At 60.8% G+C, this 54,928-nt stretch carries 57 protein-coding genes, 1 tRNA gene and 1 pseudogene (1 of these 59 cut by a window edge); 44 read left to right on the top strand and 15 right to left on the bottom strand.

The window, feature by feature from the left end:
- The 5 genes from hpsA to carA form a co-directional block, all read left to right on the top strand.
- On the top strand, nt 1-2,675 hold the end of the coding sequence (gene hpsA, locus NW833_RS04315) for a hormogonium polysaccharide biosynthesis protein HpsA (protein WP_414411663.1). It extends 4,849 nt beyond the left edge of the window; 2,675 of the gene's 7,524 nt are visible here — the last part of the coding sequence; its start codon lies beyond the left edge, outside the window; its stop codon occupies nt 2,673-2,675.
- Between the two features lie 57 nt (nt 2,676-2,732).
- A complete protein-coding gene (locus NW833_RS04310) occupies nt 2,733-3,458 on the top strand; it encodes a prepilin-type N-terminal cleavage/methylation domain-containing protein (RefSeq protein WP_414411662.1) in 726 nt (241 codons plus the stop codon).
- A gap of 70 nt (nt 3,459-3,528) precedes the next feature.
- Nucleotides 3,529-4,659 carry a PilW family protein gene (locus NW833_RS04305; protein ID WP_414411661.1) on the top strand — a complete coding sequence of 377 codons (1,131 nt, stop codon included), beginning with the start codon at nt 3,529-3,531 and terminating at the stop codon, nt 4,657-4,659.
- A gap of 5 nt (nt 4,660-4,664) precedes the next feature.
- The gene (locus NW833_RS04300; protein WP_414411660.1) at nt 4,665-5,249 is read left to right on the top strand and encodes a GspH/FimT family pseudopilin; all 585 of its coding nucleotides are present in this window, start codon (nt 4,665-4,667) and stop codon (nt 5,247-5,249) included.
- Between the two features lie 73 nt (nt 5,250-5,322).
- Nucleotides 5,323-6,522, top strand: coding sequence for a glutamine-hydrolyzing carbamoyl-phosphate synthase small subunit (carA, locus tag NW833_RS04295; RefSeq protein WP_414411659.1), 1,200 nt, complete (start codon nt 5,323-5,325; stop codon nt 6,520-6,522).
- On the opposite strand, the gene NW833_RS04290 is transcribed toward carA, so the two are convergent.
- Genes NW833_RS04290 through NW833_RS04280 form a run of 3 tightly spaced genes read right to left on the bottom strand, consistent with a single transcriptional unit; the run spans nt 6,511 to nt 11,091 of the window.
- Complete coding sequence (locus tag NW833_RS04290; RefSeq protein WP_414411658.1) at nt 6,511-8,034, bottom strand: UDP-N-acetylmuramoyl-L-alanyl-D-glutamate--2,6-diaminopimelate ligase; 1,524 nt, start codon at nt 8,032-8,034, stop codon at nt 6,511-6,513. The genes carA and NW833_RS04290 overlap by 12 nt on opposite strands.
- A 52-nt stretch (nt 8,035-8,086) precedes the next feature.
- Entirely contained in the window at nt 8,087-9,853 is a 1,767-nt protein-coding gene (locus NW833_RS04285) for an ABC transporter ATP-binding protein (RefSeq protein ID WP_414411657.1), read from the bottom strand.
- A 59-nt stretch (nt 9,854-9,912) separates the two neighbouring features.
- Nucleotides 9,913-11,091, bottom strand: a complete 1,179-nt coding sequence (locus NW833_RS04280; protein ID WP_414411656.1) for a 1-deoxy-D-xylulose-5-phosphate reductoisomerase — start codon at nt 11,089-11,091, stop codon at nt 9,913-9,915.
- 311 nt (nt 11,092-11,402) lie between these two features.
- On the opposite strand from NW833_RS04280, the gene NW833_RS04275 reads away from it, so the two are divergent.
- From NW833_RS04275 to lipA, 7 genes are all read left to right on the top strand, one after another.
- The gene (locus NW833_RS04275) at nt 11,403-12,614 is read left to right on the top strand and encodes a trypsin-like serine protease (RefSeq protein WP_414411655.1); all 1,212 of its coding nucleotides are present in this window, start codon (nt 11,403-11,405) and stop codon (nt 12,612-12,614) included.
- A gap of 79 nt (nt 12,615-12,693) precedes the next feature.
- A complete protein-coding gene (rpsU, locus tag NW833_RS04270) occupies nt 12,694-12,879 on the top strand; it encodes a 30S ribosomal protein S21 (protein WP_414395804.1) in 186 nt (61 codons plus the stop codon).
- Between the two features lie 63 nt (nt 12,880-12,942).
- On the top strand, nt 12,943-13,497 hold the full coding sequence (locus tag NW833_RS04265) for a thioredoxin domain-containing protein (protein ID WP_414411654.1): 555 nt from the start codon (nt 12,943-12,945) through the stop codon (nt 13,495-13,497).
- Nucleotides 13,490-14,185: a phosphotransferase enzyme family protein gene (locus NW833_RS04260; RefSeq protein ID WP_414411653.1), complete on the top strand. Its 696-nt coding sequence runs from the start codon at nt 13,490-13,492 to the stop codon at nt 14,183-14,185. The genes NW833_RS04265 and NW833_RS04260 overlap by 8 nt, the downstream gene beginning before the upstream one ends.
- Nucleotides 14,107-14,535, top strand: coding sequence for a hypothetical protein (locus tag NW833_RS04255; protein WP_414411652.1), 429 nt, complete (start codon nt 14,107-14,109; stop codon nt 14,533-14,535). The genes NW833_RS04260 and NW833_RS04255 overlap by 79 nt, the downstream gene beginning before the upstream one ends.
- Nucleotides 14,536-14,565: 30 nt before the next feature.
- Nucleotides 14,566-15,063, top strand: coding sequence for a DUF4079 domain-containing protein (locus NW833_RS04250; protein ID WP_414395810.1), 498 nt, complete (start codon nt 14,566-14,568; stop codon nt 15,061-15,063).
- 102 nt (nt 15,064-15,165) lie between these two features.
- On the top strand, nt 15,166-16,020 hold the full coding sequence (lipA, locus tag NW833_RS04245; RefSeq protein WP_414410419.1) for a lipoyl synthase: 855 nt from the start codon (nt 15,166-15,168) through the stop codon (nt 16,018-16,020).
- Nucleotides 16,021-16,025: 5 nt separating this feature from the next.
- Here lipA and NW833_RS04240 read toward each other — a convergent pair whose 3' ends face one another.
- Nucleotides 16,026-17,228, bottom strand: coding sequence for an Era-like GTP-binding protein (locus tag NW833_RS04240; protein WP_414411651.1), 1,203 nt, complete (start codon nt 17,226-17,228; stop codon nt 16,026-16,028).
- A 97-nt stretch (nt 17,229-17,325) separates the two neighbouring features.
- Between NW833_RS04240 and NW833_RS04235 the strand changes: the two genes are divergently transcribed.
- From NW833_RS04235 to NW833_RS04210, 6 genes are all read left to right on the top strand, one after another.
- Nucleotides 17,326-17,526: a hypothetical protein gene (locus NW833_RS04235; RefSeq protein WP_414405827.1), complete on the top strand. Its 201-nt coding sequence runs from the start codon at nt 17,326-17,328 to the stop codon at nt 17,524-17,526.
- A 92-nt stretch (nt 17,527-17,618) separates the two neighbouring features.
- Nucleotides 17,619-17,750, top strand: coding sequence for a hypothetical protein (locus tag NW833_RS04230; RefSeq protein ID WP_414411650.1), 132 nt, complete (start codon nt 17,619-17,621; stop codon nt 17,748-17,750).
- Nucleotides 17,728-18,225, top strand: a complete 498-nt coding sequence (gene aroQ / locus NW833_RS04225; protein WP_414395820.1) for a type II 3-dehydroquinate dehydratase — start codon at nt 17,728-17,730, stop codon at nt 18,223-18,225. Before NW833_RS04230 ends, aroQ begins: the two co-directional genes overlap by 23 nt.
- Nucleotides 18,226-18,301: 76 nt before the next feature.
- Entirely contained in the window at nt 18,302-19,642 is a 1,341-nt protein-coding gene (locus NW833_RS04220; RefSeq protein ID WP_414395821.1) for a UDP-N-acetylmuramoyl-tripeptide--D-alanyl-D-alanine ligase, read from the top strand.
- A gap of 84 nt (nt 19,643-19,726) precedes the next feature.
- Nucleotides 19,727-19,954 (top strand): DUF3134 family protein, encoded by a 228-nt coding sequence (locus NW833_RS04215; protein ID WP_414395823.1) that lies wholly within the window; start codon nt 19,727-19,729, stop codon nt 19,952-19,954.
- An 80-nt stretch (nt 19,955-20,034) separates the two neighbouring features.
- Nucleotides 20,035-20,107: transfer RNA gene (locus tag NW833_RS04210), tRNA-Ile, on the top strand.
- Between the two features lie 56 nt (nt 20,108-20,163).
- Here the strand turns inward: NW833_RS04210 and NW833_RS04205 are convergent.
- Both NW833_RS04205 and NW833_RS04200 read right to left on the bottom strand, forming a co-directional pair.
- The gene (locus NW833_RS04205) at nt 20,164-21,360 is read right to left on the bottom strand and encodes a D-alanyl-D-alanine carboxypeptidase (protein WP_414411649.1); all 1,197 of its coding nucleotides are present in this window, start codon (nt 21,358-21,360) and stop codon (nt 20,164-20,166) included.
- 31 nt (nt 21,361-21,391) lie between these two features.
- Nucleotides 21,392-21,772: a hypothetical protein gene (locus NW833_RS04200; RefSeq protein WP_414411648.1), complete on the bottom strand. Its 381-nt coding sequence runs from the start codon at nt 21,770-21,772 to the stop codon at nt 21,392-21,394.
- Nucleotides 21,773-22,032: 260 nt separating this feature from the next.
- Here NW833_RS04200 and NW833_RS04195 point away from each other — a divergent pair, with 260 nt between their 5' ends.
- From NW833_RS04195 to NW833_RS04185, 3 genes are all read left to right on the top strand, one after another.
- Nucleotides 22,033-22,479, top strand: coding sequence for a Fur family transcriptional regulator (locus NW833_RS04195; RefSeq protein WP_414395828.1), 447 nt, complete (start codon nt 22,033-22,035; stop codon nt 22,477-22,479).
- 422 nt (nt 22,480-22,901) lie between these two features.
- On the top strand, nt 22,902-24,164 hold the full coding sequence (locus tag NW833_RS04190) for a M48 family metalloprotease (RefSeq protein WP_414411647.1): 1,263 nt from the start codon (nt 22,902-22,904) through the stop codon (nt 24,162-24,164).
- On the top strand, nt 24,142-25,290 hold the full coding sequence (locus NW833_RS04185) for a M48 family metalloprotease (protein WP_414411646.1): 1,149 nt from the start codon (nt 24,142-24,144) through the stop codon (nt 25,288-25,290). Before NW833_RS04190 ends, NW833_RS04185 begins: the two co-directional genes overlap by 23 nt.
- Nucleotides 25,291-25,299: 9 nt before the next feature.
- Here NW833_RS04185 and NW833_RS04180 read toward each other — a convergent pair whose 3' ends face one another.
- A complete protein-coding gene (locus tag NW833_RS04180; protein ID WP_414411645.1) occupies nt 25,300-25,752 on the bottom strand; it encodes a phosphomannose isomerase type II C-terminal cupin domain in 453 nt (150 codons plus the stop codon).
- A gap of 112 nt (nt 25,753-25,864) precedes the next feature.
- Here NW833_RS04180 and NW833_RS04175 point away from each other — a divergent pair, with 112 nt between their 5' ends.
- The 7 genes from NW833_RS04175 to folK all read left to right on the top strand — a co-directional run bounded on the left by NW833_RS04175 (nt 25,865) and on the right by folK (nt 32,544).
- Entirely contained in the window at nt 25,865-26,230 is a 366-nt protein-coding gene (locus NW833_RS04175; protein ID WP_414395836.1) for a 2Fe-2S iron-sulfur cluster-binding protein, read from the top strand.
- Nucleotides 26,223-27,857, top strand: coding sequence for an O-antigen ligase family protein (locus tag NW833_RS04170; RefSeq protein WP_414411644.1), 1,635 nt, complete (start codon nt 26,223-26,225; stop codon nt 27,855-27,857). The genes NW833_RS04175 and NW833_RS04170 overlap by 8 nt, the downstream gene beginning before the upstream one ends.
- Nucleotides 27,779-29,173, top strand: coding sequence for a 23S rRNA (uracil(1939)-C(5))-methyltransferase RlmD (rlmD, locus tag NW833_RS04165; protein WP_414411643.1), 1,395 nt, complete (start codon nt 27,779-27,781; stop codon nt 29,171-29,173). The genes NW833_RS04170 and rlmD overlap by 79 nt, the downstream gene beginning before the upstream one ends.
- A 115-nt stretch (nt 29,174-29,288) precedes the next feature.
- Nucleotides 29,289-30,380: a redox-regulated ATPase YchF gene (ychF, locus tag NW833_RS04160; RefSeq protein WP_414410427.1), complete on the top strand. Its 1,092-nt coding sequence runs from the start codon at nt 29,289-29,291 to the stop codon at nt 30,378-30,380.
- 433 nt (nt 30,381-30,813) lie between these two features.
- Complete coding sequence (gene folP / locus NW833_RS04155; protein WP_414395843.1) at nt 30,814-31,683, top strand: dihydropteroate synthase; 870 nt, start codon at nt 30,814-30,816, stop codon at nt 31,681-31,683.
- The gene (folB, locus tag NW833_RS04150) at nt 31,670-32,041 is read left to right on the top strand and encodes a dihydroneopterin aldolase (protein ID WP_414411642.1); all 372 of its coding nucleotides are present in this window, start codon (nt 31,670-31,672) and stop codon (nt 32,039-32,041) included. The genes folP and folB overlap by 14 nt, the downstream gene beginning before the upstream one ends.
- Nucleotides 32,038-32,544 carry a 2-amino-4-hydroxy-6-hydroxymethyldihydropteridine diphosphokinase gene (gene folK / locus NW833_RS04145; RefSeq protein ID WP_414411641.1) on the top strand — a complete coding sequence of 169 codons (507 nt, stop codon included), beginning with the start codon at nt 32,038-32,040 and terminating at the stop codon, nt 32,542-32,544. The genes folB and folK overlap by 4 nt, the downstream gene beginning before the upstream one ends.
- 4 nt (nt 32,545-32,548) lie before the next feature.
- Here the strand turns inward: folK and gap are convergent, their stop codons facing one another.
- Nucleotides 32,549-33,562, bottom strand: a complete 1,014-nt coding sequence (gene gap / locus NW833_RS04140; RefSeq protein ID WP_414395850.1) for a type I glyceraldehyde-3-phosphate dehydrogenase — start codon at nt 33,560-33,562, stop codon at nt 32,549-32,551.
- Nucleotides 33,563-34,006: 444 nt separating this feature from the next.
- On the opposite strand from gap, the gene NW833_RS04135 reads away from it, so the two are divergent.
- The gene (locus NW833_RS04135; RefSeq protein ID WP_414395852.1) at nt 34,007-34,384 is read left to right on the top strand and encodes a late competence development ComFB family protein; all 378 of its coding nucleotides are present in this window, start codon (nt 34,007-34,009) and stop codon (nt 34,382-34,384) included.
- Between the two features lie 5 nt (nt 34,385-34,389).
- Nucleotides 34,390-35,304, top strand: a complete 915-nt coding sequence (gene pheA / locus NW833_RS04130) for a prephenate dehydratase (RefSeq protein WP_414411640.1) — start codon at nt 34,390-34,392, stop codon at nt 35,302-35,304.
- Here pheA and NW833_RS04125 read toward each other — a convergent pair.
- The 5 genes from NW833_RS04125 to NW833_RS04105 form a co-directional block, all read right to left on the bottom strand.
- Nucleotides 35,295-36,146: a sulfite exporter TauE/SafE family protein gene (locus NW833_RS04125; protein ID WP_414395855.1), complete on the bottom strand. Its 852-nt coding sequence runs from the start codon at nt 36,144-36,146 to the stop codon at nt 35,295-35,297. The genes pheA and NW833_RS04125 overlap by 10 nt on opposite strands.
- Before the next feature lie 62 nt (nt 36,147-36,208).
- Nucleotides 36,209-37,261 carry a Gfo/Idh/MocA family oxidoreductase gene (locus tag NW833_RS04120; protein WP_414411639.1) on the bottom strand — a complete coding sequence of 351 codons (1,053 nt, stop codon included), beginning with the start codon at nt 37,259-37,261 and terminating at the stop codon, nt 36,209-36,211.
- Between the two features lie 107 nt (nt 37,262-37,368).
- Nucleotides 37,369-38,982 carry a phospholipid carrier-dependent glycosyltransferase gene (locus NW833_RS04115; RefSeq protein WP_414411638.1) on the bottom strand — a complete coding sequence of 538 codons (1,614 nt, stop codon included), beginning with the start codon at nt 38,980-38,982 and terminating at the stop codon, nt 37,369-37,371.
- 78 nt (nt 38,983-39,060) lie between these two features.
- The gene (locus tag NW833_RS04110) at nt 39,061-40,083 is read right to left on the bottom strand and encodes a carboxypeptidase-like regulatory domain-containing protein (protein ID WP_414411637.1); all 1,023 of its coding nucleotides are present in this window, start codon (nt 40,081-40,083) and stop codon (nt 39,061-39,063) included.
- A gap of 93 nt (nt 40,084-40,176) precedes the next feature.
- Nucleotides 40,177-42,081, bottom strand: a complete 1,905-nt coding sequence (locus tag NW833_RS04105) for a carboxypeptidase regulatory-like domain-containing protein (RefSeq protein ID WP_414411636.1) — start codon at nt 42,079-42,081, stop codon at nt 40,177-40,179.
- Nucleotides 42,082-42,211: 130 nt separating this feature from the next.
- On the opposite strand from NW833_RS04105, the gene rpmJ reads away from it, so the two are divergent.
- The 11 genes from rpmJ to acnB all read left to right on the top strand — a co-directional run bounded on the left by rpmJ (nt 42,212) and on the right by acnB (nt 50,687).
- Nucleotides 42,212-42,328: a 50S ribosomal protein L36 gene (gene rpmJ / locus NW833_RS04100; protein WP_414395865.1), complete on the top strand. Its 117-nt coding sequence runs from the start codon at nt 42,212-42,214 to the stop codon at nt 42,326-42,328.
- A gap of 149 nt (nt 42,329-42,477) precedes the next feature.
- The gene (rpsM, locus tag NW833_RS04095; protein ID WP_414395867.1) at nt 42,478-42,861 is read left to right on the top strand and encodes a 30S ribosomal protein S13; all 384 of its coding nucleotides are present in this window, start codon (nt 42,478-42,480) and stop codon (nt 42,859-42,861) included.
- Nucleotides 42,862-42,919: 58 nt separating this feature from the next.
- A complete protein-coding gene (rpsK, locus tag NW833_RS04090; protein ID WP_414395869.1) occupies nt 42,920-43,306 on the top strand; it encodes a 30S ribosomal protein S11 in 387 nt (128 codons plus the stop codon).
- A 114-nt stretch (nt 43,307-43,420) separates the two neighbouring features.
- Nucleotides 43,421-44,413 carry a DNA-directed RNA polymerase subunit alpha gene (locus NW833_RS04085; protein ID WP_414395924.1) on the top strand — a complete coding sequence of 331 codons (993 nt, stop codon included), beginning with the start codon at nt 43,421-43,423 and terminating at the stop codon, nt 44,411-44,413.
- 66 nt (nt 44,414-44,479) lie between these two features.
- Nucleotides 44,480-44,830: a 50S ribosomal protein L17 gene (gene rplQ, locus NW833_RS04080; protein WP_414395870.1), complete on the top strand. Its 351-nt coding sequence runs from the start codon at nt 44,480-44,482 to the stop codon at nt 44,828-44,830.
- A 5-nt stretch (nt 44,831-44,835) separates the two neighbouring features.
- A complete protein-coding gene (truA, locus tag NW833_RS04075) occupies nt 44,836-45,681 on the top strand; it encodes a tRNA pseudouridine(38-40) synthase TruA (RefSeq protein WP_414411635.1) in 846 nt (281 codons plus the stop codon).
- Between the two features lie 5 nt (nt 45,682-45,686).
- Complete coding sequence (rplM, locus tag NW833_RS04070; RefSeq protein ID WP_414410439.1) at nt 45,687-46,142, top strand: 50S ribosomal protein L13; 456 nt, start codon at nt 45,687-45,689, stop codon at nt 46,140-46,142.
- Entirely contained in the window at nt 46,139-46,552 is a 414-nt protein-coding gene (rpsI, locus tag NW833_RS04065) for a 30S ribosomal protein S9 (RefSeq protein WP_414411634.1), read from the top strand. Before rplM ends, rpsI begins: the two co-directional genes overlap by 4 nt.
- Before the next feature lie 78 nt (nt 46,553-46,630).
- Nucleotides 46,631-46,855, top strand: coding sequence for a 50S ribosomal protein L31 (rpmE, locus tag NW833_RS04060; protein WP_414395874.1), 225 nt, complete (start codon nt 46,631-46,633; stop codon nt 46,853-46,855).
- Nucleotides 46,856-46,908: 53 nt separating this feature from the next.
- Nucleotides 46,909-47,991: a peptide chain release factor 1 gene (gene prfA / locus NW833_RS04055; RefSeq protein WP_414411633.1), complete on the top strand. Its 1,083-nt coding sequence runs from the start codon at nt 46,909-46,911 to the stop codon at nt 47,989-47,991.
- Between the two features lie 62 nt (nt 47,992-48,053).
- The gene (acnB, locus tag NW833_RS04050; RefSeq protein ID WP_414411632.1) at nt 48,054-50,687 is read left to right on the top strand and encodes a bifunctional aconitate hydratase 2/2-methylisocitrate dehydratase; all 2,634 of its coding nucleotides are present in this window, start codon (nt 48,054-48,056) and stop codon (nt 50,685-50,687) included.
- A gap of 113 nt (nt 50,688-50,800) precedes the next feature.
- Here the strand turns inward: acnB and NW833_RS04045 are convergent, their stop codons facing one another.
- Nucleotides 50,801-51,979 carry an RNA-guided endonuclease InsQ/TnpB family protein gene (locus NW833_RS04045; RefSeq protein ID WP_414411631.1) on the bottom strand — a complete coding sequence of 393 codons (1,179 nt, stop codon included), beginning with the start codon at nt 51,977-51,979 and terminating at the stop codon, nt 50,801-50,803.
- A gap of 36 nt (nt 51,980-52,015) precedes the next feature.
- Between NW833_RS04045 and NW833_RS04040 the strand changes: the two genes are divergently transcribed.
- Both NW833_RS04040 and NW833_RS04035 read left to right on the top strand, forming a co-directional pair.
- Entirely contained in the window at nt 52,016-52,273 is a 258-nt protein-coding gene (locus NW833_RS04040) for a PepSY domain-containing protein (RefSeq protein ID WP_414411630.1), read from the top strand.
- Nucleotides 52,274-52,427: 154 nt separating this feature from the next.
- The gene (locus tag NW833_RS04035) at nt 52,428-52,868 is read left to right on the top strand and encodes an Hsp20/alpha crystallin family protein (protein WP_414411629.1); all 441 of its coding nucleotides are present in this window, start codon (nt 52,428-52,430) and stop codon (nt 52,866-52,868) included.
- 128 nt (nt 52,869-52,996) lie between these two features.
- Here NW833_RS04035 and NW833_RS04030 read toward each other — a convergent pair whose 3' ends face one another.
- Nucleotides 52,997-54,265, bottom strand: a complete 1,269-nt coding sequence (locus NW833_RS04030; protein ID WP_414411628.1) for a class I SAM-dependent methyltransferase — start codon at nt 54,263-54,265, stop codon at nt 52,997-52,999.
- 158 nt (nt 54,266-54,423) lie between these two features.
- Here NW833_RS04030 and NW833_RS04025 point away from each other — a divergent pair.
- Nucleotides 54,424-54,928, top strand: a pseudogene (locus NW833_RS04025) (peptidase M8); the annotation flags it as partial.

Genomic DNA, 54,928 nt, shown 5'->3' with positions numbered 1-54,928 from the left:
CCCGTTGGCCTGGGGTTGCCACCTACAACCTCAACACCAACGATGGAGGCCGGATCATCATCCGCAGGAACCCTGCCTATAGGCTTGGAGAAGGCGAGCCAACACCCTTCTTTCAAGGTTTTCTCCGCAACGAAGGCGACACCTTTCTGAACACGACACAAGACGGAGACCCAGAAAACGATGCTGTTGGCGTCGAGGCGTGGCGGGATGGCGACAACCGGGTGAGCTTCCGGCTGGAGCTGCAATGTGCAGACCCTGAGCGGCCTTCTCCCTACCTAGTGGAGATCCAAGCTTACGAGAACGAGGGCAATGCTTTTGTCCGCCTTACAACCCAGGGAGATGGGCATCCTCTGGAAAACTACGACCTGCGCTACCTCAAGCCCTTGCAGCCAGTCAACAAGCCATGCCAGCCGGATCCTCGGGTGGCTCCTGAGCGGCCTTACCAGGCGCATTGCCAGACCTGCGAGCCCATCTGGGATCCCCCCTGCCCGACCAATATCTGTCAGTCTGTAACCATTACCCAAACAGCAAGGTTGCCTGATGGCTGCCCAGGCCAGCCACCAACACCTCGACAGGTTACCTGCCAACCTCCGAGGACCTGCGGTGCTTGGTCTGAATGGACTCCTGAGTGTACGGTGGCCAACGGTGGCACCAGAGTCACCCAAACTCGCAGCCGCACCTGCACATTGGCAGCTTGCGGAATCAGATACGACGAGACGCAATCCCAGACGGTCGACTGCCGGCAGACCTGCAACTACAACTGGGGGCCTTGGACGCCGGCCAGTTGCGATGAGGTCATCGACCAGATCGACTGCGGCACAACCAGAACGTTTACCCAAACCCGGAGGGGCACCCTCATCGCCAGCACCAGCAGCCCAACCTGTGAGGACACTGCAACGGAGACCCGACCTTTGCGCTGTCAAGGTCGGCCTTGCGGGTCGAGCACCTTTGCCCCAGAAACTCGTTCTAAGAGCCCCTTGGGCGAGTGGATGGCGGCCAAGCCCAACACGGTGGAGCTGCGACCTGCTCGGGAGGTGCAGGCGGATCCAGAACCCGAGACGGTCAGCGTGCATAGCGTGGCCAAGGCTTCTACTGAAGGCGTGACCATTGCCTTGGAGCCGCAGCTCTCGCCGGTGCTGGAGGTGAAGGCAGGGGTGCCCAAGCCGCCCAAGTGGCTTAGCCCTGCTGAGGCTTTGCGGGCAGCCTTCAATTGGATGTTTGGCGAGCCGGCTCACGCTGCCCGTCGGGGTTTGGTAAGGGGTGGCGTCCTCTCTGAGTCCATTTCTCAACCCAGCCGCGAGCCCGGCATCCGTCCGGCTATCAAAGGGCCCCGCCTAAAAGGCTCGTTTGAGAGGGGAAGCCCGGAGTGGGCCCGACAGCTAAGGCGAAAACTCCTTAGCGAGGATTTAAGGCGCAAAGGTCTTATTAAGGACAATGAAGACGTAGTCTGCCCCTCTGAGGATCAAGGTCCAGATACTGACGGCGGCTTCTGGGTGCCGGGCGTGTTCCGCCCCAACTTCAACGACCGCTTCCGCTACGAGGCCTACACCGCCGCTAGCCGCCCCAGCACGTTGCGTATCGAGGACTGGGATAAAGATGGCAAATGGTATGAAGATGGCAAAGTCGACTTCTGGGACAAGAACCGCAATCGTGTTCGCGATACCGACGAGCCTTTGGATGTCGTGGATCGGGATCCGCTGTTTGGGCAGGACTTAGATCCTGGAAGGCAAGGACTAGAAATCCAGCCCCAAATGGTGTTGAACCCCTACGCTTGGGTAAACGCAGGTGACACTCAGAACTACTCCCCAAGCTCCAGCTATCGCAATGGTTACTACATCGATACCCAAGGAAACGAAGACGTCCGCAACGGCCTGTGCTTCTACGTCAGGCTATATGTAGATGAAAGAGGAACCAAGAGGGTTCAGGTTCAGATCGATCGCAACGGCCCCACAATAAGGGACGGTGACTTTAGCACTGATGATACCGCCGCCTTTGCTTGGGTGGATGTGGAGGCGTTGACGCTGGACCTGAACAAGCCCGCCACTGGCTTTGCTGGGGACAACCCGGTGCTGGGGGTAATCCTGGATGAGGTGACCCGGCGGCCCATTCCCATTCCCCGCTTCCAAGAGCTGGCCTCAGAGGATGTAGACCAGCGCCGCCGCAATGACGACGGCAGAAACAACCATCAACTGCAGCCAGCTAGGGAAACGCGGGTGAATGCCACTGCCATCAGTGGTACCCTGCCCTCGCGGCTAGACCAAACTGCCGGCGGCATGCACAACTTCCTGCGCCTCAACGAGCTGTGGAGAAATACCGACCTCTTCTTCAGCGGCTCGATGATCCAGCTCAACTACAGCACCTATGCCACTGGCCCCTTCCTGCAGCACAGCTTCGAGCCACCCAATCTGGTAGCCGATCCAACCTTTGTGCGGGGCTTCGACTACTACTTCCCGCCCAATCGCCGCTTCGGCTACGATGTGGGCTTGCAAATTGCCCGCCGCCCCGGCCCTGTGTCGTCCCGCTTCCAATTCCCCTCCAACACGCGCACCGAGTTCTTGCGGGAGCTAGATCCACAAGATCCGTACGTGCGGCGGCTGCGCTGCGCACTCCAGAATCAGCCGGGTGTGCAGTTGGATCCGTCTGCCCGGATTGGTGGCTGCGAGGAGTTTAACTGATACTGACCTGGCCGGTCAGGGGCAGATTTAGGGTAGGGGCAGAAGAGGGAGGGATCCATGAACAAGTGGCGGCTTTGGCAGCAACACCAAGCGGAGGGTTTCACCCTCATTGAAGTCTTGGCTTCGGTCGTTCTCGTGGCCCTGGCCATGGCCGCCCTGGCCCCTACCCTCACGGTGATTGCCTACCGGCGTGCCATGAGCGAGCGGGTGGAGCTGGCCAACCGCCTAGCCCAGGAGGAGGTGGACCGCATCCGCACCCTGGTGGATATCGAGCTATCTGACGACCCTCGTGCTTTTCAGAATCCGGCTCAACTGGCCCGTCTGCCCAGGGTGGGAGCCAACCCGCTGGCAAATACCCCACCTCCTACCGATATGGACACAGAGGGGAACAACTATTCCATTCGCGTGGCTCGGGTCCAAGTGCCGGGGCGTAACCCCGAAGAATACGTCATCCAAACCTTCCGCGACGCAGGGGCACCTTGCATCGACCGCCGTGAAAACAGGGTCATTGAGGGGGTGCCCTGCAGCTTTCGCATGGGGGTGAGGGTTTACCACCGCTTTTCTTTTGATCCAAACACTCGCCGAGCGCTGCCTGGCTTGAGGACGGAGGTGGTTTCGGCTAACCAGAACTTGGCCAATGCCGATGTGTGGCTCTTTCCCATGGCCAGCTCGATTGTAGAAGTCAACCTGGCCGCCAATTTGGGGGATGTTTGCCGGCAGATAGCCATTGCCAGAGGCGAGAATCCCAACCAGAGGTGCCGGGCTTTCCCCTTGCCTAACTGACCTGCTGTACCCTGAGGTAGAGCCTAAGTTCCTTCCTGCAAAACCTGTTGAAAGATGGAGGTGTTGGCCTGTGTTGATCTTTCGCCGCCAAGCCAGCAGAGGGTTTACCCTCATTGAGCTGTTGGTCTCACTGCTGGTTGCCTCCATCTTTCTCCTGGCCACCGCGATGATTGTCATCGAGACGATGCGGCTGGATCGGGAAGAGACGGGCCGTACCCAGGTGCAGGCGGAGCTGACCCAAGCTATGGAATACATCCGGCAGGATTTGGCGGAGGCTCTTTACATTTACAACGACACTGAGCAGAACCCACAGCAATCTGATCGACTTGGGGACAGGATCCCGGATGTCATTCAACGGCTCTACGCGCCGGGCTGGATCCGCCGACCCAATGACGCTATCCCGGTTGTTGCCTTTTGGAAGCTGGAGCCGATCCCGCAGGGATGCTACGCGGGCAACCCCACCTTACAACAGATCCGAGAAGGCCGTGCCACCTTGCCCGCCGAACCACCTCCTGAGTTTCCGCGCACAAACGGTAGAAATGCGGATTGGGACACTCTTGTCAGCCGCCGCGGCATCTACACCTTGGTCGTGTACTACCTGCGCCGCAACTACAACAACGCTGGCAACCCAACAGGGCGCACTCCCTGGGAAGGCAACGCGCGGATCGACCGTTTTGAGTTGCGACCCTTCAACATTCAGGGTCAAAACAACTGCGCCGGTCGCAGCCCGTTCTTTGTTGAGGATCCCGATCCGTTCCGAGCTGGTTTCCTTGCTTGGCCTTCCGAGCAAGCTCGAGCGCGCCAAATCCCCATTGCCGGCAGGACAGATGGCCCCCGCCTGACAACTTTGGTCTCCAACATCTTCAGCAGCCGGCAGGGCAGCCCGCAGGTTGCACCCGCTTGCCTGCAGGGCTATGCCTTTGGTGGCGGCAGGCCCAACGGCGTCACCTTCCCAGGGCTGGGAGATAACCAAAACGACGTGGGCTTCTATGTCTGTGTGCGGCAAAGCGTCGGCGCTGACCGACCGCAGGATGTGATCATCAACATCACCGCCACAGCCATGGAGCGGGCCAACCCTGGCCTTTTCCGTCGCTACATCCGAAATGCCACCAGCGTCGATATCTCAGAGGTGTCGCGCTACTTGCTGCCAATGCAAACACGGGTTCTTGCCCGCGGTGTTATCAACCGTCAGCTCTCCTAGGGGGAATGTCCACCATGTTGGCCTTGGAGAAAAAGGCAATTGGCCGAGCTCAGCCTTTTCGATCCCGGGGCTTTACGCTGACAGAAGTCCTAGCGGTGGTGGTCATCATCGGCATCCTGGCTGTGCTGGCCGTTCCCTCTGGGATCAACATCTGGGCGCGGATCCAACTGGAGGATGCCCAAAACAAGGTGGAGCGCGCCCTGCGCACCGCCCGCACCAACGCCAGAACCTCTCTCCGAGGCCGAGCTTGGGTGGTCAGGATCGACAATGCGGATCCAAGGGTTCCCACGCTAGTGATCCAAGACGAGGAAGGTCGTTGTGATGAGCCTACCCCCTGTCAGCGGGTGCGCCTGAATAACTTTGTAACGGTACGCAACACCTTCCCTGATGGCAGAGCTGTTTTCGACTCGGAAGGGCGAGCGCGTCAGCTAGGACGCTTTGTCGTCAGCAGCACCTACTCCCAGGGCGAAAACCGCTGCGTGGTGGTGAGCACCTTGATAGGCACTATCCGCAAGGACAACAATCCGGAGTGTGGCAATGTAACCAGCGAGCCAGAGGAAAATGTAACCAGCGAGCCAGAGGAAGGATAGCTGGGGTAGGATGGTCAGGCCGTGGCTGAAAGGTTGCCAGGCTCCTGTCCTAAGCTGCCGTAGGTCATTGGCTATGCTTACCTCTTCCCCAACTCTTGAAGCTCCACAAAAAGCCTTCCCCTGGCAATCTCGTCAGCCGGCTCTGCTGGTGCTGGCCGATGGCACTTCCTTTGCCGGTTGGTCTTTTGGGGCGCCGGGCACGGCGGTGGGTGAGGTGGTGTTCAACACGGGCATGACCGGCTACCAGGAGGTGATCACCGATCCCAGCTACCGGGGGCAGATCGTTACTTTTACCTGCCCTGAGCTGGGAAACACCGGAGTCAATGAGCTGGATCAAGAATCGGCCCGGCCCCAGGTCGCGGGAGTGATTGCCCGCAACGTGTCGCGCCTAGCCAGCTCTTGGCGGGCCATGGGGACGCTGCCTGACTACCTCAAACAGCATGGAATCCCGGCCATTGCCGGGGTAGATACGCGGGCTTTGACGCGGCGGCTGCGCTCCCAGGGGGTGATGAATGGAGCTATTTCGACCGAGATCCTGGACCCGCAGGCGTTGCTGGAGCAGGTGCGCCAAGCCCCTTCCATGCAGGGGCTAAGCCTGGCGGCAGAGGTTACAACGCCCAAGCCTTACGAGTGGCTGGAGCCCACCCCTGCCGACTGGGACTATGGCTGCAGCCAAGGGATCCCGGTCCCGGATCCCCCCCTGCGGGTGGTGGCGCTAGATTTTGGCATCAAGCGCAATATCTTGCGCCGCCTAGCTCGCTACGGCTGCCGGGTGGTGGTGTTGCCGGCCCACGCCACTCCTGAGGAGATCTTGAGTTACAACCCCGACGGGATCCTTCTCTCCAACGGGCCTGGGGATCCGGCGGCAGAGACCACGGCCATCCGCACCGCCCAGGCGCTGCTGCAAAGCGGGAAGCCCTTGTTTGGGATTTGCCTGGGCCACCAGATCCTCAGCCTAGCCCTCGGAGGATCCACCTACAAGCTCAAGTTTGGCCACCGCGGCCTCAACCATCCCTGTGGGCTAGAGCGGCAAGTGGAAATCACCAGCCAAAACCATGGGTTTGCAGTAGACGCTGCTTCGATCCCGGCTGAGGACGTGGAGATCACCTACCTCAACTTAAATGACCGCACGGTGGCCGGGATCCGCCACCGCCAGTTGCCCCTCTTTTCGGTGCAGTACCACCCAGAGGCCAGCCCCGGCCCTCACGATGCCGATCACCTCTTCCGCGAGTTTGTGGATCTGATGCTGCAGCACCGCCGTTTAGCGGGATAGATGGGCTAGACGCAGAGCAAGGGCCTCGCGCGCTTCTTCCCGGTCGTCAAAGGGAATCTTCTCAGTGCCTAGGATCTGGTAGTCTTCGTGGCCTTTACCGGCAATGACCACCGTATCCCCTGGCTGAGCTTCGAGGATGGCTAGACGAATGGCCTGCCGCCGATCCACCTCCACGGCCCAGGGAAATCCAGGGATCCCAGCCAAGATATCCTGCAAGATCCGCTGCGGATCTTCAGTGCGCGGGTTATCTGAGGTCACGATCACCTGATCTGCCCAGGTGGCGGCAATGCGGCCCATCTGCGGGCGCTTACCCCGGTCGCGATCTCCACCACAGCCAAAGATGCAGATCAGCCGGCCTTGAACTTGCGGGCGCAGCGCCTTGAGCAGGTTTTCCAGCCCATCGGGGGTGTGGGCATAGTCCACGATTACCGTGATGTCCTGCCCTGGCAGGCTCACCCGCTCCATTCGCCCCGGTACCCCGGGAAAACGGGGCAAGGCCGACTGGATGGCCTCAGGGGGGATCCCCAAGTGCAGCGCTACCCCTACCGCCGCCAGCAAGTTGGAAAGGTTGAAGGATCCCACCAGGGGCGCCTCCACAGCAAAGCTGCCCATAGGGGTGTGCAGGGTTGCCTTGAGGCCAGTGGGATGTAGGTGAACGTCAGTGGGCCACAGGCCGGGGATCCCTTCTAGGGGCTTGAGGGAATAGGCCCAGGGCTCCAGAGGGGCTGAAATGGCTCCAAGCAGCCGCCGTCCGCCCGCGTCGTCGGCATTGACCACTGCCCGCCCCTGCAAATACTCTGGCCGGAAGAGAGTGGCCTTGGCCTGCCAGTAGTTCTCCATGCTGCCGTGGAAATCCAGGTGATCTTGGGTGAGGTTGGTCCAGACGGCAGCGGCAAAGGCACAGCCCCACGCCCGATCCTGGGCCAAAGCGTGAGAGCTCACCTCCATCACCGCCACCTCGGCGCCGGCTTCCTTGGCCTGTCTCAGGCTGCGCTGCAGCTCTAGGGGAAACAGGGTGGTGTGGGGTGTAACTTCATAGTGGCCTGGCCAGCGGTTGTAGAGGGTGCCCAGCAGGGCTACAGGACGACCAGCAGCCTGCAGCAGATGCTCGATGAGGTGGGTGGTGGTGGTCTTGCCGTTGGTGCCAGTTACCCCCACTAGGATCAGTTGGCGAGCTGGAAAACCGTAGAAGGCCGCCGCCACCTGGGCCACGGCTTTGTTGAGGCCGACGCGAGGCAAAACCAGAAGGGGCTGACTCCCCCATTCAGCCTCTCCGCTAACCTTCTTCCAAGCCTCCTGGGAAAGAAGGGCCGCTACCGCTCCTCTAGTGAGCGCCTCCCCGACAAACTCGCCGCCATCGACGCGGGATCCCAGCATCCCCAAAAACAGATCCCCCGCCTGCACCTGGCGGGAATCGGCGCAGAGGCCTTTTACCCACACCCCCTCTAGGGATCCCTGGACCAATTGGGGTTGGATTCCGGCCTGTTCTAGCAATTGACCCAGACTTCTCATGCTTTTGCCACTCCCCACCGCTTTGCTGGTTAGGGTAGCTGCTAACTGCAGCCTAGGCCAGGGCCTCCTCCAGCTTTTGCTTAGCCCAGAGGGTAGCGTAGAGCCCCTGCGGGTCGGCCAGCAGCTCGGCATGGGATCCCTGCTGCACGATGCGACCTTTGTCCATGACCCAGATTTGATCCGCCTCCACCGCCACCGTGAGGCGATGGGTGATAAAGAGTACCGTCTTCTGAGCCGTGGCCTGGCGCAGGTGGCGAAGAATGGCCTGGGCGGTCTGGTTGTCCACGCTGGAGAGGCAGTCGTCCAAAATCAAAATTGGCGCGTCGACTAGCAAAGCTCGCGCCAGGGCCAGTCGCTGTCGTTGGCCGCCGGAGAGGGTAATGCCCCGCTCTCCCACCAGCGTGTCGTAACCCTTGGGGAAGTTGAGGATCTCGGCGTGGATGTGGGCGGCTTTGGCGGCCCATTCCACTTCCCAGTCTTCAGCGTCCGGCTTGCCGTAGCGGATGTTGTCCCGAACCGTGGCGCTGAACAGGAAGCTCTCCTGGGGCACATAGGCGATGGCCCGGCGCAGGGATCTCAGTTGGATCTGGGTGATGTCCTGTCCGTCCAAAAACAGTTGCCCCGGCTGGATCTCCAGCAGGCGAGGAAGGGCATTGGCCAGGGTGGACTTGCCCGCCCCAATTGGCCCCACCACCGCCACCAGTTGGCCCGGCTCGAGACAAAAGTGCAGATCCTGTAGAGCTGGCGCTGGGGATCCTGTGCCGGTGTAGGCAAAAGTCAGACCCCTAGCCTCGATACGGCCCTGCACCTTCTCTAGAGGAAGGGGCAAAGCCTCCGGGGCATCGCGGATGGTGGGCTCTACCCGCAGCAAGGCGTCAATCCGCTCCAGGCTAACCTGGCCCCGCTGGTAGGCGGTAAGGGTAAAGCCCAGCAAAGCGGTGGGAAACACCAGCCGTTCTACGTAGAGGGTGAGCGCCGAGAAATCCCCAATCGTCAGCCGCCCCGCGGCAATCTGGGGCCCGCCCACGGTGAGCAGCAGCAACAGGCTGAGGCTAACCAAAGCCACCAGAGAAGGGAACAGCAGGTTGCGGGTGAGGGCCAAGCGCAAATTGGCCTGCAACAAGCGGTCGTTGCGGCGACGGAACTCCTGCTGCTCGTGCTCTTCCTGGGCGTACACCTTGATCGAGGTGATGCCGTTTACGTCCTCCTGGATGAGATCGCTGAGATCCGCCAGCTCCTGCTGCACCTGAAGCTGCTCCTGCTGCAGGCGGTTGCTGCTTAACTTCACCAGCACCAGCATCACCGGAAACACCGACAGGGCCAGAGCGCTTAGACGCGGCTCAATAGCAAACATGGCCGGCAGCGTACTGCCGTAGGCAAAGATCGTGTTGGCCAAGTTAAGCAGGGCAAAGCCCAACAGGCGGCGGACATTTTCCACATCGCTGGTGATGCGGGTGAGGATGTCCCCGATGGTCTGCTGGGCAAAGTAGGAAGGCTGCAGGGTGAGCAAATGCTCGAAGATGGCCTGCTTGAGGCGAAACTCCACCTGCCGTCCTGCCCCAAACATCCACACCCGCGAGGCAATGCGAATAACCATCATCAGGGTGGAGACACCCAACACCACCAGGGCGTGGAGGGCGATGCGGCTGGGCGCCAGGGTGGCCAGGTTCTGGCTGAGATCATCAACGGCCAGCTTGACATACCAGGGCAGGAACACCCCCAGGCTGTTGACCACCAGCAGGGAGGCAATGCCCAACACCACCTGCTGCCAGTGGGGGCGTAGATAGTGAAGCAACTGTTGCCAGTGGGATCTGGCCACTCAGGTGCTCCTCAAGCCTTTTCCCACTCTAGCGCTGGGCCGGATCCCCCCGGTAGGGATCAGGCTAGAACCTGGGCTGGGGCCTGCTGCGCCAAGAGTTCCACCTGCTGTCGCGCCCAGGCATCCACTGCCAGAATGTCCTCCAGGCTGGGATTGGCAATGACCTGATGCCGCTCGCACACCTGCTCCAAAAGGCGAGGGATATCCAGAAAGCGGATGCGCTCTTGCAGAAAGAAGTTCACCGCCGCCTCGTTGGCCGCATTCAACACCGCTGGCAGGGTTCCTCCTGCCCGCCCAGCAGCATAAGCCAGTTGTAGGCAGGGGTACTTGCGGTGATCCGGCGCCCTAAAGGTAAGAGATCCCAGCTTTACCAAATCAAGAGGCTCCCAGGGGGTGGAGAGGCGCTCCGGCCAACTGAGGCCGTAGAGAATGGGCAGGTGCATATCCGGCCAGCCCAACTGGGCCAGAACAGAAGTATCTGCCAGCTCGACCAAGGAGTGGACAATGCTCTGAGGGTGGATGAGGATCTCGATCCGGTCATAGTCCAGGCCAAACAGCCAGTGGGCCTCGATCACCTCCAGGCCCTTGTTCATCAGGGTGGCTGAATCAATGGTGATCTTGCGCCCCATCACCCAGTTGGGGTGTTTGAGAGCATCGGCCAGCGTCGCCTGGTTCAGTTTCTCCACCGGCCAATCGCGAAAGGCTCCCCCTGAGGCGGTCAGCCAGATGCGGCGCAGGGATCCCTCTGGCACTCCCTGCAGACATTGAAAGATGGCCGAATGCTCCGAGTCCACGGGGATGAGCTTCACGCCGTGCTCTTGCACCAGGGGCAGCACCACCGGACCGCCTGCCACCAGGGTTTCTTTGTTGGCCAGGGCAATGTCCTTGCCGGCGCGGATGGCAGCCAGGGTGGGCAACAGGCCAGCACAGCCGACGATCCCCGTCACCACCCGCTGAGCCTCGGGGTGGGCCGCCACCTGACACAGCCCCTCCATTCCTGCCACTAGCTCTGGCAGAGGTTGCAGGCCGCTCAGCAGGGATCGCAGCTCCGGCAGCAGCTCCTCCCGCCCAATGGCCACAATCTGGGGCCGAAACTGCCGCACTTGCTCGGCCAAGAGAGTGACGTTGCTGTAGCTGGTCAAGCCGACGACCCGAAAGCGCTCCGGATACTGAGCCACCAAGTCCAGGGTTTGGGTGCCAATTGAGCCGGTGGAGCCGAGCAGGGTGATGGCTTGCATACTTTAAGGATCCCTTTGCACCTAGCTAAAGAGCGTAACACTCTTTCAGCGCAGACTCACCCTCCTACAGCCTGCCCAAAGGGCGAACGGCCCCGCTTCGCGTTTGAGGATCCCTGCCTTATACCGGCTGCAGGGGATAGTGAGGCCCTTTTTTCCCGACTACAGACCTTTCCTAACTCTTCATCGGTCGGCAGGGTATGCTTGGCTAGCATAGCCGGCTAGCCTTGCAGAATCTGACCATGCCTTATTCCTCCCGATTCCATCCCTTCTTTGGCCTAGCTCGCTCATGGTCTGTGCTCCTGGGGTTGGGTTTGGCTCTGAGCGTAAGTGCCTGTGGTGGTGGGGGTTCCAGTCGTCCCCTGCCGCCGCTTCCAGCCCCTCCTGCAGGGCGCATCGAGGGATCCCATTTCGACGATCTCAACGGCAATGGTCTGCGAGATCCAGGAGAGCCAGGGCTAGCAGGCATCACCACCTTTCTGGATTTGAACAGCAATGGACGCCTCGATCCAGGGGAGCCCAGCACCGTCAGCGATGCCAACGGCAACTTTCGTTTCTCCAACTTGCCCCCTGGCACCTACCACGTCACTGCCCTTTTGCCGCCAGGGCGGGTGTTCACCACGCCGCGCTCAGGGTTGGGGCGGATTGTCGGCGGCAGGCCAGCTCAGCCGGGGGCCTTTCCCTGGATGGTGGCTTTGCTGAAGGCAGCTGAGCCGGATCCTTTTCAGGCGCAGTTTTGCGGGGGATCTCTAATTGCCCCGGAGTGGGTGCTTACCGCCGCCCACTGCTTTTTCGACCCTCGAGGCGAGCCGGACGTGGATGTCCAAAGTCTGGATCTGCTGTTGGGTACCACCGTCTTGCAAATCGGTGCCGGCCAGCGAATTCGGGCTGCGCAAATTGTTATCCACCCCAACTACGACCCCCGACGAGGGCCAGAGGGGGGGAATGACATTGCCCTGGTGCGCCTCTCTCGGCCAGTGGACCTGCCTACCCTGCCGCTGGTGCAGTCCAACCAAACCAACCTGACTGCCCCTGGTACTCTCGCCACCATCCTTGGCTGGGGAGCCACCTTCCCCCGCACTCTCGAGGAGGAGCCCAGCGGCTTTCCCAGGGCTCTACAGCAGGCTGAAGTTCCCCTCGTCAGCAACGAGGTGTGCAACGCGCCCCAGTCTTACAACGGCACCATTCTAGACACCATGCTCTGCGCCGGTTTTCCTGAGGGGGGTGTGGATGCCTGTCAGATTGATAGCGGCGGCCCTTTGCTGGTGCCCAGCGACGCTGGCTTTGCTCTAGCCGGGATCGTCAGCTTTGGCCGAGGTTGCGCCCAGCCCAATTTCTATGGGGTGTATACACGGGTATCCAGCTTTGTCGGGTTTGTGGAATCGGTGATCGGCAGGGCCCCCAGGCCAACACCGCTACCAATGCCTTCCCCTTCTCCCCGGGAGGGAGCGACAGCCTCCGTGATGGTGAACTTACGGGAGGGGGAGGTAGTTTCTGGGATTACCTTTGGCAGCCGTGCCCAGTAGTCGCCATCGGGTGGCAAGAGATAGTTTAGGATAGAGATCCTGACAACTTCAGTTAATTCAGGAAGGAGACGATCTCTCTATGACCCAGGTGACAATCGGCGAAAACGAAGGGATTGAGTCGGCGCTGCGTCGCTTTAAGCGCCAAGTTGCCAAGGCGGGCATTTTGCGGGATCTGCGCAACCATCGGCACTTTGAAAGCAGCCTGGAAAAGCGCAAGCGGAAAGCAGTAGCAGCCCGTCGCAATCGCCGTAAGGCTGCCAATTGATAACTTGCCTCGAAGCTCAATCGAGAACAAAACTCCCCCTCTCTTACCTGGAGGAAGTCTGTCATGGCGAAGGGAGAAATCGGGGGGGAAAACTGGGCAAAACGCCTGCGCAACGGCCTTGTAGCAGCCCTGGCTGTGCTTTTGGCAGCAGGCTTGTTTTTGGCCAACCAAGCGCGTCAGGCTGGCACGAGCTTGGCAACGCTGGCGGCAGAGGCTGTGCCTTGGGAGGAAGCGCAGGCCAACGGCAAGCCTTCCCTAGTGGAGTTTTATGCCGACTGGTGCACCACCTGCCGCTCCATGGCGCCTCTTCTGGCCAACCTGAAAAAGGAATTTGCCCAGCAAATTAACTTCGTCATGCTCAATGTGGACAACCCCAAGTGGCTGCCGGAGCTAAGCCGCTATCGGGTCAACGGAATCCCTCACTTTCTCTTCTTGGACAGCCAAGGGGAAGTGGTGGGATCAGCCATTGGTGAACAGCCAGCTTCGGTTTTGCGGGCCAACTTGCTGGCTCTGGCAGCCGGGGATCCCTTGCCGCTGACCCAGCCTGGGCCAGTGTCTGCCCTGCAGCCGGGTGGGCCTGGCCTCCCCGCTCAGCCGGATCCGCGCACCCATGGCTAGGACTTGGGCGGGTGACTTGCCTACGCCCGATTTTGCCTGGCTGGATCCCTTGGTTCGGCACTTTCAACTAGGGGAGCCCGAGCTGCTCGAAGCCCTCGGAGGGGGCCTTGTTCACCAGACCTGGAAGCTCAAGACAACCCAGGGATCCTTCGTTGTCCAGCGCCTCCATCCCCAATTTGACCCGGCGGTTACCGAAGATGGCCAGGCCATTGGCTCTTGGCTACGGCAGCAGGGTTTTCCGGTTCCCCAATTCCGCCGCGCTTGCGATGGCTCCCTGCACCTAAGCTGGGGGGGAGGGCTGTGGCGGGTTATGGACTGCCTGCCGGGATCCTCTTACTCAACTCCTCCTGCCTGGAGCTATTTGGAGCAAGCAGGGGCAGCGGTTGGGCGCCTACATCGCCTTTTGGCCGGATGGCACTACTCTTTTCGCTTTCAGATCCCTCACTTTCACGACACGGCCTATTTTTGGCAGCAGCTCTGCCAGCGCAGCCCCGACCCGGAAATAAGGGCAGAGTGGCAATTTTTTGTCGAGACCGTGCCCAGGTTGCTTTTGCCGCCAGGACTTTTCCGACTCAGGTTATCCATGCCGATCTCAAGTTCAACAACTTTTTGTTTGACGAAAGGGGAGGATTTGCCGGCCTGGTGGATCTCGACACCTTTATGGACCACAACCTGTACGTTGAGCTAGGAGATGCCTTGCGCTCCTGGGGCCGGAGAGGGGAGGCCGTTGAGGCCGAGGCAATCCTAGCAGGGCTGCGCGGCTACGCCCAAACCGGCAACCTGCGTGCTCTGCAGCCGGAGCTCCTTCTGCAAGGGATCCAGTTGATGACGCTGGAGTTGGGGATGCGCTTTTTGCTGGATTGGCTCGAGGACTGCTACTGGAATTGGGATCCGCAGCGGTACGCCAGTCGCCGGGATCACAACCTGGCCCGCTGCCGACGGCAGATCCGCCTCTACCAACACCTAACCCAGCTGGCACCCCAGCTGTTGGAGTCTATATACGCCCTTGCTTCAGGAGAGGGAAATTGGTTAAGTTAGGGGCAACTTCCTCTTCTTTGCGTGGCTTTTATGAGCACCATTCAACTTCCCCGCTGGCTGGAATTGGCTCTGCCCTTCTTTCACCCAGTGCTGATGATTTTGGCCTCTGCCCTAGCTCTCTATACTCTCTATCTGGGTCTCCAGGTGCGGCGGCTGCGCACCGCCTCGGCGGAAGAGCGCAAGGAGTTAATTAAGGGCAAGTTTGGCCAGCGGCATTTCCTGGCAGGATCTCTCTTCTTGCTGTTGATGGTGTTTGGGGCCCTGGGAGGCATGGCCGTGACCTACATTAGAAGCCACAAGCTGTTTGTTGGGCCCCACCTGCTGGCCGGCCTGGGCATTGTAGCCCTGGTAACCACCTCTGCTGCTTTGGCACCCCTGATGAAGGATGGCCAAAAGGTCTGGGCCCGCAATGTCCACCTGCTGCTCAATGTGGTGATCTTGGGGATCCTGGGCTGGCAGGCGGTAACCGGCTTTCAAATCGTGCAGCGCATCGTCAACCAGATGCTAGCCTCTCCTCAGGTAACCTAGCCCTTTTCCAGCCAAGGGCAGGGAAAGCGTCTATGCCCCAGTGGACGCTATCTCGAATAAGGCTTCTTTCCCAGGTACTTAGCCCTAGCAAGCGGCTCTCCCATGCCTGGTAGCCTCCTTCCCAGTTGGGTCAAGCGCTCTATCGGCAAGGCCAGCGATATCTCGGCAGTTCAGCGGGTGATCAAGCAGCGGGGACTGCACACCATCTGCGAGGAGGGGCGTTGCCCCAATCGGGCCGAGTGCTACAGCCAAAGGACTGCCACCTTTCTGCTGATGGGCGGGATCTGCACCCGCGCCTGTTCTTTCTGTCAAGTGGCCAGCGGACGGCCTGCTCCCCTCGACCCGGAAGAGCCGGAAAAGGTGGCCGAAGCGGTGGAGCTGCTGGGGCTGCGCTATGTAGTGCTTACCTCGGTGGCCCGCGATGACCTGCCCGACCAGGGATCTGGCCGCTTCGTGGAGGTGATGGAGGCCATCCGGCGGCGCTGTCCTGGGATCCAGATCGAGGTGCTTACCCCTGACTTTCGGGGGGATCGCGACTGCATTGCCCGGGTGGTGGCGGCCAGGCCGGCCTGCTACAACCACAACATTGAGACGGTGCGGCGGCTGTCGCAGGCGGTGCGGCGCAGTTCTGGCTACGACCTATCCCTGCGGGTTTTGCAAACCGTGAAGGAGCTGGATCCCAACCTGCCCACCAAGTCCGGCCTCATGCTGGGGCACGGGGAGACCCGCGAAGAAGTGTTGGAGACATTTCGGGATCTGCTGGCAGTGGGGTGCGAGCGGCTCACCCTGGGGCAGTACCTACAGCCTTCCTTGGCCCACCGCCCAGTGCAGCGCTACTGGACGCCAGAGGAGTTTGCTGAGCTGGGCGAGATTGCCCGCCAGATGGGGTTTCGCCAGGTGCGCTCTGGGCCCTTGGTGCGCAGCTCCTACCACGCTGCCGAGATGGGGCAGGACTAGGCCCCCTAGACCTTGGCAGCTAGCTCCTTGCTGCCCACGAGATCCCGTAGGACGGCCCCCAGGCCAAACCCTTCGCTGACCCAGCGGCTCAGCAGGGGTGGCGTCAGGGATCCCAGACGGTATAGGCTTGCCCCTGCCACGACTCCCCCTAGGAGGCTGTTGCCCCAACTGCCCCCCAGCCAGGTGCCTAGCCCTTCGGCCAACAGCAGCAGCGTGCTATTAAGCAGCAGCGGTCGCCCCAAGTCCTCCAAAGCCCTGCGGAGGGATCCCCAGGGCAGGCGCAGCCGCATCCCCAAGCCTAACACCCACAGACTATCCAGGAGGATCGCAAGCAGAAGATCCAAGCCCAGGGGCGCTAAGCCCACGGCGACCCCCTTGCCAAGGGCGCAGGCTGTACCCCACTGCTCCAGATGGCGAGCGTGATACTGCCACTGCTTCTGCCAAAGCTGAGTCTGGAGGCGCTCCAGCCGCTTCAGCCCATTGAGGGCCAGGAGGGACTCCGCCTCCGTCCGCAAAATCTCCACAATTTGGCTTTGCAAAGCTGCGATCTGGGGAGCAGGTCGCTCCCACTCCAAAGTGATGCGGCCATCTGGCCAGTGGGTGCGGACTTTCTGGGGTTTTGGGCAAGCGGACACTGTCAGGATCTCCTGCGGCAACACCCAGCCCAGGTGGCGGCTAATTTGTTCGCGAATTGCCTGCAGCTCCGCCTCCGAGTAGAGATCGCACTTATTCAACACCAGCAGGAGGGGCTTGTGCAGGGTGCGCAACTCCAGCAGCGCCTGGTACTCCAGCTGGGTCAAGTCGCCGGCGATTACAAACAGGATCAAATCCGCCGCCCGGGCCACCTCCCAGGCCAACTGTTCGCGCGCTTCTCCGTTGACCTCGTTTAAGCCGGGCGTATCGATGAGCCGCACTTGCCAAGGGATCCCTGGCCCCGGTCGCCACAGCAGCGATTGCGGCTTTTGAGTCACGCCATTTAGGGGCCCCACTTCCAGCCGAGCCTCGCCAACTAGGGCATTCACGACTGCTGACTTGCCGCGGTTGACCAGCCCAAACACGGCAATGGAAAATAACCGCGCCCTCAGTCGCCTGCGCAGAGCAGACAGAGCCTTCAGCTCCGGCTGCAGGTCGGGACGCTTGGCCAGCGGTTGCCAGTGATCCCAGCAGCGCTGAAAAACCGTTTCGGCTTGGGCTAGGGGAGTGGTCATCGACAGAAAATCACTCCAAAGGGAATTGGCCACCGCAGCCCAGCTTCCCCTCCAGCGAAGGGAAGTTAGGTGGGATCGGCCACTTGGAGAATGGGGCATGATTATTTGTAGCGTCAACACTCCCCAAGTGGCTCGAGGAGCTTTCTGTATGCTCTACCGCTTTCCCAAGTCCCTACGCTGGCTGCGGCTGGGGGGATCCCATCGCTCCAAGCAAGAACGCCAGATCGTGCGCAGCCTACTAGCCTTTGCTGGGGCCCTGCTGGCCGTGGACATTCTGCTTTTAGGTGCTCTCCACTAGGGCATTTCCTGTTTCTTGGAAAGAAGCGCTATCATGGAAGTCAACGGGTTAAACTCCCCCGAGAGCTTTGTAACTCCTACGAGGCAGGTCGGATGGATTGGGTGGAAAAGGTTTTCGAAAAGATCCGCGAGTGGGTGGAACGTGTCATTGACGCTTTGCTGGGAAGTCCTCAGCCCCAACCTGCACCCATTCCGGTAGAAAATGGATCCCCTCGTCGTCGTTAATCCGACCGCCCTAGCCACCAGCGGCGAGCTTTTGAGCATCTTGGTGTTGCACGGCCCCAACCTTAACCTACTGGGGGAGCGGGAGGTCAGCATCTACGGCTCAGTTTCCCTGGAGCAGGTGGATCAGGCTCTGCATCGGCAAGCAGAGCTGCTGGGGGTAAAGCTGGAGATCCTCCAGTCCAACCATGAGGGAGTGCTCATCGACGCCATTCACCGCGCTCGCCAGCAGCATGCCGGCATTTTGATCAACCCAGGCGCCTATACCCACACCAGCATTGCTCTGCGCGACGCCATTGCCGCTGTGGGATTGCCTACTGTAGAAGTTCACCTAAGCAACATCTACCGCCGCGAGCCTTTCCGCCAGCACTCCTACATCGCGGCTGTAGCCCTTGGGCAAATCAGCGGATTTGGGGCCCATAGCTACTTGCTAGGACTACAGGCGCTCGTGCAACACCTGCGGATGCAAGCAGCCTAGCTAACTTGGTTGGAGAAGCAGGTGAGCCTTCTTTTGGCTATCCTACGCGATAGCCAGGCTCAACTCATTGACCCCCATGCTGACGTTACAAGCTGTGGCCGAGCTGCTGCAAACCCCTCTGCAAGGGGATCCTCAGCTGTTGAGCTGGCCGGTTCAGACCCTCTGCACCGACAGCCGCCGCTTGCAGCCCGGGTCGATCTTTGTTGCCCTCAAGGGAGAGCGCTTTGACGGGCACGATTTCATTCCCCACGCCATGAGCAAAGGGGCCATTGCTGTCATCAGCCAGCAGCCGGTGGCTGCACCCCATTTCTGGGTTCCCGATACCCTAGCTGCCTACCAGCGCCTAGCCAGAGCCTGGCGGGAGCAGTTTGCCATTCCCGTGGTGGCCATCACCGGCTCAGTGGGCAAGACCACGACCAAGGAAATGCTGGCGGCTGCCCTCTCCCGCTACGGCAGCGTTCTCAAGAGCGAAGCCAACCACAACAACGACATCGGCGTGGCCCAGACACTGCTGCAGATGCGACCTGAGCACCAGTTTGCCGTGCTGGAAATGGCCATGCGCGGCCCCGGCGAAATTCGCCGCCTGGCCCAGACGGCTCAGCCTACCCACGCCCTGATTACCCATATCGGCACTGCCCACATCGGCAGACTGGGATCCCGCGAGGCCATTGCCGCCGCCAAGTGCGAGCTGCTGCAAGAGCTAGGCCAAGGGGGAGTGGCTCTGCTCAACGGTGAGGATCCCCTACTGCTAGCCACTGCCGCCAGGGTGTGGTCGGGGCCAACCCTCACCTACGGCCTTGACCAGGGTGAGCTGCGAGGGCAGTGGGATCCGCAGGCGCAGACGGTTACCGTGGAGGGCTTGACCTTGCCGGTGCCCCTGCCAGGCAGGCACCATGCCCTCAACTGGATGGGGGTGCTGGCCGCTGTGCGCAGCTTGGGGTTGGATTGGGAACGCTTGCGAGAGCCTATCCTCTTGCCCACGCCCCTGGAGGGGCGTAACCGCCACCTCAAGCTGGCAGGAGATGTGGAAATTTGGGATGAGACCTACAATGCCTCGCCAGAGGCCATGATCGCGGCTCTCCAGCTTCTGGCCCAAACCCCCGGAAAACGGCGCTGGGCAATCCTGGGCCCCATGCGGGAGCTGGGGGAGCATGCCCCTTACCTTTACGCAGAGGTGGGGCGCGCTGCTGCCCCTTTGGGGTTGGAGCGGCTTTTGCTTTTGGATCCCGAGGGGGAAATGCAGCCGCTCATTGAGCAGAGGCCAGCGGCTCAGGTAGAGCGCTGTAGGGACGAATCAACCCTATTGGAAATCTTGCTGCACCAGGTGCAGGCGGGGGATCGGCTGCTATTTAAAGCAGCGCGAGCCATCCAGTTGGAGCGGGTGCTGCAGCGCTTTTTGCAGGCCTGGCAGGCCTAGGCTAAGCTAGGAAATAGCCGCTAGCCAGACTCACCTCCCCGCTTGAGGGGAGCAGTTTCGATTTTTTCCCTTTGCCTGGACAGTATGTACTACCACAACCCTTCTCTGCGGGAGGAGCCGCGGGATCAACCTCCGGTGCTCCTGCCCTCCAGCGGCGGCCTCTCCATCTTGGACTGGCTACGCCAGGAAGGTCGCTTGCTGGAACAGCCAATTGAAGTTCCTGAGATTACCCTAGACGACGATCTCGAGGAGATTGACGACTTGATCGGCGACGACTTCGTCGAGGACTTCGAGATGGAGGAAGAGGAGTAGGTCAGAGTCAGCTAGCGCTGCGAGGCTCTGCTGGGGGGAGGATCGAAATAGAGCTAGGGGCGCTAAAGTAGAGTAAAGAAGGGGCGTTGGCCGAGCGGTTTAGGCAGCAAACTCATAATTTGCCTTACACAGGTTCGACTCCTGTACGCCCCACTGGCAAAGCGATCCCCCTGGCTGAAACTGACTCGCTGCGGAGTCCTCCCCTCCCTTCAGCGCGGTTTCCAACGCTTAGGCAAGATGGCAGGGGCTCCCCACTGGGATCGGAGCTGGCTGAGAAATTGTTCCTGCCAGGCACGCAAGTCAGCCAAAGGGGCGCCGCTGTTCATCAGGGCAAACCAAATGTCCCCCCTTTCGGTTGGCAAGACTCCCGCCAAGGTGCTGATGCCGCTGAGGGTGCCGGATTTGGCAATCATCCCCTCCGGCAACAGCCGCTGCCCCAGCACCCCTCCATCTTGGCCGACGACAGCAAAAGCATCGGCTAGAGAAAGCCCTTGCTTTTCCAGAAGCAATTGGATTGCCTGAAACAAAGCCACACTGGCCCGTGGAGAAATGCGGTTTTCCACTCCCAACCCCGAGCCGTTAACTAGCTGTAGCTCGGCAGGCGGGATCCCTGCGGCCTCACGGGCCAGTTGAGCCACCCGGTCTGCTCCCCCCACCGCCGTGGCCAACATCTCGGCCATGGAGTTGTTGCTGTAGAGATTCATCAGCTTGAGCAAGTGAATGAGGGGGGGCGACTCATGTCTGAGCAAAACTTGGGCGTTAGCTGGGATTTGCTGGGCAATCCGCACCGAGCCCAAGATCTCCACCTGGGGCTTGGGTGTGCCGGGAGGCAAGGTTTGAAACTGGATCTGGGCTTCTGGCGGCCAGCGCCGCGCATCCAGCCCCCGCTGCAGCAGAGCTCCCGAGCGGGCTACATCCAGGGAAAAGTTCATGTAAAAGCGGCCCACCACCACCAGATCCCCGCGCACTTGGCGGATCCCCCGGGCGTTGAGGGCGTTGCCCACCAAGAAGGCCTCTTCCCACACGAAAAAAGGATCCCCTCCTCCCAAAACCCAGAGATCCCCCTGCAAAACTCCCTCAGCGGTTAGGGGGCCAGTGACCAACCAGGTGGTAACAAAGCGGTGCTGCGGGCCAAGCTGCTGCAAAGCAGCCAGGGTAGTGGCCACCTTAGTCAGCGAGGCGGCCGGCAGAGGGGTGGATCCCTGGTGCTGCCCCAAAACTTGGTCGCCTCTTTGCAGCCAAACCCCCTGCGCCGTAGGCGAAAACCCCCGCCTAGCTAACTGCGCTAGATGGATTTGCACCTGAGGTTGTAGGGATCCCGGCGAAGAGGGCAACGCCCCTAGCCAGAGCCCTGCTGCTGAGAGCAGCCCAATCCCCGCTCTTGCTCTGCGTCTCCACCGGCTCATCAACCCTCAAAGCGCCGCGAGGATGAATCCTTCAGCTGAGTAACTCCCAGCTGCTTTCTTCCCCAGACTCCACGTCGATGGTGCCAGGGGGCGTTTGCCGGTAGAAGTATCCATCGGCAACAAACAGGGGCTCGCCACAACTGGGACAAAAGAAGTGGCTGCCTTCAAGAGCTTGCGCCTCTGACCCACAGACCGGGCAGCGATCTGTCGTAATCCAGCGGCGGGCCCACCAGCGGAAGGCCAGCAGCACCAACAGCGGTAGAGAGAGCAAAAACAAAAGCAAGGCTACCAAGCCAACCATCAGCCAGCCCAGGCCGAGGCGGGTTAGCAAAGCTGCCACAGCCAGGGATCCCAGCCAAAAACCCCAGCCAGTTAGAGAAATGGAATAGGTTTTGGGCTGCTCAAAGCGCATCTTTTTCCGCCTTCCTCAATACTTGCCAACACTGCTAGGACAGGCCTTTTCCTGAGCATGGTAGCCCAAACTTGCCGCCAGCAAGATGCTGCAAGAGTAGGCTAGCTCATCCTAGGGGGACAAGCTAGACCAGACGCTGCAACTGCTCCAGGAGGGAAAACCGCTGGCAGGGCTCTTAGGGAAGCTATCAGAAGCTATTATCAATTACAGAACTTATTGACGGTCACGGCCGCGTTGCCTAGGAGTGGAGGGGCAGAGTCATGGTCTATACGGAAGAAGCTTTCAAGGCGGAGCTAAACGCGAGGGGCTGGCGAGCCACTCGGCAACGGGAGATTATCCTACAGACCTTTCAAAACCTACCCGAGGGGACTCACCTGAGTGCCGAGGAGCTGCACAAGAAGTTGCAGGAAGAAGGCCATAAAGTTAGCCTCTCCACTATCTACCGCACTGTCAAGCTAATGACACGCATGGGCATTTTGCGGGAGCTGGAGCTGACGGAAGGTCACAAACACTACGAGATCAACCATCCGGCTCCCCGCCACCACCACCATTTGGTTTGCATTAAAACCAACAAGGTCATTGAGTTTAAAAACAATGCCATCCTCAGCATCAGCCAAAAGGTGGCGGAAAAATACGGCTTTAAGCTGCTCGATTGCCAGCTCACCATCATTGGCATTAGCCCCGAGGGACAGCGCTCGATTGTGTAGCCAAAAACTTCTAAGGCTGAGCTTTGCTTAGGTTGCTCTCCGACCTAGTGGAGCAGTGCTGCCGCTGGGAGGGGGATAAGCCACCTGTTGTTACCAACTCAGCCCGTTAGCCTTGGCCGTGGACACCGTCTGCAAGCTCAAACTGGGCACTTCAGTAGATCGTGGCGCTAGTGCCGGCGACCCGAGGCCAAACCGCCCTGGCAGCATTGCTCCTACCGGGTGCAGGGGAAGAGCCCAGCTATCAAGCTCCTTTCCAGCGGCAAACACAACCCACCGCTAGTGATCCTCTAGACCTAGGACAAACGGACACTGGTTGAGATCTTGCGGTACAAGCCGCACGCTGTGTAGCACAGCAAGTAGGCGAAGAATCCCCGCCCTTCAGGGCTGAGGAGAACGTCAACCCCCTACTGCGGGAGATGACTATGAACGAGCAGGAAGTGGCGCACTGGCTGGAGAGGGCCCTGGCCGATCTGCGCCTGAGAGTCCAAGTCAAGGCCCAGCCCCTCCAAGACAGCCCTGGGGACTATGCTTTGGTGGTCATGCTCAATCGCCCTGCCAATGCTGCCCTCAACTACGAGCAGCTAACCGCTTGGTTCCGGAAGGCTGTAGCTAGCCGCTACCCCCAAGTCAAGCGCTTAGCTCTCTACAGTCGTCCTATGGGTCAGCAGCAGGCTGACTGGAAGACGCAGGTGAGACTGGGGCCGGGGCTAACCACAGAAGGGACTCTGCAGCCAGATCTCAGCCACTACTGCTTTGTCCTAGACCGCCAGTTGCTCACTGCCGACCTGCCCCAACCCTCCAGCGTGGTGCGCCAGGCAGTCTTGGGTTTTCACGGCCTCACTTCTGGGCAAAAAGAGGAGGTGCTGCCCCTACTGCCCACCTTGTTTCGCAACCCTAGCGCTGTCTCCACGGTGACGCTGTCAGTGGAAGCATCCTTGTGGTTGGAACCTCTGAAAAGTCTTAGCTCCTATGAGCTGCGCCTGCTGAGCATTTGGCTAAGCCGCTACTGTTTCAGCCCTAGCCGCACCTTGGCTGATTTGGATCCCGCCGCCTCAGGCTGCAAAACCGGCCAGGCAAAACGCAACTATCGCGCTCCCCAAGGGGGGGTGGCGCTGGTTTTGGCCAGCTTTGCCGGCAACCTGACAGTGGCCGCAGGCCTGACCCTAGGCCTATTGTTTGGCATGGTGTTTGTGCTGGCCCTGGCTGTTTTCGGCACCCTGGAAGGAGGGCTCTCTTTCGGCTCTTTCCTTCTCGCCGTTTTGCTTGCCCTGGCCTTCAACGCCCTAGTCTTCTTTTTGTCCCCCTGGGTGATGGACTGGATCCAGCAGAGCCTCTACGGCACCCAGTGGGTGAGCTTGGGGGAAATTGAGCGCCGCAGCCCCGAAAGCGCGGAGGTGATTGAACGCGTCTGCCGGCAGCACAAGCTAAAGCAGCCGAAGCTGGGTCTGATCCCCGATCAAAACCCCACCGCCTTCACCTATGGCAGCCTGCCCAATAACGCCCGCATCGTTGTCAGCGAGGGCCTATTTACCTACCTGGAAGATGAAGAGGTGGCCACGGTCTATGCCCACGAGCTGGGGCATGTTATCCACTGGGATTTCGCTGTCATGACCCTAGCTTCCACGCTATTGCAGCTCCTCTATCTACCTTCTCTAGGTCTATGTGCGCGATCGCGGGAGCAGTGAGGGCCGTAACCGCAGAGGGGGGAAAAACCTGGCTTTCCTGGCGCTGGTGGCCTACCTCTTCTACGTGGCTGGCTCCTATTTGGTGCTGTATCTGTCGCGGGTGCGGGAGTACTTTGCCGATTACTTTGCTGCCGAAACCACCGGCAACCCCAATGCCCTTGCACGGGCTCTGGTGAAAATTGCCTTTGGCATTGTCCAGGAGGGAGAGCGGGAGCAGGACGAGGAAACTCGTCGGCGCAGCACCCGCCTGTTGGAGGGGATGCGAGCCTTGGGGATCTACGACGCCAAGGCAGCAGGGACGGTGGGGACAGCCTACCGGCTTGCTTCGGATCCCAGCCAGGTGGGCAGGGTGTTTTTGTGGGATCTGTTTAACCCCTGGGCCTGGTGGATGGAGCTGAACTCCACCCATCCCCTCACCGGCAAGCGGGTGCGGGCGCTAGCCACCTATGCCGAGCAACTGGATCTGCCGGTGGAGTTCGATATGGCCAGCGTGGTGGCCCAAGGCAAGCAGCTCAACCGCCAGCAGCTCTATGGCAGTTTCCTCCTGGACATGCTGCTGTTGAATGCCGAGTGGCTGCGAGCAATCTTGGGAATGGGGCTGGGGATCCCAGCTCTACAGGCAGGATCTTACGGCATGTTTGCCGGCCTGGCCCTGGCGGGAGCCAGCTTGGGCCTGCTGCTGAAGATGCCAGGGATGTACCCCAGCTTGGAGAACCCGCCGGCGTTGACGGTGTTGAAGGCGCTGAGCAACCCCTACACCAGCCCCTTGCGCGGGTTGCCGATGCAGTTGCAGGGGCGGGTAATTGGGCGGGGGAATCCGGGCTATCGCTTTGGCGCCGACCTCAAGTTCCAGGATGAGACGGGGATGATGTTCTTGCGCTACGTTTCCCGCTTTGGGCCACTGGGCAACTTCCTGTTTGGATCCAGGCAGGCCGCAGGGCTGATTGGCAAAGAGGGAACAGTGGTCGGGTGGTTCCGGTGGGGGGTGGCTCCCTATCTGGATCTGTCCCGCTTCCAGAGCCGCTATGGCGAAGTGGTGACCAGCCACCCTCCTTTTGGGCAGGCGGTGCAGGTGGCACTGGGCTTGCTTGGTGTCCTGCTGTTGATGGCCTTTTCCCCTTTCTAGGGGGCCTGCTCAGGAGGCAGTCGCTCGCTCACCGGTAGCACGGGCGTAGTCGTCGCTGAAGCGAACAATGTCGTCTTCGCCCAGGTACTGGCCGTTTTGCACCTCGATGATCACCAACGGGATGACACCGGGGTTTTCCAGGCGGTGCTTGGTGCAGGGGGGCACGTAGGTAGACTGGTTGGTGGTGATCAGCCGCTCTTCGTTGCCGCAGGTTACTTTGGCGGTGCCGGCAACGACGATCCAGTGTTCGCTGCGGTGGTAGTGCATCTGCAAGCTAAGACGACGCTTGGGCAGCACCACAATCCGCTTGATTTTGTAGCCAGGGCCCTCGTCCAGCACCGTAAAGCTGCCCCAGGGGCGAGTTTCCGTATTGCTCTCGAGGAGCTTGTGAAAAACTTCAGCCGAGAAGGTAGCTGGCAGTTTTTCCTCTGAGGGCATGGGGGAATTAGGGGTTTCTAGCATAGGCTGCTCTCCTGGGCGCCCTGCCTTCAGCTTATCCTACGGAGCTGGAAAGTAGCCCAACTCCCCTCAAGTCTTGTGGGATCATGGAGAAGTCTCCTCATCTTGCTCCTCCATGCGTTCCTACCCGGTTCACATCCACGACCGCCAGAAAGACGCCCACTATCTCATCCAGGTGCCCGCCGACCAATATATCCTGGAGGCTGCCGAAGCCCAAGGGATCCAGCTTCCCTTTGCCTGTCGCAACGGTGCCTGCACCACCTGTGCGGTGCGGATCCGGCGGGGATCCCTCTACCAGCCGGAGGCAATGGGGATCTCGCGGGAGCTGAAGGAGCAGGGCTACGGGCTGCTGTGCGTGGGCTATGCCCGCTCCGAGCTGTGGGTGGAAACCCAAGACGAAGACGAGGTCTACGAGCTGCAGTTTGGCCGCTACTTTGGCCAGGGGCGGGTACGAGCGGGGATCCCCATCGACGATGAGTAATTTCTCTGCCTCAGTTGCCCCTGAAGACCTGTTGCCGGATCCCCAGCCTTCGCAGCCTCAGGGCTGGCTGTTGGGGTCGGCGGCGCTGATCCCGGTGAACCTAGCCCCTAGTCTGTTGCTGGCGGTGGTGGGGACGGTGCAGAGCTATGGCCGCTGCTGGCAGCAGATCCGGCGGGATCCCTTGTTGGGCTTGGCGGGCCTGCTGAGCGCGGCGGCAGTGGCAACGGCGCTGCTGGGGGAGGACTGGCGGCTGAGCTTGCCGGGGATGTTTAACTACTGGCCTTTTCTGCTGATGCTGCCGGCCTTTGGGGCAGCGCTGGCCGATCCTGAAAGTCGCCGGCGCCTGGCGCAGGTGTTGGTACTGGGCAGTGGGCTGATGCTGCTGTTGGGCTGGGGAGAGGTCCTGTGGGGGTGGCAGGGCCATCTCTTCTTGGGGCCGCTCTGGATTACGGGAGTGGCTGGCGGGGAGCGACCGGCAGCGGCCTTTACCTCCCCCAACCTCCTGGCCATTTACCTAGTGATCCACCTGTGCTTGGCGGCAGGGCTGTGGGGGGTAACTCGATCCCGCCTCACCCGAGCAGGGCTAGTGGCGATGCTGGGGCTGGGATCTCTGCTGTTGCTGCTGACAGCCTCCCGCAGCGGCTGGGGGGCAGGGGGATTGGCTCTACTCATTGGGTTGGTGCTGCGGCGCTGTTGGTGGGGGATCGCCCTCTTGGCCGGCCTGGGGCTAGCCAGCTTGGCGGCGGCTTTGGATTGGCCTGGCTGGCGGGCAGTTGTGCCTTCGTTGATTTGGAGCCGTCTGGCGGACACCTGGGATCCCCAGGCCCCCCACTTTAGCTCAACCGCCAACCGCCTCGATGCCTGGCGCTTTGCCCTGCAGATGGTGCGGGAGCGGCCCCTGACCGGCTGGGGCTGGCAGAGCTTTCCTGCCCTCTACAATGCCCAGGACCCGCCCGAGCTGCTGGGCCACTGCCACAACTTGTACTTGCACTTGGCGGCGGAAGGCGGGATCCCTCTGCTGCTGGGCTATCTGGCCTTGTGGGGCTGGATCTTGGCGCGGGGCTGGCGAGCCTGGCGTTGTTCCCAGGACGGGCTCCTTCTGGGCATGCTGCTGGCCCTAACAGCGTTTTTTGCTGCCGGGATAGTGGACGTGGTGATCTTGGACGGCCGCCTTCACCTGTTGATGACCTTGCTTTTGGGGGCCGTTTGGGGATCCAGCCTCGATCCGCTCCACAGCGAGCAAAATGGAGTTCCAGCGGATCCCTTCCCAAGCCAGGCGTTCCAGCCAATGCCACAACAGAGTTCCGTCCTTGCGTTTTCTGGGATTACTCTGTTTATTCTGTCTCGGTTGCCGGATTTTCTTGCGTATCGATTGGATGGTCTCACCCAATTTCGATTGACTCACATCCCCCCTCATCAAATCTCCCCTTTTCCTCGGAGAGAGGGGATGGGAGGTGAGAGCACGCCTCTCCAGAAGGGGAGTAAAAAGCTGTTGCTAACCCATTTCCGAAAAAGTTCAGTGGTATCTGGAGTGCCCCACCTTCTTCCATGGAGCAGTCAATCCCCTTGCTGGCCCCTGATCCCATCAAGCCAGGGGATCTCCTATCCCTGGAGATCACCGACCTAACTCCCGAAGGAGATGGCATTGCCCACACGCTTGGCTACGGGCGGGGACGGGTGGTGTTTGTAGCCCAAGGCGTGCCCGGGGATCGGGTGGTAGCCCAGGTTCTCGAGATCAAGCGCAACTACCTGGTCGGGCGAATTCGTTCGCTCGTTACTCCCTCGCCGCACCGAGTGCGTCCAGCCTGCATTGTTGCCGACAAGTGCGGTGGCTGCCAGTGGCAGCACGTCAGCTACGAGCAGCAGTTGGCCACCAAGCAGCAAATTCTCCGCAACGCGCTAGAGCGGATTGGCGGCCTTTCCCTGCCGGAGCCCGTCCCCATTTTGGGATCCCCGCAGCCGCTGCGCTACCGCAACAAGGTCACCTACCCCATTGCCAAAGCAGAGGGCCAGCCGCTGCGCATGGGCTACTACCGACGGGGCAGCCACCGCTTGGTAAACCTCAACCAGTGCCCTGTCCAGGACGAGCGACTGGATGTGTTCCTGAGGGAAATCAAGCGGGATCTGCAAGAAACCGGCTGGAGTGTGTACGACGAAAGCCGCCACCAAGGCCAGTTGCGCCATCTGGGCCTGCGCATTGGCCGCCGCACCCGCGAGGTGCTTCTCACTCTAGTGAGTTGCAGCCGCGACCTACCTCACCTGGAAAGGTGGGCCAAACGCTGGATGCAGCGCTACCCCGACTTGGTGGGGGTCTGCCTCAACCTCAACCCAGCCCGCACCAACGTCATCTTTGGCCAGCAAACGGAGGTCATTGCTGGACGGGGATCCCTGCGGGAAGAACTGGCCGGTCTTTCCTTTTGGATTGATAGCACCTCCTTCTTCCAGGTCAACACAGAGCAGGCGGAGGCCTTTTTTACCTGGATAGTGGATCAGCTCCATCTGCGCGGCGAGGAGACCGTTCTAGATGCCTACTGTGGCATCGGCACCCTAACCCTGCTCTTTGCCCAGCGGGCCAAACGGGCGATGGGGGTGGAAGTCCTGCCCGCGGCGGTGGCCCAGGCCCGCTACAATGCCCAGTTCAACGGCATCACTTCGGCCCAGTTTTTCCAGGGCGCAGTAGAAGCGGTTTTGCCGACTCTGCCTCCTGCCGATGTTGTGGTGTTGGATCCGCCGCGGCGGGGCTGCGAGCGGCAGGTGCTTGAGATCCTAAAGCAGCAACGGCCCCGGCAGATCGTTTACATTAGCTGTCATCCTGCCACCTTGGCGCGCGACCTGCAAATCCTCATGGCCGAGGGATCCTACCGCCTAACCCAATGGCGAGCTGCTGACTTCTTTCCCCAGACAGGCCATGTAGAGGGAGTGGTCTTTTTGGAACAGGTCTGAGGAACTTTGCCCAGCTTGCCACGGAGCCGCCCTCTGGGTAGGCGCACTAGCCGGAGGCGACAAATGCTAACGTCAAAGTAAAGTTTCGCAACGGACTTTTTCCCTCCCACTCTCAATGCTTAGAGCTGGAATTGTCGGCCTGCCCAATGTGGGCAAATCGACTCTATTCAACGCTCTCTGCGAAAATGCCAAAGCGGAGGCGGCCAACTTTCCTTTCTGTACCATCGAGCCCAACATCGGACGGGTGGCCGTGCCAGACGAGCGCCTGGAGGTGCTGGCTAAGATCAGTGGCTCGGCGGCCATTGTTCCCGCCCAAATCGAGTTTGTCGATATTGCCGGGCTGGTGGCTGGTGCCAGCAAGGGGGAGGGCTTGGGCAACCAATTTCTCTCCCACATCCGCCAGGTGGACGCCATCGTGCATGTGGTGCGCTGCTTTAAAGACGAGAACATTGTCCACGTGGCTGGCTCGGTGGATCCCGTGCGAGACATAGGGGTGATTAACCTAGAGCTGGCCCTGGCCGATCTGGCCCAGATTGAGCGACGCTTGGAACGGGTGCGCAAGCAGGCCAAATCCGACAAAACGGCTCAAGTAGAGCTGCAGGCCCTGGAGAAGCTGCAGGCTGCTCTGGACGAGGGCAAGCCGGCTCGCCTGGTGCCCCTTAGCGCAGAGGAGGAGGTCGCCATCAAAGGGCTGGGGCTGCTCACCCGCAAGAAGGTGATCTACGCCGCCAACGTGGCAGAAACGGAGCTAGCCACTGGCAACGACTGGGTAGAGCAGGTGCGGCAAGTGGCCCAGGCAGAGGAGGCGCGTGTGGTGGTGGTCTCGGCCCAGGTGGAGGCGGAATTGGTGGAGTTGCCGCCTGAAGAGCGACAGGCTTATCTGGAGTCGCTGGGGGTGAAAGAAGGGGGGCTGAAATCCTTGATCCGCGCCACCTACGAGCTGTTGGGCCTGCGCACCTACTTTACCTCTGGTCCCAAAGAAACCCGCGCCTGGACAATCCCTGCCGGTGCCACTGCTCCCCAGGCGGCGGGGGTCATTCACTCGGATTTTGAGCGGGGCTTTATCCGGGCGGAAACGATAGCGTATGAGGATCTAGTGGCAGCGGGATCCCTGAGTGCTGCCCGAGAAAAGGGCTTGGTGCGCAGCGAGGGCAGAGACTACGTGGTTCAGGAAGGAGATGTAATGCTCTTCCGCTTCCATGTCTAGGGGCCCTTTCCTGAGAAAGCCGTTGACGCTGTAACGAAACATCACAATAATTGGACTAGATAAACAATTGCTTTAAGGGACGCATTGATGGACCTGCTGCAATACGGGCCAATGGCCTGGGTTTACCTAGCAATTTTTGCTTCCATCATCTGGTGCATCTGGGGTCGTTCGGAAGACGACATTATGTTCTAGCTCAGGCGGATGTTCTAGCTCAAACGGGAGGGATTCCTCTGCTGAAGCTACCCTTTGGCTGGCAGCGGATCCCTCCTTGTCAACCTCAGGTGATGTCTCCCCTCAATCCCCCTACTAGGACGGATACACCCAGATGCCGTGCCACTCCAAGCAGTCTGCGTCCCAACAGAGCAAGGGAATTCAGCTAGGCTCGCACTTCCTCCCTCTTGGGCAGCCGCTCTGACAGCAAATTAGCTTACCTATGGGCGTTACTAGCTTGATCTCCCGGCGTCCCCTGCCTGGAGCGGAACGGACAGAGGAGGGGTACCGTCTTTCTTGGCGGGGAGTGGCGGTGATGGGGGTACTCAATGTAACCCCCGATAGCTTCAGCGACGGCGGCCAGTGGGGATCCGTGGAGGCAGCCGTGCAAGCGGCCAAGGCCATGGCAGCAGCGGGAGCTCTGATTGTGGATATCGGCGGTGAGTCTACCCGGCCGGGGGCGGAGCCGGTGCCGGTAGAGGTGGAGTGCGACCGGGTTTTGCCTGTAATTCGGGCTCTAGAAGGATCCGGAATTCTCCTCAGCGTCGATACACGGCGAACAGAGGTGGCTGCTGCTGCTCTGGCAGCGGGGGCACACATCATCAACGATGTCACCGGGCTGCGGGATCCACAGATGATGCAGGTGTGTGCCGAGAAGGGAGTGCCAGCGGTCATCATGCACATGCGGGGAGAGCCGCGCACCATGCAGCAGCTCACCGACTACGACGACCTTGAGGGAGAAGTTTTTGGTTTTCTCAAGGACCAAGCGGAGCGGGCTCTGGCAGCTGGTGTGCCCAGTGTCATTTTGGATCCTGGCCTGGGCTTTGCCAAAACCGCCGAGCAGAACATTGCCCTCCTCAGAGCCCTGCCGCGGCTAGTGGCCTATGGCTACCCCGTTTTGGTGGGAGCCTCGCGCAAAAGTTTTGTCGGCCAGCTTTCCGGCATTGCTGTGCCCAAAGAGCGGGATAGCGCCAGCGTAGCTGTGCACCTCTTTGCCGCCAGCCGGGGCGCTACCCTGGTGCGGGCGCACAACGTCCCTGCTCATGTCTCCGCTCTAGCGGCTTGGGAAGGGCTGCACTGTGAGCCAAACTAGGCTGGTGCTGCGGGGTCTTAGCTTCCATGCCCACCACGGCTATCGTCCTGAGGAGGCCCTGTTGGGGGCGCGCTTTGTGGTGGATGTGGAGCTGCAGCTTGCCTTGGTTCCCCAAGAGGATGACTTGGCCCACATCGTGGACTACGCCCAGGTGTACGAGGCAGTGCGGGAAGAGGTGACCCAGCAGCGCTACCGGTTGATTGAGACGTTGGCAGACCGGATTGCCGAGCGGCTGTGGCAGAGCTACCCCCAGGTGGAAGCCCTGACGGTGCGGGTGCACAAGCCGCAAGCCCCCCTGCCAGGGCTGTTTGACGATGTGTACGTGGAGATCGTCCGCCGTCGCTCTGCGCTTCCATGAAGCCTGACCTGGCCTACATAGCTCTGGGGAGCAACCTCGGGGATCCGCTGCAGCAGTTGCGCACGGCCATGCAGAAGTTGCCGCGTCTGGGAGAGGTGGTGGCCCGCTCCAGCCTCTACCGCAGCCCCGCCCAAGGAGGGCCGCCGGGCCAGCCCGACTACCTCAACGCCGTGGTGGCCTTGGATCCCTTTCCGCCTTACCAATCCCCCCTGGAGTTGCTCAGGGCGCTGCTGGCCATCGAGCAGGAAGCAGGGCGGGTGCGGCGCATACACTGGGAGGCCAGAACGCTGGACTTGGATCTGCTGGCCATGGGCAATTGGATTCTCAACAGCCCCGCCCTGACCCTGCCCCACCCTCGCATGATGGAGCGCCCCTTCGTCCTGGCCCCCCTGTGCGAACTCAATCCCCACTGGCGCCACCCGGAAACCGGCATAGCCGCAGCCGAGGCGCTGGCTGCCCTGGATAGCTCCTGGCTCGAGCGCACCGACCTAGGCTGGGACTAAAGCTCTACAGTGCAGCCGCCATTTTGGCTGCCAGATCCACCAGCCGCGAGGCGTAGCCGTATTCGTTGTCGTACCAGGAGAGCACCTTCACGGTGCGATCCCCTAGCGTCATCGTCGACTCCAGATCCACAATTGAAGAGTGGGGATCGCCGATGATATCTGCCGAGACAATGTGCGGCGGGGCAATGGCCAGGATCCCGCGCATCGGCCCCTCAGCAGCCTCGACAAAAGCTTGGTTAACCGCCTCTTTGGTAATGGGCCGCTCAGTGCGCACCACAAAGTCCACGATCGAGCCGGTTAGGGTGGGCACCCGCAGTGCCAGGCCGTCCATCTTCCCTTTCAGGGCAGGCAAGACCTCGGCAACTGCCGTAGCTGCCCCTGTTGTGGAAGGCACAATCGACACCGCCGCCGAGCGGCCCCGGCGATAGTCCTTGGGATCCGGGCGATCCACAATGGCCTGGGTGGCGGTGTAGGCATGGCACGTGGTGAGAAAGCCCGTCTCGATGCCAAAGCGATCCAGCAAGACCTTGGCCAGCGGCGCCAGACAGTTGGTGGTACAGGAGGCGTTGGAGACGATGTGATGCCGCTCGGGGTCGTACTGGTCGTCGTTGACCCCTATCACCACCGTTAGGTCGGCACCCTTGGCAGGAGCAGAGATGATCACCTTTTTGGCACCAGCTTCCAGGTGTTTGGCTGCTCCCTCCCGCTTGGTAAACAGGCCAGTGGACTCTATGACCAGTTCGACGCCCAGATCTTTCCAGGGCAGTTGCGCCGGATCCCGTTCTGCCAGAACTCGGATCTTGTGGCTGCCGACGTGCAGGTGGCCATCGGCAACGCTCACCGTCTGGGGCAGGCGGCCGTAGGCAGAGTCAAATTGGAGCAGGTAAGCTAGGTTTTCCGGCTCGGTTAGATCGTTAACCGCTACCACCTCCAGCCCCCGCTCTGGCTGGGAGAGCAGCGCTCGCAAAAACGAGCGGCCAATGCGACCAAATCCATTGATGGCTACCCGTGTGGTCATAGCAATCCTCCAGTAGCAGTCTAGGACGACGGGTTGGGGGCTGTAGCGCAGGAGACGCCAGTCCCCTAGAGATAGAGTGACACTCCCAGCCGCCGGAAGGGGAGGCTTAGTATGGCCGGCTTCTTGCAAGGCTCTAAGGCAGGGTTGCAGCAGGAGGCTGACCCGGGAATCTAGGGTCGGACTTCCCTGGCCGGGCGACTAGTTCTTCCCCCCAGACCCTTTGAGACGCAAGTTGATAACCGCGTTGCTTTCGGGTACGTTAGGTGCAAGCGCTCCCGAAACTGGGAACACAAGTCCCGAGTCCCCTCTCTATGTGAAGGAAGGAAAGCGGGAGAAGTTATTTCCCAGCCAAAGAGCGGCAACTTTTCCAGAGAGGTTGGCAGCGGCCTTAAGCCTTTATAAGACTTTTAAGACAACGAAAACAACGGCGAGGGGATCCCACCCATGGAAGCACGCAAACCTCTGAAGAAGTTGGAAAATCAGATGGAGCGGGCTGTTCTGGAGATGGTGAACGAGCTGCTGCTCATGGAAAGCCAGCAGCGCTACTGCTTGTGCGAAAGATTCTGTCACGATGCCGCTGCGCTGGCCCTCAACAACCTCCAGCCCCGCTACACTACTAGTTTTGAAGGCTCTATATACACCCTAGAGGCTATCCAGGCGGATCAGGAGTTACAGAGGCAAATTCGCCTGGAAGTGACCAAGGCCATGGAGCGGGTGGCGGCCAATCCTCTCTGTCCAGAACCTGACTGTCCCCTGCGGCTGCGCAACGCCAAGACGGTAGAGTTAGAGCTAGCCGACAGCAATTCTGAACAAGAAAGCTAGAGGGAATGGACTCCATCGTTTCGTCTGCGCCAGTGGCTTTTCTAGGCCCTGCCGGAACCTATACGGAGCTAGCCGCCCTGCTGGCCTGTCCCGAGCAGCCCCACCTCCACAGCCAGGGATCCCATCCCTTGGTGCCCTACCCCACCATTAGCGCCTGCTTGGAAGCGGTGGCTGCCGGCGAGCAGGCCTGGGCAGTGGTGCCGGTAGAAAACTCCATCGAGGGCGGCGTCTCGATGACCCTAGATGCCCTCTGGCAACTGGAAGGGCTAAGCATTCGCCAGGCGCTCATCCTGCCAATTCGCCATGCCCTCATCAGCTGTGCCTCCCGGCTAGAGCAGATTGAGCAGGTCTATTCCCACCCGCAAGCTTTGGCCCAATGTCAGGCTTGGTTGCGATCCCACCTGCCGCAGGCCACCTTGATCCCAACCCGCTCCACCACCGAAGAACTGGAGCGGCTGCAAAGCCAGCCCAAAGCTGCTGTCATCGCCTCAGAGCGGGCTGCAGAGCTTTACCAACTGCCGGTCTTGGCCTGCCCAATCAACGACCACCCGGACAATTCCACCCGCTTTTGGGTGGTGGGCCGCTGCGGATCTTCACCGGGGGGATCCCACACTTCCCTGGCCTTTAGCCTGCCCCACAATGTGCCAGGAGCGCTGCTGAAGCCGCTGCAAGTTTTTGCCGAGCGGGGCCTGAACATGTCGCGCATTGAGTCCCGCCCCACCAAGAAATCGGCGGGAACCTACGTCTTCTTTGTCGATCTGGAAAACCCGGTCGGCCAACCCTATCTGCCTGATGAGGTCATTGCGGCCTTGGAGGCCATTGCCGAGATCCTCAAACTTTTTGGCAGCTACCCTGTCCATGACCTCAGCAAGCAGAACTACAGGGATCTGCTTGGCCAAGGCAATCCGGTTTATTCGTAGCTTTGCCAGGCCTGCCAAAAAACGTAGAGAGAAACCAGGGCCAGAAAGCTGCGCAACAGTAGCCTGACCACTGCCTCGGGCAATCTGGGCAAGAGGCGGGTGCTGACCTGAACGCCGGCTAATCCCCCCATCCCCAAGATGAGGCCGGGAATCCAGAGCACGTTCTGGCGGAGGGTGCCCTCCCCAAAGCCCAGGGCGTTCGCCATCCAATCGCCCAGGCCAGCATGGCCGAAGGTGGCAGCAGCGGCTGTAATCCCAATCACTCCCAAGCTGGTTTGGATGGCCACCTTGAGGGCTTCCCCCAACAGCAGGATCTGCAGCGGTACCAGGATAATGCCACCGCCAATGCCGAAAAGCCCCGCCAACAAGCCGGCAGCGCCCCCGGTCAGGATGCGGGCCAGCCAGGGAGGCATCGGGATCCTAATAGCAGAGCGGTTGCCGAGTTTCCCTGCATCGGGGGACTTCGTCCTGCCGGCCGCAGCACCTGGCCTCCCCAACCCTTGGGCGTGGGCGACCGCGGTTTTGCCCAGCTCCACCAGGTAAATGTTCGCTAGCAACAGCACCCCAAAGGCCGCTAGTAACAGATAGCCGGGCAGGTGACTGGCAAGGATTGCCCCCCCTTGGGCTGTGAACAGAGCCGGGATCCCCAGCAGAATCACCCGCTTGGGATCCAGCATTCCCCTGCGCCAGTTTTGGAAGCTGCCTGCTAGGGAGGTGAGGAGCATGGAAAAGTTGCTCGTGGCAACCGCCTGCAGCGGCGGGATCCCCAAGCTGACCTGCAAGGGCACCAGGATCGTGCCGCCGCCGATACCCAAAAGGCCGGCCAAGATCCCTGTTGCCACGCCGCCTATTGCCAAAGCTAGATTTTTTCCTACCAAGGCTTTGGCTCTCCTCCCCTAGGGAGCTACGGCAAGAAACTGCAGCGAGGCTTGGCTTCGCGCCAGGCACAGCCATCTAGAGCAATCCGCTCCACCTCTGAGGCCAGCTTTAGGGCCTTTAGGGCCTGCTCCCCGCCCACCGAAGGCTGGCTGCCGCCCCGCACACAGTTGATGAAATGCTCTAGCTCGGCATGCAGCTTATCAATAGGTTCGATATAAACCTTCTCGATAAGGCCCTCCCGCGGGTAAGGCACTTGGCCGTACTCGTGGCTACTGCTGCCTCCCTGGCGGTAAATCGAGATCTCGTTGTGGAGAAAATCGGCTTCCACGAGGGCATTTTTGCAGTGGACGGCGATGGTGCGCACCTTGCGGTGGGTAACCTTGCTGGCAGTGAGGGTGGCGATGGCGCCGTTGGCAAAGGTGAGGGTGGCCGTGACGTAGTCGAGATAGCCTAAGTTGGAGGCGCGGTTGCCGCTGGCAGTAATCTGGGTTACAGGGGAAGGGATCAGCTCCAGCAACAGGTCGATGTCGTGGATCATCAGGTCAAACACCACCGACACGTCGCTGGCCCGGTCGGAATAGGGGCTGAGTCGGTGGGCCTCAAAAGCCAGCGGCTCTTCGCGCTGCAAAACTTGCCCCAGCCTTTGAAAGACGGGGCTAAAGCGCTCGATGTGTCCTACCTGCAGAATGCAATTGCAGTCGGCGGCGCGGTTGACCAGGGATTCTGCCTCGGCAATACTGGCGGCAATGGGCTTTTCAATGAGCACGTGTACCCCCGCCTCCAGGCAGGCCATACCCACCTCGTGGTGAAGAACGGTGGGAACGGCGATGGCCACGGCGGCCACGTGGGGCAGCAGCTCCCGGTAGTCTTCGTAGAAGTGGACTCGATAGCGGCTGGCTACATCCAGGCCCCGCTCCACGTTGATGTCGGCCACGCCCACCACTTGCACGTCCTTCATCAGGCTAAAGACGCGAGCATGGTGCTGGCCCATGTTGCCGACCCCGATGACGCCGACAGGAACCGGCTGGCCAGGGTAACGGCGGGGAGAGTTGGCAGGACGCGGGCAGGATCGAGCCATAGGTTACCACTACCTCCACCACAAGCGCTTAACAAACCACACCCCGCCTTCCGGCAAGGAAGCCCAGCTTCTCCTAGACAAACTGCCCAAAGCTTACCATGCCCCCCTCAAATCCAGTTCAAGCCAGGAACAGGCGGCAGGCGTAGGGGTGCTCGCTCGCAGGCCTGGGGGCTAAAGCAGAAGAGCGGTGTCGGGGTGGGGCGGAACCACATGCGCGCATAAAACTGGTCTGGCCTGAGGGGAAGGCCAAACCAAACAGGGAAGAAGAAGAGAAAAGACGCCAAAACCAAGCTCACCGCCATCCAGCTCACCCGCCGCCAGAAGCGACGGTAGTGCCGCCAGCCCAGCAGCACCAGCCAGGCCAGGGCCAGGGTGCTAAACGCCAGAGCACTCATGTAGTGGTAGATGAAGACGCAGCGGCTGACGAGGAACCAGGGCAGGTAGTTGGCCGCGTAGCCAATTAAGATAAAGGCTTCCAGGCCGTGGAAGCGGCGGATCCCGCGCCAGACCAGCACCAGGATCGAGCCTGTCCCCAGCCACCACAGCCAGGGATTGCCCAGGCCATGGACTGCTCGCCACAGGTTGCCCTGACTGCTGAAGTAGTAGCCCACCGGGCGGCCCATAACTGGCCAAGACCAGGCCCCCGCCGAGGCCAAGGGGGTGGTCAGCCAAGGGCGCAGCGCTGGGAACCAGGCCACCAGGGAGCGCAAGCTGGTGGAGCAATAGGGGTGAACGGGGGTGTTTTCATCGACCACAAGATCAGCATGCAGGTGCCCGCTGTAAACCGCCTGATTGATGAGCACTAGAGAGCGAAAGTAGTTCTGGATCCCGGTCCAGCTCCAATCCAGCGTCAGCCCCTGCTGCGGGTTGAGCTGCAGGTGTGGGATCCACTGGATGGCATAAAAGGCCAGCGGCGCAAGGCCAAAGCAAAAGGCATAGTGCCACCAGCGCAGGTGGCGGATCTGGCTCAAGATCCCTAGCCTTGGGATCCACTGCGGGCGCAGCCAGACCACCCCCCAGACCAGGATCCCCAGGAGGGCAAACATGAAAGCAAACCAGAGGCCATTCCACTTCACAGAAGCCGCCGCCCCCAGGAGGATGCCGGAGCCGGTGAGGTGAAGAGTCCGCTGCCAACCGCGGCGTTCCAGCCCGCTTAGGAGCAAAATCGAGGCCGCTAGGCCAAAGGCAACCAGGTACACGTTAATCAGGCCAAAGCGGGACTCCACGAGAAACACCCCGTCCGTGAGCAGCAGAGCCCCACTTAGGAGCGCAAAGCCCACGTGGTAGGTGAGGCGATAGGCCAAGCCAGCCAGCAAAAGCGGAATCAAGGACCCACACAAGGCGGTAGCTAGGCGAAAGCCCCACTCGTTGCGACCAAAGAGTTGGATGCTGAGAGCGATGAAGTACTTCCCCAGGGGCGGATGTACGTCGTAGAAGGGCTTCCCGTCGAGGTAATTTTGGGCAAATTGAGGAAAATACACCTCGTCGAACACCGGCGCCGGCAACTCGGCCAGTCGCCATAGGCGCAGCCCCAGGCTCATCAGAAAGATCCCAAGCGCTCCCCCCAGCAGCCAGCGGCGCTCTCCTGCGGACCCAATTGCAGCCAGAGCGGCAGTTGCTGCCTCTGGGGGCAAGTTGCCAGTGGCTACCCCTTCGCGGGCAGAGGCAGCAAGGGGGGGCTTATCCCCTTCCGGCCTTGCGGGTTGGTGGGGTGAAGCCATGGGCAGGAGACGTCAGCAGGGATCCTCAGTGCTACTTTAACCTGCCGCCGTTGCTAGGCCAGCCCCTACTTAAAGCCCTTAGGAGGTGGGAATGACCAGCTCCACGGCCGTATCCAGGCGCGAAGGTGGCACTGGGGCCTCGCCTGGGGTCAGCTCTAGGTAAGAGGCCAGCGGGTGGTTCTTTTTCCAGCGGGATCCAATTTCGGCGGCCATTTGCGTGACCTGGATTTGGTAGAGCTGGGCCAGGTCGTCGGCGTTGAGGTTGCCCCGTTCCACCTGGTTGCGGCTGGCCTCCGCCAGAACCTCCGCCACGAGGTTGCCCTGCTCGTCAAATCTCCACAGCTCCAGGCGGCTGCGGGAGCGCAGGCTTACCTCAGTGGGCGAAGTCGGGCGGGTGAGGACATCGACGCGGGCGATGACAATGGCCTCCAGGCCTAGGTAGTCGAAAAACCGGCTCACCGCTTCTGGCTTGCGGCGATCCCACTCAAACAGCTCGTAGATGGGCCAGCCCACCTGGCGCAGGATCGGCTGCAGGCGGCGGTTGTCCAGGGGCACCACCTTCTCGGTGTTGGGGATCAGACCCAGGCGCACCACCTCTATGGCCAGGCGCTGGCTCAAAAGCCGGGTATGGTCCAGCCCTCCCACCCCCAAAATGCCAAGGCGACGCCGCGGCTGGGGCCGGAGGGGCACCTGCAAAACCACCTCCACAGGGGTGGTCAGGCCTGCCTGCAGCAGGATCTCCTGCTCTGCCTTTTCGTAATCGGGGTGCCACACCGTCAGCAGCCGGCGCCCAGCCGGGGCTTGGTTGAGCTCGAAGGCGCCCTGCTCGTCCGTTTGGATGGGCTGAGCGAGGTTCTCCAAGCCCTCTAAGTGCACCTGCGCCCCGGCCACCGGCTGCCCCAGGCTGTTGCTCACCTGCCCCACCAGACGCGCCTGGGATTCCGCCTGATCCCGGTGGGGAAACAACGCCGTCAGAGGGAGAGGGGGGGTGGCCAGAGCCTGGGCCGAGACCTCCGCAGCCAGGGCTAGCCAACTGCCAAGCGCCAGGCCGCCCCGGCCAATCCTGCGCTGCAGCGAGAAAAGGAAAACGAGAACAGCCATGACGACGTCCGCCAATTGCAGGGGGTTCTCCACAGGCAAGCTCCTCACTGAAGGAGGCGGCGCGGCAGCCCCCAGATTTAGCCGTGGGGTAGTTTACCCAGCAAAGGGGTTATTGGCCTGCCATTGCTGGATAAAGAGAGGCACCATGTTGCGCACCTGCAGCCGAAACAGGCCCGCCGCCGCATCTTCAAACAGCGGCTCCCCGCCCACGTCATCCCGCCCATAGGCCTCGTAGTACCGAGCCCGATCCCCTGGCCGATCCTTCTGCAAGTCCACCACCACCACCACACCACGGCTGCGCAGCTGGTTAGGGGTAAAGTTGGGGATCTCCACCGGGATTGCCGGCGCCAGCAAGCGCAGGGCCATATTCAGCAGCGGGCTGCCCTGTCGGTTGTAATCCCGCGAGATTTGCAGGTGGGTTAGGAGAATGTAGCGCAAGCCGAGGGCATCGCCGATGGCCTTCAGCTTGGCCAAGTCGGCGGTGTAGCGCTCATCCCGATCCAACAAGGTTAGGCCCTGGACAAGTGGCAGGAGCGGCTCAAAGCGGGGATCTGGCCCTAGCGGTCCCTTCAGGAGGATCACAGGCCGCTGCGGCTGCAGCTCCTGAAGGGCAACGCTGAGGTGCCGGGCCAGCTCATCCGAGTAAACCGGCTCATCCGGCAACAGGCCAATGCCCTCCGGCTGGTGGGCCGGCTGCCCTGGCGGCAGGCGAATGTTTTGGGTGGACACAAAACCAGCCCGCACCTCCACCTGGGTGCTAGTGGGGGGAAACCCCGGCACCTCCACATCCACCAGGTACAGCCCCGCCGGCAGCTCTGGCAAGACATAGGTGCCGTCGGCGGCAATGGGAACTGTCTGTTGGGGTTGGGTGGCGGTGGCAGCAAGGCGGACAACCCCAGTCTGGACAGGCTGGCCGGCAATATCCAGCACCCGTCCCGTCACCACACCGCGCTGGCCTGCAGAGGCAACCTCCTCCTGGCGGGCCTCCGTCTTGCTCTTGCCCACTTGCGCTTCTAGACGGCGCAGAGCTGGGATCCCTGCCGCCACCACCCACAGATCCCCATCGCCCAGCATCGCCAAGCCTGTCGGCTGTCCCTCCAGCCGTAGGGAGGTAACCAGTCGCCCCGCCTCTAGATCCACAATTTGCAGGCGGTCGCTGCTGCGGGCACTCACGTAGGCCCAGCGCCCATCGGGGGAAAGGGCCAGCCGCGTCGGCCGCCAATCTAGGCCAACTCGCTGCAGGAGCTTGCCGCTGCGGCTCAGATCCAGCACGGTCAGCTCTTGGCTACCCGAGTTGAGCACCACCAGGCGTTGCCGCTGGGCATCCAACGCCATTGCCTCTGGAGTATGGCCGCCGCGCCAGCGGGCCAGCAGCTCGCCATTGTCGGGGTTGACCACCAGCACACTGAGGGGATCCCCGCCACCCAGGCCCACAAATAGCACTCCCTGCCGGGCGTCATAGGCCAAAGCCAAAGGGGGGCCGGGCAGCGGCAAGTGGCGAGCCTGAGGCTGCTCCGCTTCCCCCCAATGGATCACCGCCAAGCTTTGGGCGGCGGGCAGGGAGGCAAAAACCCGTCCCCTGGCAGGATCCACAGCCATATCCAAGACTCCTGCCGGCAGCCCATAAGTCCAGAGCAAATCCCCCGTGAGCAGATCGAGGGCCACCACCCCAGGAGCCTCGAGGCCAGAGGCATAGACCACTTGCCGGGCCGCATCCACCCGCACCACGCTGGGGGCAAAGCCCACCGCCACTTGCCACAGGGGATCCCCGCTCGACCCCTCCAGCAGCATTACCGCCTGGGCTTCCAGCAGCCCCACCGCCAGCCACCCCCGCTCCGGCACGCCGTCAATGCGATCCGCCGAGCTGGGCAGGGGTAACAACTTCTCCATCGTCAGGGGCCCGGCAGCGTCTTGAGAGGCCACCGGCATTTCCTGGGCCCAAACCGTGGATCCCAGACCTAGCAGGCCGCCCACCACAACCAGCCACTGCCAGCGCATTTGATCCCCAGCCCTGCTCTGCTCCTTTGCCCAACCAGCATAGCCAACCCACCGAGAAAGCCCAAACAATTTTTGACAGCTTGTCCCGGTGACCGTAGAATGGATATTCGCTGGTTTTGGCAGGATAGCCATGAAGGTGCGGCCCTCCGTCCGACGAATCTGCGAAAAGTGCCGAGTCATTCGCCGCCGTGGCCGGGTGATGGTCATTTGTCCTGCCAACCCAAAGCACAAACAGCGGCAAGGGTAAAAGTAGGGGACGGAGGAGTGAGGCAGCGCTGGAAACAAGGGGCAGTTGGTGCAGCCTAAGCCATGCCTTTGGCAAGGCACTTCCCGACTGCAACAACTCAACTTTAGGAAGCCAGTTTACTTGAGTTTGTTGGAAAGGTACCCCTAACCATGGCACGAATTGCGGGCGTTGACATCCCCCGAGACAAGCGAATTGAGATTGCCCTCACCTACATCTACGGCATTGGGCTAACTCGCTCCCGCCAAATTCTGGCCAAGACGGGCATCAACCCCGATACCCGCACCCGCGACCTCACCGACGCGGAGATAGCCGCCCTAAGGGCTGTGGTGGAAAACGAGTACCAGGTGGAGGGGGATCTGCGCCGTCAGGAGGCGATGAACATCAAGCGCCTCATTGACATCGGCACCTACCGAGGTCGGCGTCACCGCCTGCGGTTGCCTGTGCGCGGCCAGCGCACCCGCACCAACGCCCGCACCCGCAAAGGAGTTAGGAAAACGGTAGCTGGCAAGAAGAAACCGCCAGCCAAGAAGTAAGTCCTGTTCCCCCCAATCTCCGTACACCTTACTTTAAGTCAACAAGGACGCAGAGGTCATGGCTCAGCAGCAACGGCGCGGACGCAAGGTCAAGAAAAATATCCCCAACGGCGTGGCCTACATCCAGTCCACCTTTAACAACACCATCGTCACCATTACCGATCCCAACGGCAACGTCGTGTGTTGGGCTTCGGCAGGTTCTACTGGATTCAAAGGTGCCAAGAAGGGTACTCCCTTTGCCGCCCAGGTGGCAGCAGAGAGCGCAGCGCGGCAAGCCATGGAGAACGGCATGCGGCAGATTGAGGTCATGGTCAGCGGTCCCGGAGCCGGTCGAGAGACAGCCATTCGAGCTCTCCAGGCGGCAGGCCTAGAAATCACCCTCATTCGTGACATCACTCCCATTCCCCACAACGGCTGCCGGCCTCCCAAGCGGCGGCGCGTCTAGGATCCCGACTTTTAGGGAAGCCAAGAGCTTGTTTTTAGAATCCTAGCCCCCAGCACCAGAGGGGGACTACCTTCTCCAACGCATAGCCAGCCAGACAGACAGGGCTACGCCATGATGCCAACCAGCCGAACCCTCCACCATTCAACCAGCAAAGCAGCGGCCAGTGCTGCTCCCTATCAAACTGAGTGCCTCGAATCCCATCAGGAAGCCAATGGTGTTTACTACGGCAAATTTGCCCTAGGGCCGCTGGAGCGCGGTCAGGGGATCACGGTAGGCAACGCCTTGCGCCGGGTGCTGCTTTCCAACCTCGAAGGCACGGCAGTGACGGCTGTACGCATTGCCGGGGTAAGCCACGAGTTTTCCACCGTGCCCGGGGTGCGGGAAGACGTGATGGAGATCCTGCTCAACATGAAGGAGCTGGTTCTGCGCTCCAGCTCTCCTGAGCCGCAGGTGGGCCGCCTAGTAGCGCAGGGGCCGGGGGAAGTGACCGCTGAAAAGCTGCAGCTGCCCAGCGGCGTAGAGGTGATCAACCCCCGTCACCACATTGCCACGCTGGCGGAGGGAGCCATCCTGGAGATGGAGTTCATGATTGGCCGTGGACGGGGCTATCGCGCCGTCGATTACGCCGACAGCAAATCCATGGCCATTGACTTTCTCCAAATTGACTCCGTCTTCATGCCGGTGCGCAAGGTCAACTACACCGTCGAGCCAGCCCGGGTGGGGCAGTCTTTGGAAAAAGATCGCCTAGTTCTGGAGATCTGGACCAATGGCAGCCTTACTCCCCAGGAAGCGCTTAGCCAAGCAGCTCGCATTTTGGTAGGTCTGTTCTCGCCGCTGCAGGAGGTTAGCTTTGACACCCCAGCAGCCCCCCAGCCAGCGGAGGACACCCAGAAAAACCAAATCCCCATCGAGGAGCTGCAGCTTTCGGTGCGGGCCTACAACTGCCTCAAGCGGGCCCAGATCCACACTCTGGCGGATCTGCTGCTCCATACCGAGGAAGATTTGCTGGAGATCAAAAACTTTGGCCAGAAATCCGCCGAAGAGGTGGTGCAAGCTTTGAAAAACCGCTTTGGCCTGACGCTGCCCCGCGAAAGGAGCAGGACCTAGCCTGCCCAGGGTGGGGCTCGAAACCCCAAGCTGCCTGAAACTCGAGGACAAAAAGCAGAGGCTACCATGCGCCACCGCCGTCGTACTCCTCATCTCAACAAGCCTGCTGACCAACGCAAGGCTCTGCTGCGGGCCCTGACCACGGCCTTGCTACGGGAAGGGCGAATTGTTACCACCAAAGCCCGCGCCAAAGCTGTTCGGGCCACAGCCGAGAAGATGATTACCCTAGCCAAGGACGGCTCCCTGGCAGCGCGGCGGCAGGCCCTGGCCTACATCTACGACAAGGATCTGGTGCGCTCCTTGTTTGAGCAGGCGCCCGAGCGCTATCGAGATCGAGCGGGAGGCTACACCCGCATCTTGCGCACCGTGCGCCGGCGGGGCGATGGGGCAGAAATGGCCGTCATCGAGTTGGTGTAGGCTTCATGCAAAGCCGTCGCATTGCCCTAAAGATTCAGTACCTGGGCAGGGACTTTCGCGGCTGGCAACGGCAAGCGGGCCACCGCACCGTACAAGGGGTACTAGAGGAGGCCATTGCCTCGCGGGCCGGGCACCCCGTTACCCTCTACGGAGCAGGGCGCACCGACGCCGGGGTACATGCGGCTGGCCAAGTAGCTCACTTCGACACCACCTGCGGCATTCCGCCCACGGAGTGGGCACGGGTGCTCAACGACTGCCTACCGGAAGATATAGTGGTACTGGCTTCAGCGCCTGTGTCCGAGGACTGGCATGCCCGCTTTTCCGCCAGGTGGCGCCGCTACCGCTACCTCATTCTCAATCGCGAGCGCCCAGATGTGTTCTGGCGGCCCTTTAGCTGGCAAGTGCGCTGGCCTTTGCAGGTGGAGCCAATGGCCGAGGCGCTACGCTCCCTTTTGGGGGAGCACAACCTGGAAGCCTTCCGCCGGCGGGGATCCGATCGACCGCACTCGTGGGTGCGGGTGGAGGAGGTGCTCTGCCAACGAGTAGGGGATCTCATCAGCATCGAAGTGCAGGCCAGCGGCTTCCTCTACCGGATGATGCGGCTGCTGGTGGGGTCTCTCGAGGTGGTGGGCCGGGGCGAGCTCAGCCCCCAGCAATTTGTCCACCTCTGGCAACACAACGACTGGAGCCAGATGCGCACCCGCTACAGCGCCCCTCCACAGGGCCTGTGCCTGTTGGATGTGGGCTATGCTAGGGATCCCTTTGGCCAACGCTTTCCTCCCTCCTTGCCCTTCTGGGGATCCCTTTCTTGGCCGGCAGGTGTTCTTTCTCTTGTCCCTTCTCTCTCCTAGCTGCCATGAACAAGACTCCCCTTCCTACCCCTTCCACCTTGGCCCCGCGCTGGTACGTGATCGATGCGGCTGGCCAGCGCCTTGGCCGCCTAGCGGTAGTGGTGGCCAACCTCTTGCGCGGCAAGCACAAGCCCAACTTCACCCCCCACCTGGATACGGGGGACTACGTGATCGTCATCAACGCTGAGAAAGTGGTGGTTACCGGCAAAAAGCGCACCCAAAAGCTCTACCGCCGCCACTCGGGCCGTCCTGGCGGGATGAAGGTGGAGACCTTTGCCCAACTGCAAGCCCGCCTGCCAGAGCGGGTGATCGAGAAAGCGGTGAAGGGGATGTTGCCCCACACCCGCCTAGGGCGGCGGCAATTTACCAAGCTGAAAGTGTACGCCGGCCCCCACCACCCCCACCAGGCCCAGCAGCCACAGGTCTATCCCATCCACACGATCCCAGGAGCCCAAGCATGACTCAGACAGCCAGCAACCCGCGAGCCGTCTACTGGGGAACTGGGCGCCGCAAAACTGCCATTGCTCGCGTGCGCCTGGTTCCTGGCACGGGCAAGATCATCATCAACGACCGGCCTGGCGAGGAGTACCTGCAGTACCAGGCGGCGTTCCTGGCCAGCGTCAAGGCGCCGCTGGAGCTCCTTGGCCTAGAGGACTCCTACGACATCTTGGCGCGAGCCCATGGGGGCGGCCTCCACGGCCAGGCCGATGCCATCAAGCTGGGGGTAGCCCGCGCCCTCTGCCAGCTGGATCCCTCCAACCGCGGCCCCCTCAAGGCCGAGGGCTACCTCACCCGCGATCCCCGCGCTGTGGAGCGCAAGAAGTACGGCTTGCGCAAAGCCCGCAAAGCTCCTCAGTACTCGAAGCGGTAAGGGCCGGCATTGCGGCGGTAGGTATTGGGTTGATAGACATTTGTTACAGGCTTATATCCACCCAGGGAGGAGGCTCTCATGCCCAAGAAAGGCATTCACCCCCAGTGGTACCCCGAGGCCAAAGTCATCTGCAACGGCGAGGTGGTCATGACGGTGGGATCCACCAAGCCAGAGCTCAGGGTTGAAGTCTGGTCTGGCAACCACCCCTTCTTCACCGGCACCCAAAAGATCATCGACACCGAAGGGCGAGTGGAGAAGTTCATGCGCAAGTACGGCATGAGCAGTGGCAAGAAAGCCCAGTAGAGCTTTCCCTTGCCTTGCTCAGGACGGCTTGGGTTTCTTGCTGACTTAGACCTATGGCTTCTGCTCAACTCATCGAGCAGCTCAAAAACGTCGAAGCTACCTTCCAGGAGCTGACGGTGCGCCTGGCGGATCCCGAGGTGGCGACAGACCCTGCGGAGCTGCAGCGAATCGCCAAGGCCCGCTCCTCCCTGGAAGCAACGGTGCAGGCCTTCCATGACTGGCAAAAGCTAACTCGCGACCTCAAGCAGACGGAGGAGCTTTTGCGCGAGGCGGCCTCTGACCCGGAGCTGGAGGCAATGGTAAGGGCAGAGCTGGAGCAGCTGCGCGCCCGTCAGGAGCAACTGGAGGAAAAGCTTACCCTGCTGCTGCTGCCCCGGGATCCCAACGACGAAAAGAACATCATGTTGGAGATCCGCGCCGGCACTGGGGGAGAGGAAGCAGCCCTGTGGGCAGCTGATCTAGCCCGCATGTACACCCGCTATGCCGAGAAGATGGGCTGGTCAGTGCGCTTGGTCAGCCTCTCCGAGGGCGACATGGGCGGCTATAAAGAGGCCATCCTGGAAATCCGTGGCGATCAAGTCTATAGCAAGCTCAAGTTCGAGGCCGGTGTGCACCGGGTCCAGCGGGTACCCATCACGGAAGCCCAGGGGCGCATCCACACTTCGACGGCCACGGTAGCGGTAATGCCAGAAGCGGACGAGGTGGAGGTGGTCATCGATCCCAAAGATATCGAGATTAGAACAGCGCGTTCCGGCGGGGCAGGGGGACAAAACGTGAACAAGGTAGAAACAGCGGTGGATCTTGTCCACAAGCCCACTGGGATCCGCGTCTTCTGCACCGAGGAGCGCTCCCAGCTGCAAAACCGGCAGCGGGCCATGCAGATTTTGCGGGCCAAGCTCTACGAGATGAAGCTGCGCGAGCAGCAGGCCTCCATTAGCTCCGCCCGCCGCATGCAGGTAGGAACAGGAGCCCGTTCAGAAAAAATTCGCACCTACAACTACAAGGACAATCGGGTTACCGACCACCGCCTCAACCAAAATTTCCCGCTCGAGCCAATTTTGGAAGGGGAGCTGGACGAGTTAATCCAAGCTTGTATTGGCCTATACCAAAAGGAGCTGTTGGCGGAGCTCTCTTGAGGAGGGCTGGGTTCTTTCTGGCGGTAGAATGAATACCTGCGTCAGTGACCCAAGGAATCCTCATGCTGGCTGAGTACCGCCAACACGCTGCCGCCCGTGCGGCGCAAGGGATCCCGCCACTGCCCTTGAATGCGGCCCAGACCAGCCAGGTGTGCGAGCTGCTTAAGGATCCCCCGCCTGGAGAGGAGGCTTTTCTGTTGCACCTCCTCACGGAGCGCGTCCCGCCGGGGGTGGACGAGGCAGCCTATGTGAAGGCCGGCTTTTTGGCCGCTGTGGCCAAGGAGGAGGTGCGCTCCCCCCTCATTCCTCCCTTGCGGGCAGTGGAGCTCCTGGGCACGATGTTGGGGGGCTACAACGTCCAGGTACTGCTGGAGCTGCTGCAGGATAGGCGGCAGGAGATCGCGGCGGCGGCGGCCCGCGCCCTCAGCCACACGCTGCTGGTCTTCGATGCCTTTCACGACGTACTGGAGCTGAGCCAGGCCGGCAACGTCTATGCGCGGCAGGTGCTGGAATCCTGGGCCGCTGGGGAGTGGTTTACTGCCAAGCCGCCTCTAGCTGAGGCCATCACCGTCACGGTGTTCAAGGTTGCCGGCGAAATCAACACCGACGACCTCTCCCCTGCCGCCCACGCCACCACCCGCCCAGACATCCCCCTTCACGCCCAGAGCATGTTGGAGTCGCGGGCACCGGGGGCCATAGCTGCCATTGCTGAGCTCAAGCGCCGCGGCCATCCGGTGGCCTTTGTGGGGGATGTGGTGGGCACGGGATCCTCCCGCAAGTCCGCCCTCAATTCCCTCCTTTGGCACATTGGCCACGACATTCCCTATGTGCCCAACAAGCGGGCCGGGGGCGTTATCCTGGGGGGCACGATTGCACCGATTTTCTTCAACACCGCCGAGGATGCGGGCGCTCTGCCCATCCAGTGCGATGTCTCCCCATTGGAGACGGGCATGGTGGTCACGATCTATCCCTACGAGGGCGTGATCCGCTCCCAGACGGGCGAAATTCTCGCCAGCTTTTCCCTGCAGCCTGTAACCTTGCCGGACGAGGTGCGGGCCGGGGGCCGCATCCCCCTTTTGATTGGCCGGGCCCTCACCGACAAAACCCGCCAGGCCCTGGGGCTGGATCCTTCTCCTCTCTTTATCCGCCCCACCCCGCCCCCCGACACGGGCAAAGGCTATACCCTGGCCCAGAAAATCGTGGGCAAAGCCTGTGGGCTACCAGGGGTGCGCCCTGGCACGAGTTGCGAGCCACTGATGACCACCGTGGGATCCCAGGACACCACTGGCCCCATGACCCGCGACGAGCTCAAGGAGCTGGCCTGTCTGGGCTTTAGCGCCGACCTGGTGCTGCAGAGCTTCTGCCACACCGCCGCCTATCCCAAGCCGGTGGACATCCAAATCCACAAAGAGCTGCCCGACTTCTTTGCCTCGCGGGGAGGGGTTGTCCTGCGGCCGGGCGATGGCATCATCCACTCCTGGCTCAACCGCATGCTCCTGCCCGATACCGTCGGCACGGGGGGCGACTCCCACACCCGCTTTCCTCTGGGCATCTCCTTCCCGGCTGGATCGGGTCTGGTGGCCTTTGCCGCGGCCATGGGGGTGATGCCCCTCAACATGCCGGAGTCGGTGCTGGTGCGCTTTAAGGGGGAATTGCAGCCTGGGATTACTCTGCGGGACCTTGTTCACGCCATTCCCTACGTGGCCATCCAGCGGGGGCTGCTTACCGTCGAGAAGCAGGGCAAGAAAAACGTCTTTGCTGGGCGAATTATGGAAATCGAGGGCCTGCCCAATCTGAAGGTGGAGCAAGCCTTCGAGTTTACCGACGCCTCGGCAGAACGCAACTGCGCTGCCTGCACCATTAAGCTAAGCGTTGAGAGCGTTGCCGAGTACCTGCGCTCCAACGTGGTGCTGCTGAAAAACATGATTGCCCGCGGCTATCAGGACGCCCGCACCCTGCTGCGGCGCATTGCCAAGATGGAAGCCTGGCTGGCCAATCCCACCCTGCTGGAAGCGGATCCCGACGCCGAATACGCCGCCGTCATCGAGATTGATCTCAACACCATCACCGAGCCAATTGTCTGCGCCCCCAACGATCCCGATAAAGTAATGACCCTGAGCGAAGTCCACGCCCAGCACGCGGCCGGCAACCCCGATACGCCCATCCACATTGACGAGGTGTTCATTGGCTCCTGCATGACCAACATTGGCCACTACCGCGCCGCTGCCAAGATCTTGGAAGGCCAGGGGCGGGTTAAGGTGCGCCAACTGTGGATCTGTCCCCCCACGCGCATGGACGAGGCGCAACTGCGCGCTGAAGGGGTGTACAGCATCTTTGCCGCTGCTGGAGCGAGAACAGAGATGCCTGGCTGCAGCCTGTGCATGGGCAACCAGGCTCGCGTGGCCGATGGAGCCACCGTCATGTCCACCTCCACCCGCAACTTTGACAACCGCATGGGCAAAGGCGCACGGGTCTACCTGGGATCCGCCGAGCTGGCTGCTGTCTGCGCCCTCTTGGGGCGGATCCCAACGGTGGAGGAATACCGGCAGATCGTTGCCACCAAGATCCAGCCCTTTGCCGGCGAAGTGTACCGCTACCTCAACTTCCACGAGATCCCTGGCTTTGAGGACGAGGGACGGGTCATCCCCAGAGAGCAAATGCCCAAGCTGGAAGAGGCGGTGGGGATCCAGTCTTGAGCAGAGGGGCAAAGGCATTGAGCCTGCTACCATGGCAGGATGGTGGCGCTTACCTGGGAGCAAGCCCAATGGCCGCTCTGAAAGAGTTATACAACCCCGAGCAAAGCAGACCTTTACTCGGCGTTGACGCTTTCTTCCTGCTTCAACGACCCATAGCTAGTAGTAGGCTTTGCGCCTACCACCCCGCCATAGGGATCTCCACAGGCGTCACTTCCCCGCGAGCTGCAGGTAGCCAGATACCACCTGACCAGGTTGAGGGCGGAGTTCAGGTCGCGGTCTAGCTCGAGGCCGCACCTTTCACACCGAAACACCCGCTGGCAAAGTGGCATCTTCTGTTGGTGACCACATCGAGAGCACAGTTGGCTGGACGGGTAAAACCTATCCGCTGCAACCAACTGACAGCCATAGAGCTGGGCCTTGTACTCTAGCTGTCGCCTGAACTCATAAAGCCCACACTCGGCAATACTGCTTGCTAAGCTGCGGTTTTTAAGCAGGTTCTGCACCTGCAAGTCCTCAATCACCACCACCCGGTACTTCTTGGCGAGATAGCTGGTCAACTTGTGCAAGTTGTCCAGGCGGATATCCGCTACCCGCTTGTGGGCCCTAGCAAGCTGCATTACCGCCTTCTTGCGGTTGGCAGAGCCCTTCTGTTTACGGCTCACCCGCCGTTGCAGCCTCACCAAGCGCTTCTGGGCTTTGCGGTAAGGCTTGGGGTTGTCGAACATTTCCCCGCTGGAGCAGGTGGCCAGACGGTTCACACCCAAGTCCACTCCCACCACATCCCCAGTTTGCTCCACCTGCAGAAGTGGGGCCTCATACTTGAAGGAGATGTACCACCGCCCAGCCCGCTGGCTAATCACGACGTTCTTAGGTGTGGCAGTGGGGAGCAGCTCTGCACAGCGCAACCAGCCGAAGATAGGTACCTTAATGCGGTTGCCGGAAACGCGGATGTTACCCTCGAGGTAGAAGCTGTCCCGTACTCCCTTGCGCTTGAAGCGGGGAAAACTACCCTGCCCACTCCGCCAGCGCTTAAGGGCTTGCTCCAAGTTGCGGAGGGCTTGTTGTGGGGCGCACTTGGAGACTTGGTAGTACCAAGGGTTGGCTTTCTTGACCTCGGCTACCAAGCGCTTATGCAAATCAATGGCCGTGGGCAGTTTCTGCTTGGCTTCAATGGCCTGCTTGCAGATAGCCAAGCCCCAGTTGTAGGCGTGGCGGGCTATACCGGCATGCTGGGCTGCCAGTGTCCGCTGTTTGTTGTTGAGAACTAATTGGGTTTTAAAGCCCAGCAACATGGGGCCAGTAGCGTTGGGTAACTTCCTTAGGCTATTGTGAGCTTTAGGGCCTGCCGTTGTCTACCCTTGCTGGTGACGGTGGTAACGGGATCCCTCTATCAAATGGCCCGCCTCACCGGAAACTTCGACTACTCCTGGCTCATCCAAATCCACAAAGGGCAGTGGGGCCCCCTCGATCTGCAGGGGGTTTACCCGTTCTTAAACGGACTGGGTCTGTTGGTTATGGTAGCTACTGGCCTGAGCCTGTGGTTGCAAACAAGCTCCCACCGCCCCTATCGGCGTTCAGAGCCCTAAGGGCTTTTGCTTGCTTTTCGTAGGGGAAATGCCCCAACAGATTTCTAGAAAACTCTACACCTTGATTGGGCCAGACGGCTTAGGCTGATGTACGGAGGCTATGCTAAAGCCTCCGAGGCAAAGCTTAAAGAAAATCAACAGGAGGTGGGTGGATATGGCCCTTGTTCGCTGGGATCCCTTTCGGGAAATTGACGAAATTCAACGGGAAATGAACCGGATGTTTGACCGGCTGATGGCTCGTCCTACGGAGACCGAGGCGGTTGCCTTCGTGCCGGCAGTGGAAATGCACGAGGATCCGGAGACCATTACCCTGAGGCTGGAGCTGCCCGGCCTGAACCCCCAAGATCTGGATATCCAAGCGACAGCGGAGGCAGTCTCCATCAGCGGCGAGCGGCGCTTTGAGAAACGCTCCGAGGACAGAGGCGTAACCCGCAGCGAGTTCCGCTACGGGCGCTTCCAACGGGTGATCCCGCTGCCCAGCCGGATCAAGCAAGACCAGGTGAAAGCCGAATACAAAGATGGGATCCTCACCCTCACCTTGCCGAAGGCGGACTCTGAAAAAGCCCAAGTGGTCAAGGTGAGTGTTGTCTCCTAAGGCGGGGAGCTAAGGCTGCCCTAAGGTTATCCGCTAAAGGCAGGTGGTATGCCTGCCCTTTTTTGCGTTGAACAAAGATTCCCCAGCGACTGCCTAGCAGAAGCAAGCTATAGCCGTAGGGGAGTAGGTCAACGCAGCGGAGAATTCAGGAGGATGACCAGGCGTTCTTCCAAAAACTTCAGGTTGGCCAACACTTGACTAAACGCTTCTTCCTGGGTCCAGTCCATGATCTCCATGGTTTTGTGAACCAGCGATTGCACCGGCACCGGCAAAGGGCCGAAGACATCCACCAGCCAGCGCACCGAGAAAGGATCGATGGTAATGTTCCCCTCAGCTCCCGGCCAGCCGTTGATGTTGACAGGGCCGTTGTCGCGAATGGCGTTGAGAAAAGCCTGCTTGGCATCCAACCTCACCAAAAGGGGGTGGGCTTGTACGGTGCCGTTCCACCATTCGTCGCTTGTAAACGGCTCGGGCTTGGGAATGCCGGGATGCCCGCACCAAAAATCAATCAAGCGGGTCATGTTGGGGAAAATCAGCTCGATGAAGTGAAGTTTTTGCTCCTCGCTTAACTTATTGAGTTGCCGCATCGAGTAGGGCACTGGCTTAGTCAAGACCCTCTCCAGCTTCCACTGCTGCCAATTCACCATGCTGATAAACTCAAGACCGGCCTGCCTCAACATCTCAAACACTTGGGGCACCGTAAAGCCCTTGTCGCTGCGCAGCAGGAAATTGGCCAGGATACCCGCTGTGGTTTTGATGGCCTCTCCTTGCCAGTGGCTTTTGACAAAGCTGGCGTCGGTGAGCGCTTCCATCACCTCCCGCAGCAGGGGCACCGCTTTGGCTGCCGGCTCATCCATCACCCCCAGCAGCTCCATGGCCTCCTGCATGTTGAAGATAAACTGACGCTGGTAAAGGCTGTGAACATTGGTGCGGATGATCCCATCGGGCTTGAGCACCTGCCGCATGCCTTTCAAACCGGCAACTGGGTCGTCCAGGAGGTAGAGAACGTCGTTGCAGGCAATAAAATCAAACTCCTCCCCCAGCGCGCTCATGTCGGTAATGTCCATAACGTAAAAGCGGGCGTTCTCGATCTTGTGGAACTTGAAACGCTGCTCCGCTATCTTGATAGACTCTGGGGAAATATCTACTCCCACATAGCGGGCGCCGGGGTTGGCTGTTGCCACAACTAAGGTTTCCCAACCGGAGCCGCAGCCGGCATTGAGGATCACCTTGCCTTCCGGGGATACCACCTTGCGATCCCTTAGGTACCTGGCCGTCGTGATGCTGTTGGCAAACAAAGCAAAGTTGTCGGTAACCGTCTGCTCAATTGGCACATTTGGGTAGGGAAACTCGTCAAACTGCGCCTGGACGGGGTTAGACACAGCGGTCTTTGCCATGGTGATCTCCCTGCTTTTAGGTATCCCAACACTCTTAGCACGTACCCTATCGTACTGCACAGCAAGCAAAAGACTGAGGCAAATCCAGAAAAGCCTGAGGATGGTATAGTGGTGGGGTGTTTCGTAACTAGCCAGGAAGGCGGAAGAGGGATCCTTCGATGAGCCCCCGCAAGCGGCTGTTTTGGTTAATGGCAACTTTTCTCCTTGGAATTCTGGCTGCTTGTGGGCTAGCTAGCGGGCCCAGCCTCCTCAGTCGCCCAGAGACTTCATCGCCCGCCCCAGAAGGAGGCGTTGCTGCCTACTACGACGGCAACCCGCAATCGGTAACCATCCGCGATGCCGCCATTGCCTTTGCCATAGCCAGCGGGATCACCCAGCCCAGCCAGATTGTCAGCTTTGTCAACAACGTCTTGAGGCTACAGCCCCCCCTCACCCTAGCTGAGGTGACCACCGCCAACCCCAACCCTGTGGCCATTTCTGACTTTGATGGAGACGGCACGCCAGGCACCGTGCGGGATGCGGCTATTTTGTTTGCCGTTGCCACCTTGCAGAGCCGCGACGCCAACCGCATCAACACCTTTGTCAACACCGTTTTGCGGCTGCAACCTCCCCTCAACCTGACGCCTGAACAGGCAGCCAGACTGCCAGGGCCAGGATTTGTTC

It is taken from the genome of Synechococcus sp. O70.1 (assembly GCF_047462215.1).
In the GTDB taxonomy this organism is placed as follows: domain Bacteria; phylum Cyanobacteriota; class Cyanobacteriia; order Thermostichales; family Thermostichaceae; genus Thermostichus.
The sequence above is the reverse complement of the archived record's forward strand: the minus strand, read 5'-3'. Positions and strand labels throughout refer to the sequence as shown.

Bases quoted from the DNA above. Each gene is read 5' to 3' on its own strand.
- carA (WP_414411659.1), top strand. From the start codon at position 5,323: ATGCTTACCTCTTCCCCAACTCTTGAAGCTCCACAAAAAGCCTTCCCC.
- rlmD (WP_414411643.1), top strand. From the start codon at position 27,779: ATGGAGCAGTCAATCCCCTTGCTGGCCCCTGATCCCATCAAGCCAGGG.
- NW833_RS04260 (WP_414411653.1), top strand. From the start codon at position 13,490: ATGGCTAGGACTTGGGCGGGTGACTTGCCTACGCCCGATTTTGCCTGG.
- NW833_RS04205 (WP_414411649.1), bottom strand. From the start codon at position 21,360: ATGAGCCGGTGGAGACGCAGAGCAAGAGCGGGGATTGGGCTGCTCTCA.
- NW833_RS04110 (WP_414411637.1), bottom strand. From the start codon at position 40,083: ATGGCTGTTCTCGTTTTCCTTTTCTCGCTGCAGCGCAGGATTGGCCGG.
- rpsK (WP_414395869.1), top strand. From the start codon at position 42,920: ATGGCTCAGCAGCAACGGCGCGGACGCAAGGTCAAGAAAAATATCCCC.
- rplM (WP_414410439.1), top strand. From the start codon at position 45,687: ATGAACAAGACTCCCCTTCCTACCCCTTCCACCTTGGCCCCGCGCTGG.
- NW833_RS04310 (WP_414411662.1), top strand. From the start codon at position 2,733: ATGAACAAGTGGCGGCTTTGGCAGCAACACCAAGCGGAGGGTTTCACC.
- rpsI (WP_414411634.1), top strand. From the start codon at position 46,139: ATGACTCAGACAGCCAGCAACCCGCGAGCCGTCTACTGGGGAACTGGG.
- NW833_RS04220 (WP_414395821.1), top strand. From the start codon at position 18,302: ATGCTGACGTTACAAGCTGTGGCCGAGCTGCTGCAAACCCCTCTGCAA.
- gap (WP_414395850.1), bottom strand. From the start codon at position 33,562: ATGACCACACGGGTAGCCATCAATGGATTTGGTCGCATTGGCCGCTCG.
- NW833_RS04030 (WP_414411628.1), bottom strand. From the start codon at position 54,265: ATGGCAAAGACCGCTGTGTCTAACCCCGTCCAGGCGCAGTTTGACGAG.
- NW833_RS04035 (WP_414411629.1), top strand. From the start codon at position 52,428: ATGGCCCTTGTTCGCTGGGATCCCTTTCGGGAAATTGACGAAATTCAA.
- NW833_RS04180 (WP_414411645.1), bottom strand. From the start codon at position 25,752: ATGCTAGAAACCCCTAATTCCCCCATGCCCTCAGAGGAAAAACTGCCA.
- NW833_RS04250 (WP_414395810.1), top strand. From the start codon at position 14,566: ATGAGCACCATTCAACTTCCCCGCTGGCTGGAATTGGCTCTGCCCTTC.
- NW833_RS04240 (WP_414411651.1), bottom strand. From the start codon at position 17,228: ATGACCACTCCCCTAGCCCAAGCCGAAACGGTTTTTCAGCGCTGCTGG.
- aroQ (WP_414395820.1), top strand. From the start codon at position 17,728: ATGGATCCCCTCGTCGTCGTTAATCCGACCGCCCTAGCCACCAGCGGC.
- folK (WP_414411641.1), top strand. From the start codon at position 32,038: ATGAAGCCTGACCTGGCCTACATAGCTCTGGGGAGCAACCTCGGGGAT.
- rplQ (WP_414395870.1), top strand. From the start codon at position 44,480: ATGCGCCACCGCCGTCGTACTCCTCATCTCAACAAGCCTGCTGACCAA.
- NW833_RS04280 (WP_414411656.1), bottom strand. From the start codon at position 11,091: ATGCAAGCCATCACCCTGCTCGGCTCCACCGGCTCAATTGGCACCCAA.
- NW833_RS04235 (WP_414405827.1), top strand. From the start codon at position 17,326: ATGATTATTTGTAGCGTCAACACTCCCCAAGTGGCTCGAGGAGCTTTC.
- NW833_RS04195 (WP_414395828.1), top strand. From the start codon at position 22,033: ATGGTCTATACGGAAGAAGCTTTCAAGGCGGAGCTAAACGCGAGGGGC.
- NW833_RS04045 (WP_414411631.1), bottom strand. From the start codon at position 51,979: ATGTTGCTGGGCTTTAAAACCCAATTAGTTCTCAACAACAAACAGCGG.
- NW833_RS04190 (WP_414411647.1), top strand. From the start codon at position 22,902: ATGAACGAGCAGGAAGTGGCGCACTGGCTGGAGAGGGCCCTGGCCGAT.
- truA (WP_414411635.1), top strand. From the start codon at position 44,836: ATGCAAAGCCGTCGCATTGCCCTAAAGATTCAGTACCTGGGCAGGGAC.
- NW833_RS04115 (WP_414411638.1), bottom strand. From the start codon at position 38,982: ATGGCTTCACCCCACCAACCCGCAAGGCCGGAAGGGGATAAGCCCCCC.
- acnB (WP_414411632.1), top strand. From the start codon at position 48,054: ATGCTGGCTGAGTACCGCCAACACGCTGCCGCCCGTGCGGCGCAAGGG.
- ychF (WP_414410427.1), top strand. From the start codon at position 29,289: ATGCTTAGAGCTGGAATTGTCGGCCTGCCCAATGTGGGCAAATCGACT.
- pheA (WP_414411640.1), top strand. From the start codon at position 34,390: ATGGACTCCATCGTTTCGTCTGCGCCAGTGGCTTTTCTAGGCCCTGCC.
- rpmJ (WP_414395865.1), top strand. From the start codon at position 42,212: ATGAAGGTGCGGCCCTCCGTCCGACGAATCTGCGAAAAGTGCCGAGTC.
- NW833_RS04215 (WP_414395823.1), top strand. From the start codon at position 19,727: ATGTACTACCACAACCCTTCTCTGCGGGAGGAGCCGCGGGATCAACCT.
- NW833_RS04105 (WP_414411636.1), bottom strand. From the start codon at position 42,081: ATGCGCTGGCAGTGGCTGGTTGTGGTGGGCGGCCTGCTAGGTCTGGGA.
- rpsM (WP_414395867.1), top strand. From the start codon at position 42,478: ATGGCACGAATTGCGGGCGTTGACATCCCCCGAGACAAGCGAATTGAG.
- NW833_RS04135 (WP_414395852.1), top strand. From the start codon at position 34,007: ATGGAAGCACGCAAACCTCTGAAGAAGTTGGAAAATCAGATGGAGCGG.
- NW833_RS04170 (WP_414411644.1), top strand. From the start codon at position 26,223: ATGAGTAATTTCTCTGCCTCAGTTGCCCCTGAAGACCTGTTGCCGGAT.
- NW833_RS04085 (WP_414395924.1), top strand. From the start codon at position 43,421: ATGCCAACCAGCCGAACCCTCCACCATTCAACCAGCAAAGCAGCGGCC.
- lipA (WP_414410419.1), top strand. From the start codon at position 15,166: ATGCCTGGTAGCCTCCTTCCCAGTTGGGTCAAGCGCTCTATCGGCAAG.
- NW833_RS04200 (WP_414411648.1), bottom strand. From the start codon at position 21,772: ATGCGCTTTGAGCAGCCCAAAACCTATTCCATTTCTCTAACTGGCTGG.
- rpmE (WP_414395874.1), top strand. From the start codon at position 46,631: ATGCCCAAGAAAGGCATTCACCCCCAGTGGTACCCCGAGGCCAAAGTC.
- prfA (WP_414411633.1), top strand. From the start codon at position 46,909: ATGGCTTCTGCTCAACTCATCGAGCAGCTCAAAAACGTCGAAGCTACC.
- rpsU (WP_414395804.1), top strand. From the start codon at position 12,694: ATGACCCAGGTGACAATCGGCGAAAACGAAGGGATTGAGTCGGCGCTG.
- NW833_RS04265 (WP_414411654.1), top strand. From the start codon at position 12,943: ATGGCGAAGGGAGAAATCGGGGGGGAAAACTGGGCAAAACGCCTGCGC.
- NW833_RS04230 (WP_414411650.1), top strand. From the start codon at position 17,619: ATGGATTGGGTGGAAAAGGTTTTCGAAAAGATCCGCGAGTGGGTGGAA.
- NW833_RS04300 (WP_414411660.1), top strand. From the start codon at position 4,665: ATGTCCACCATGTTGGCCTTGGAGAAAAAGGCAATTGGCCGAGCTCAG.
- NW833_RS04175 (WP_414395836.1), top strand. From the start codon at position 25,865: ATGCGTTCCTACCCGGTTCACATCCACGACCGCCAGAAAGACGCCCAC.
- NW833_RS04120 (WP_414411639.1), bottom strand. From the start codon at position 37,261: ATGGCTCGATCCTGCCCGCGTCCTGCCAACTCTCCCCGCCGTTACCCT.
- NW833_RS04290 (WP_414411658.1), bottom strand. From the start codon at position 8,034: ATGAGAAGTCTGGGTCAATTGCTAGAACAGGCCGGAATCCAACCCCAA.
- folP (WP_414395843.1), top strand. From the start codon at position 30,814: ATGGGCGTTACTAGCTTGATCTCCCGGCGTCCCCTGCCTGGAGCGGAA.